This is a genomic window from Vibrio echinoideorum (assembly GCF_024347455.1).
GTDB lineage: Bacteria > Pseudomonadota > Gammaproteobacteria > Enterobacterales > Vibrionaceae > Vibrio > Vibrio echinoideorum.
In genome coordinates, this window is the sequence record NZ_AP025484.1 from 230,685 (window position 1) to 287,990 (window position 57,306).

The following is a 57,306-nucleotide window of genomic DNA, read 5'->3' on the forward strand; positions in this document are numbered from 1 at the left end:
TTTCGACAGCTACGCCTCCAACTATCATGAAGTGTACATCGAGCCGCTCAGCCCTTGGGCTCAATCTCTCAATCGCCTTAAAGAACACTTGTTGTACGGCACTTCACACATGATTCCATTCGTGGTCGCGGGCGGTGTTCTGTTGTCTTTATCTGTGATGATGTCTGGTCACGGTGCCGTTCCAGAGAGCGGCGTTTTGGCTGACATTGCACAAATGGGTATTGCGGGCTTAACGCTTTTTACCGCCGTGCTCGGCGGTTACATCGCGTATTCAATGGCAGACAAACCGGGTTTAGCACCAGGCATGATTGGTTCTTGGGTGGCGGTTAATCAATACAACACTGGTTTCCTTGGTGCGATTGTGGTCGGCTTTTTCGCAGGCTTTGTGGTTAATCTACTTAAGAAGATCAAGCTGCCAGACAGCATGATCTCGCTGAGCTCTATCTTCATCTATCCGCTTGTCGGCACTTTTGTTACCTGTGGGGCTGTGATGTGGGTGATTGGTGCCCCCATTGCGCAGGTGATGCTTGAGATGAACCAAATGCTGACTGGCATGGCCGGCTCAGGAAAAGTGGTACTGGGTAGCATTCTAGGTGCAATGACCGCGTTTGATATGGGCGGCCCAATCAACAAAGTAGCCACGCTGTTTGCACAAACTCAGGTGAATACTCAGCCATGGTTAATGGGGGGGGTTGGCATTGCCATTTGTACACCCCCATTAGGTATGGCGCTGGCGACTTTCTTATCGCCGAAGAAGTTTAAACGAGACGAACGCGAAGCAGGTAAAGCAGCAGGTATTATGGGAATGATTGGCATCAGTGAAGGTGCAATCCCATTTGCAGCGGCCGATCCTGCGCGTGTTCTGCCTGCGGTTGTGGCTGGTGGCATTGTCGGTAACGTGGTTGGCTTTATGTTCCATGTAGTAAACCATGCTCCTTGGGGAGGCTGGATTGTTTTGCCTGTGGTTGATGGCAAGATTGGCTACATTGTTGGGACGTTAGCGGGTGCACTGACGACGGCTGCGATCGTGATACTGCTTAAAAAGAATGTGGTTGAAGATGAGTCTCGCTCTAATCAATTTGCGGGTGGTTCGGTAACGGAAGAAGGGCAAGCTGATGTACTTGCTATTACTTCTTGCCCGTCAGGTGTCGCGCACACTTTTCTGGCGGCTAAGTCTTTGGAAAAGGCGGCGCATCATCTTGGGGTTCGGATAAAAGTCGAAACACAAGGTGCAAACGGGATAGGCAATCGCATTACACAAAAAGATATTGAAAAAGCTAGGCTAGTGATTTTTGCTCACGATGTGGCAATCAAAGAAGTCGAGCGCTTTGCGAACGTTAAAACCTTAGATGTCAGCACCAAAGAAGCGATGCTTAATGCACAGGCGTTAATCATGAGGAAAGTATAAAAGTAATCGGCTCTTGAGATTGGCTGAAAAGCGATAAATAAAAAGACGCCCAAGTATTGATAATAATACTTGGGCGTCTTTTTATATGGTCTGAACTTATATAAGTTCAGCCTCTAAAAAGGGTGGTACTTAAATACGTCCTCAACCATCGAGTTGAGTAATTCGATGTCGTCGCATGTTTTCGCATAGGTACGCAGACCCGCGATCTGAACCTGAACATGACGAGCAAGCTGAGCGGGTTCTCGCTCTTTGCTTATCTCACCTAGATCTTGTGATTCAGCTATCAACTTGGCGAATTCACCTTCCATGATCTTTAATGATTTCTTCGCTTCTGCTAATAATTCTGCGTGCTCGTCAGTTAGTTCAGCAACCGTTTTAGCTAACATGCACATGCCGTTAGGAGAGCTCTGCTTAGATTCGACCACGGCGCGCTTCACAAAATTTTCGAGCGCTTTAATCGGCGAGTCCGTTTCACTGCGGAAGCGGTTCAGATTAAGGATGCCAAGCTCGGTATAACGAGCAAGCGTTTCCTTAAATAGGCCTTCTTTACTGCCAAAAGTCGCGTAGATGCTGCCCGGACGCATATCAATCACGTCTTGTAGGTTGCGCATAGAAGTCGCGTGAAAGCCCTTTTCCCAATACAGGTTAGTTGCTTTATCTACTACATCTTGTCTATCGAACTTCGCTGTCTTGGCCATAACATCTACTTCATTAATCTGAACATATGTCCAATATTTTATGCTGAACGCCCGTTCTAGTAAAGAAGAGCCAGCAAGAAAGTAAGTCGCTTAGTTTAGTTATTTGCTAAGTATTTGAAATAAAGTGGTCAGTTTGTCGCTATAAGGCTGTAATTTACGCGTCGACTACTTCTACGGTTTTATGTTGCGCGCCGTAATAAGTGCCTTCATCAATGGTATACATTAGAGTTTCATCGCATTCTGGGCAGTTGAATTCTTCGTTGGGTTCAATTGCTGCCTCTTCTACCCACTCCCATCCAATGTTTTCTTCGCAAGCAGGACAATTCATAAAACCTCTAATTATGCATCTACGTTAATTTTAAGAGCTCGGCATTATACATATTTGATGTTGAATTTATAGATGATCGCGAGTGCATGGTTTGGTAAGGATTATACTGCGAGCGCCGATCTACCTCTTTATGGTTATGCAAAAGCTGTCAATTTTTAGTCACTCCGCCAATAAAATGTTGTTGCACGCATTTGTATGGCTACTAAGGTTGCATAGCTTGCAGTTTTATAAATAAATCAATGAGTTTTGTAAGGTTAAGTGTTAGATTTATCGATTGCCGTCGATATAGAACGGTAATTGTTAAAACTGAATAATTATATGATCTCAACAAGGGCATGCCGGTTTAGAAGTGTGTCTAATTACATGACAGATAGAGATTTGTTAGCTGCTAGGGAATAAAAATGAAATTATCCGATATGTCTTTTAAGCAAAAAATCATTGCTTTGCTTATTTTGCCGATCTTAGGGTTTCTATGGCTCAGTGTTTCTGCGATTTCAAAAGGCGTAGAAACGACGAGTGAAATGTCATCATTGAATCAACTGACACGCTTGTCGGTTGTTTACAGTGAATTGGTACATGAGTTGCAAAAAGAGCGAGGCATGACGGCTGGCTTTATCGGCTCTCAAGGCACTCAATTTGTGAGTGAATTACGTTCTCAACGTACTAGTGCGGATAGTCGACGTGATCAGAGAAACGAATACTGGCAGTCGGCTGATATCGATCTGCCACAGATCAATCGCTTGAACAGTGAAATAAGCCAAAGCCTTAATCAAATAACCACGATTCGAAACCGAGTGGATTCTCAATCAATTCCACTCTCTGAGGCGTTAGGTTACTACACAAAACTGAATGCAAAACTGCTTAGTGTATCGGCTTTGATTGCGGAACTGAGCTCAGACTCGACGATTACTACTGAAACCATCGCTTACTACAATTTCTTGCAAGGTAAAGAGCGAGCAGGTATCGAGCGTGCTGTCCTCAACAACACCTTTTCTAAAAATGAATTTGGCCCAGGTATGCTAGTGAAATTCATCTCTTTGGTGACAGAGCAAAATACCTATTTTTCGAACTTTAAAGTGTTGAGCACTGCCGATAATGTTCGTTTCTTTGAACAACAATTGAATGATCGATCTGTAGCGGAAGTAGAAAAACTTCGACAGCTAGCAGAATCGAAAATGAGTGGTTTTGATGTTGATCCTGTCTATTGGTTCGCGCAATCAACGGCACGTATTGTTCAGCTGAAGAAGACTGAGAACCAACTGGCAGACTCTCTTATTGCATTGACTGATCAGAAAACTCAGCAAGCTCAATCAGCAATGATGGGCAGTATCGCGATGTTTGTTGTGATTACTTTGTTTGCAACCTTTGTCAGTTTCAAAGCCATTACAGACCTAACTACCCGAGTCAAAGACCTGAATTTGGTGCTTTCAAAGGTTCGTGATGACAATGACCTAACGGTTCGCGCAACTTACTTGGGTGAGAGCGAGCTTGGTCAGATATCTTCATCGCTTAACGAAACGTTAGAGAAGTTCTCTCAGGTGATCGATAACTTGTCTCAATCAAGCTTAACACTTGCTTCGGCAGCAGAAGAGACGGCGCAAACTTGCCAATACAACTCCAATACCTTGGTTGAGCAACAAGACCAAATTGGGCTGATTGCAACGGCAACTGAAGAGCTTTCGGCAACCGTGAATGAAGTCGCGGCTAAAACGCAGCAAACGGCAACTTCGGCGAAAATGGTGGATCAACAGTCACAAGAGGGCTTGAGCACAGTTCAACACTCTTATGAATCGATTGAAATCTTGGCATCTGAGATTAACGGCTTAGCTGAGAAAATTACCCACCTACACGAAAGTAGCAATAACATTAACAGCGTTATCGATGTGATTAAGTCGGTTGCTGATCAAACAAACTTGTTAGCACTAAACGCAGCGATCGAAGCGGCACGTGCTGGTGAACAAGGTCGTGGTTTCGCCGTTGTAGCTGATGAAGTTCGTACATTGGCTCAGCGTACGCAAGAGTCGACGTTAGAGATAGAGGGCTTCATCAGTTCGCTACAGTCTGATGTACAAACAGCGTTCAATGTGATTGAGAACAGTAAGAAAATGTCATCAAGAGCGGTTGAAGATTCGCGAGAAGTAGAACAAACGCTACAAGATATTTCTAGTGCTGTGAGCGAGATATTCAGCATGACAGAGCAGATTGCAACGGCAACAGAAGAGCAAGCGGTCGTGACACAAGACATTGCTCAGAACGTGGTGGCGGTTGAGCAGAAGTCGACCGAATCGACGACGGGCGCGACTCAAATTGCAGCAACAGCCAAAGAACAAGCAGAATTGGCAACATCACTGAAAGAACTCTCGAATACGTTTAAGAGTTAATCTTTCCGAGCTCATGGCTAATAGCTAATAGCTAATAGCTAATAGCTTAAAGTTAAGAGCTATCTATCTTATATAACGAAATGTCCCGCTTAATGCGGGACATTTTTTTAGGATTTGAAGCGACTAAGACTGCGCTTTATAGAAACGACAAGTTAAAGCTCAAACAATACGTCAGTACGAATAATGTATTTAGTGCCAGAAAGTATCGGTGCTGAGCCGTGTATACAATGAGCAGGGTGAGTACCGTGAGGAAAACACAGGACACTACCACTGGGTGTTCTAACCGATTCTATATCTGCACTCTCATGATGATGCCCTTGACGACGAGCAGGCTTACTCGGGTCATCATGGCTAACCATGAATTGAGTTTCGCCACCGACGAAATCATCACTCAAGAGAAGCAAAAAGGTATACATGCTCCAACGGTCGCCAAAAGAGTCATCGATCAGTTCTCCATCGACAACTTGACTACCGGGCCAAGAGCCATCGGTGTGCATTTTAAAGAAATCCCCTTCATCGTAGCGATAAAATCGAAAACGACCGTTGATTCCAAGTGGTTTCACACCAGAAAAATGGTCGTACTTATCAACGAAATGATCTTTGCAACGCTTCCAAATAATGTCGAGGGTTTCAGTATCCGCGATCAAGTTGAGATTCTGATTGTGACGAACTTCTCTCGGTAAAGAAACTGCGGCATCTTCTGTAAAACCAAGTTGGTTCGCTTCATTAAGTATCCGCTTAACCTCTTCAGGAAGAAGTACATCTCTTAGTTGGAAAGCACCTGGTACATTGTTTACTTCAACGCGTGACACTGCATTCACGTTGTTATCAAGTGCAAATGGATTAGCCGACTTTGGTGCCCAAACGGGAAGGTCACTGCGCTGAGTACCAGACTCGCGTCGAACGACATAAAAATTTTCTTTGTTATTCATCATCAACCTCTATCTTGAAACCACTTTTACTTGTGCAAACTGACGGTGCCCGTCAACCGAGCCGTGGTAACCGAGGCCACTCTGTTTCGCGCCAACCCAGGGAGCATCACCACTGCCGCCTTGTCCTTGATTAATGCCAACCATGCCAGCATCAAGTTCGTCAGCAACGTCATTGACACCTTGGTTTCCGAACACCACGGCACCCAACCCATACTCGCTGTTGTTAGCGCGCTCAATCGCATCTTCAATGTTTGAGTAACGACTGATCGCGACCACTGGCCCAAAAGTCTCTTCTGTTTCCAGCTTCATTTCTGCTGTCATTCCGGTGATAACAGTAGGGCGGATATAACGCTCTGGTTGTTCAATCCCGCCTAGAAGGAAAGTTGCCCCTTTTTGTTGTGCGTCTTTTAGTTGATCCGAGATTTTTCCATGTTGCGTGGCATTGATGATTGGTCCTATGTTTACGTTAGGCATATCCCACGGGCCAATCTGGTACATATTGGCGATCTCAGTAACACGTTGTTCGAATTTATCGGCGATTCGCTCATCAACATAAATACGTTCGATGGACGTACACATTTGCCCTGAGTTCTCAAAGCTACCCGCGACGGCAAAACGTGCTGCTTGCTCTAAGTTAGCATCGCGCATCACTATCATGGGGTCTTTGCCGCCCAGCTCCATTACAAGGCGTTTCACTTTGCTTGCTGCACGAACCATGATGTCTTGGCCTGCTGCTTTAGAACCCGTGAACGCAATCATTTGAATATCACCTTCAACTAAAGCCTTACCCGTTTCGCGGTCGCCATGCAAAATTGTTAATACGCCTTCGGGTAGGTGTTTCTGTAGCTCACCAAAGAATGCTTGAGCGATAAGAGGGGTCTCTTCAGAAGGTTTTAGAATCACGGTATTACCCGCGACTAATGCAGGCACGATGAGGTTATTTGCCATCATCACCGGGTAGTTCCAAGGAGATATAACTCCGACAACACCTAGTGGGCGGTATTGAAGTTCTGTTGAGCCGGACAATTTTCGAGTGTTGAGTGCACGTTGAGCATCTTCTGCATAATGCTGACCCATATAAATCGCGCCTGTTGCTTCGCCAATCGCGCGACCAATATCTTTACCCATTTCGCGGGCAAGTAATTCTGAGAAGGAGTCTGCATGCTGTTCAAGGTGTTGGTAAGCTCTAATAATGGTTCGCACGCGCTCATTTATCGGGAGTTTTCTCCATGCTTTTTGTGCTGCCTTTGATTGGCGAATCGTTTGAACTACTTCATCTCTAGAGGCGTTATTGACCTCACCAAGCAGTTCTCCATTACTAGGATTAAAAGATTGAATAGACTTGCTCATGTTTACCAACTCCGTTTAATTTTTCGTATATTTTTCTATTTAATGGCACATCTGAATAGCTAGATATCGAGAAATATCGATATCTAGTCTTCTGAAAATAGATAAGATTAAAATGGGCGGCGTTATCCACCCAGTCTGTTTTGATTCTGCTTGTTAGAGTGAGTTAGATAACTCTTTTAAAAACGTCTCGATGTATTCGTCATTACGCTTGTAGTACGTCCATGAGCCAATGCGTTTTGAAGTAACCAACTTTGCACGCTGCAGGTTCGAGAGGTAAGAAGAAACGGTAGATTGAGATAAGCCACTCTTCTCTTGAATAATGCTGACGCATACCCCCTCAACATCGGTATCAACGAGTTGTTTCTCTAGGTTAAAGTGCTCTTGAGGCGACTTAAGCCAATGAAGAATATCTCTGCGTACAGGGTTGTTGATTGACTTTAAAACTTCATTCATATCTGACATGGCGTTTGGCTGCTGTTTTCGATTAACGTGAAATATACTCTTTAAAGTAAGATATCGCAATATCTCGATATATTGATTTGGCTGCATTGAGGTAAGAATGTCATTCACGTTTATCGTCGGCGTGTTGATTTTCATCGTTAAGTTCTAGGTTCTCGTTCTATGCTTTAAGAACCAAGAACCAAGAACCAAGAACTAAAGCGCTTGTCCGTTAACCGACAATTTCACATCAATGTTGCCACGAACTGCATTTGAATATGGGCAGACTTGGTGAGCCGTTTTCACAAGCGTAACAGCTTGTTCCTGATCTAAATCGAGTTCAACGGCTAGTGAAACGGTTAAAGCAAAGCCACCATTCTCATTTGGACCAATGCCTACCGTTGCAGTCGTTGGCGCTGATGCGATCTTAATCTTCATCTCTTTCGCTACATGAAGCAACGCGTTTGAGAAACACGCAGAGTAGCCCGCAGCAAACAGTTGTTCAGGGTTGGTCGCTTCACCTGTACCGCCCATCTCTTTAGGGTAGCTCAACGCCACTGAAAGCAGGTTGTCATCAGTAGAAACTTGGCCGTTACGGCCTGCCGTTGCTGTTGCAGAAGTTGTGTAGAGTGTTGTCATTGTTTTAGTCCTTACTTGAATTGTGTAAAATTAAATTGCGCACAACTTAATTTTAAAGCTAGCTTAATTGATAAAATTTGAGCGCGCAAGTATATTGTGCACAATTTAATTTATTGGTGAGGTGATCATGAGCGACCAAGATGACTATCTAAAGCTGGATAATCAGGTGTGTTTTGCGTTGTATAGTGCGTCGAATGCAATGAGTAGGGCGTATCAACCTTTACTGAAAGCGCTTGATCTTACTTACTTGCAGTACATTGTGATGATGGTGCTTTGGGAAGAAAAAGAGATAAATGTCAAAGCGCTAGGCGCAAAAACGCATTTAGATTCTGGTACCTTGACGCCACTACTCAAGCGTTTGGAAGCGAAAGGTTATGTGCTTAGAACTCGCAGTGCTGAAGATGAACGAGTTCGAGTTATCACGTTGACACCTGCAGGGGTCGATCTCAAAGAACAAGCGCAAACCGTGCCAGTCGAAATGCTGTGTCTCTCCAAGATGAACGAAGATGAGCTTAAATCATTAAAAGCACAGTGTGAGCAATTGCTTGGTAACTTGACCAAATGAGAGAGGGCTTTTAGTTCTCGGCAATGATAATCAGAAAATGAAAAGCCCATAAGCCTTTACTACTAATTAGCGGTCATTGCTAATCCAGAGTAATGCTCACGGGCTTTTTGGTATCGACTACCGTTGAAATGGTCACTTGATATTGTATTAGTTTGAGAATTAACCCATAAACCAAGAGATAAAAATCAACGCACCAAAACCAAATGTTGCGATAAGTGCCGTGTCGCCACCGGCTGCAGTATAGCTGCCTTCGGTTTGTAGGTGAGGGAAGTCAGGTCTACGAACCTTAACCACCATTGCAAGTGGTCCCCAGATAGCTAGGAACACCAATACCATCCCTGCGTAATCCAGCATGCTGACAAACTGGCTAGCGAACAGCTCTGCTAATGCCAAAGGTAAGATGAAGGTCAACGCATAAGCCAACGCTTTGTTGTTGGTCACCGCATCTTTGTTTTGGTCGTAAAGCGCCATCGACACACCAAGGAAAGAGGTTACCAATGCCAGTGCTGAGAACAGCGCAATCACCACTTTCAACCAAGCAGATTGGCCGCTGAACGCAGAGATCAACTCAGAGATATTGTGGAACTGACTGATCGCGTCTGTGCCAAGGTTGCCAATAATTGCGAACAACCAAGTTAGGTAGCAAATTAATGGAATCACTGAACCAAGCAGAATCATATTGCGGATCTGCTTTTGAGTCGCTTCTCGGTTGTAGATAACCAGTGACGGGATCACCACCATAGAGGCAAAACTGGTAAAGATAACCGCGCTGTATTGCACCACATCATTAGCGGTGTATTTGCTGGTTTGAGTCAGGTAATCAAGACGAATATTACTAAACAAAGAGGCAATCACAATAAGCAGCATCACCACCATCATGATGAATAAACCGCGATTTAATTTGTCGATATACGACTTACCCGCCACCACAATCACACCCATCAATAGGCTGAAAATGGTATAGGCAACCGATGTAGACACATCGACACCAACGTCGAGCAGTAGCTTGTGAATAATGTCACCGACACCCAAGATATAAGCGATCAGCATGCATACCAGCAACAGGTAAAAGAGTGCATTGATAAAGTGTTTACCTTTACTGCCAAGCGTTAAGTAAGCAACGCTGCTCATGCCACTGTTGTCTTTCGTTTTTGTACACGCTTCCGCTAGTAGAAGCGCAGAGTAGGTGGTGCCGATAAAGATAAGTAGCATCAGTACTGAGCTGATCATGAAACCAAATTGAGCCAATACCATCGGAATGGCCAGCATGCCTGCACCTAATGCAGTCCCTGAAAGGATTAGGGAACTGCCGAATAATTTCATATTCAAGAAAACAACCTCGAAGTATCCAAATAATTTTTAGTTGGATTGTAAATATTTGTTGCCAAGACTAACAAATTACTCAGTAAAGTTAGGGGTTAATTTCTAATAAATTTTGAATTTTTCTAAAAAAGTTACGAAGCAATTTGCGAGGAGTATGGTTGGATTAATTAGGTGTTAGGCAGGTGAATTGTTTTAGCATTTTGATAACCTTTGTAAATTAATCGACGTTCAATAACTCGCACTGCACCTCTGATTAAGACATGCCTTTATTTCAGAAAAACTCAGTCCAAATCTTGCTTATTTAGTGAATCTCTGTCGGATTTTTATATCTAGCACAGCTCATTTGATGAGCTCCAATCAATAGACTTCTTAGGAGAGCGTGGGGGTTTGTCGTAAATGGAAAGATCTGTTGTCGTAGATGCCACTCGGTAGTTTTGCATTTCGCTCTTATTATCCTCACATCAATTATGTGGGGGTGTTATGTATCGTTTTCTATTTTGTAGTTTCGCACTTGTGCTTTTGTATCCAACGGCCATTGATCTGTATTTGGTTGGGTTACCTCAAATCGCCGCGGACTTAAATGCCTCTGAGGCTCAGCTCCATGCCGCGTTTTCTATCTATCTGGCCGGTATGGCAACGACTATGTTGTTCGCGGGTAAATTTGCCGATAGCGTAGGGAGGAAGCCCGTCGCCATTTTCGGTGCAATTGTTTTTACTCTCTCGTCGATCTTGGGCGGGGTTGTTAGCAGTGCTGAGCCGTTTCTTATTGTGCGTTTTTTCCAAGGTGTTGGTGCTGGATCTTGTTATGTAGTGGCGTTCGCCATCTTACGAGATGTCTTAGACGATAAAAGGCGTGCCAAGGTGCTGTCGATGTTAAATGGCATAACTTGCATCGTTCCGGTACTCGCGCCTGTGATTGGTCATCTAATCATGACGGTTTACCCGTGGCCGAGTTTGTTCACGACCATGGCGGGCATGGGTGTAGTGGTGTGCTTATTGTCTGTGTTGGTGCTAAGAGAGACTAAGCTCAACATCAAAGATAATGGGTTAGCCAAAGCCTCTCTCTCTGAGAAATCGCGCTTACCTGAGAAACCTGTAACCCTACATTCGACTTCAATCGAAACGTTTAAAGAGCCGTTGTTTATTAGCCGAGTGATCATGACCAGTTTCGGCGTGACCACAATTCTCACTTATGTGAATGTCTCTCCACTGTTGATTATGACAGAGCTTGGCTTCGATAGAGGTCAGTACTCTTACACCATGGCATTAACCGCCTTGGTGAGCATGTTGGTGTCATTTTCAGCCCCATTTGCATTGAATGTGTTTAAGCAGAAAAGCTTAATGCTGACCTCTCAAACGTGCTTCATTGTGGCTGCTATTTTGTTAATAGCCTCGATGGATGGTGGATTAGGACATTACGTGACATTAACAGGCTTCGCTTTCGTGTGTGGCGGATTCTCGTTAGGCTTTGGTGTCGCGATGAGCCAAGCATTGAGCTGTTATTCGCAGCGGGCAGGTGTGGCTAGTTCGATTCTTGGTGTTTCTCAAATATGTACGTCGGCATTGTTTATTTGGTTTATGGGCATTATTGGGCTAAGTGCATTGAATATGTTGGCATTTATACTAGCTGTTGGTGGAGTTATCAGTATTGCTCTAATACTATGGGTAGGTCCCTCTCAAGTTAAAAGTGATTATGAAGAAGCCACTAGCCCGTCTTGATCTGAACCTGTTGTTCACTCTGCAATTGCTTCTGCAGGAGCAGAGTGTTTCAAAAGCTGCGAAAAAGCTGAACGTCACGCCTTCTACTGTGAGTAAATCACTCACCAAGCTTAGAGATTGGTTTGATGATCCTTTGTTTGTGAAAACGCCAAGGGGATTAACGCCAACGCCACTTGCACTGAGCATGGTAAAAGATCTTCAAGACTGGCTGCAGATTGGAAGCCAAATACTGACGACTCGTGGTGACGAAGCGCCAAAAGATGTGCGTTTGAATCTAGAGGCGGAGTCTCCTTTATCTCTGATCATGCTTAACGAGTTGACGCAAAGCGTGTCTCAACGTTACCCCAACGCGAAAATCAAAATGCGTAACTGGGACTACGATTCGATAGATTCCATCGTACGTGGCGAATCGGATATTGGATTTTCAGGGAGAGAAAGCCATCCACGTTCGAAAGAATCCCTAGACTCACTACCTTATTTCATCGACTTCGAGGTTCTGTTCCACGACTTGCCGGTTGTGTATTTGAGAAAAGATCATCCCGCCTTGAAAGAAGAGTGGAATCTTGAGGCTTTCCTTAAATACCCCCACATCAATATTGTGTGGGAGAAAAGTGAAACATGGGCGCTAGATGAAGTGCTTACTGACCTACAACTAGACCGAAATATCGTACTGACTTTAGCTGGTTTTGAGCAGTCGTTATTTATGACAGCTCAATCAAACCACACCATGACTACCGTTGCGCCGAATTACTGTCGACGTTACGTTGAACAACTCCACCCTAATCTTACTTGTCTACCCATCCCTTTAGATGAAGAAAATGTCAAAAAGCTGCTGATCCCGTTCACTATGATTTGGCACAAACGCAATGCTTACAATCCCATCGTTCTATGGTTAAAAGACACGCTCAGAGAGCTTTACCAATTTGAAGGGAAAAGTGTCTAACCTTGTGATGAGATTAGATGTTCTGAAGGCTTGTGCCATTAGCATCGATCGTTGATTGAAATAAGAATGCAGACTTATAAGCGAGCTCGCCAGTTGATACCTGGCGGGTTTTCTATTTTTAATCATGGGGTTAGGGTTGGCCCCTCAAAATAAAATCGGTTTTTCTTAATTGTTTATTCGATAAATAGACTGAAATTGAACGAATGTTCAAAATAACACCTGAACGATCGTTCTAATTTGATCTATATTGTTGTCACACCAACGGAGAATAATGATTAATTGCTCCGTGATTGAATAACTTTAGAATCATAAATTGATAGGGATAAAACAATGAGCAACTTCAAAATTCATTCAGTAGAATCAGCGCCAGAGCAAAGCCAACCTATTCTTGAAGGTGCTATAAAGCAAATGGGCAGAGTACCGGGCTTATTTGGTGTATTGGCTGAATCTCCAAACACACTTAAGGCTTACACTCAGCTTCACCAGGCGTTTAGTGACTCATCTTTCGATGCTGAAGAGCTAACGGTTGTTTGGCAAACCATTAACGTTGAACACGAATGTCACTACTGTGTTCCTGCACACACTGGCATTGCACATTCAATGAAGGTTGATCCTGTAATCACCGAAGCACTTCGTAATCGCACGGCTCTACCTACTGAAAAGCTGCAAGCACTGCATGACTTTACGCTGAGCATGGTACGCAACCGCGGCAATGTACCTGAAAGTGAAATGGCCGCATTTTTCGAAGCGGGCTATGGTCAGCAACAGGTGTTAGAAGTGATTCTTGGCTTGTCTCAGAAAGTAATCAGCAACTACGTAAACCGCGTTGCCAAAACGCCAGTAGACAAAGTATTTGAACAGTTCGCTTGGCAAGGTTAATTGCTCTTAATTAAGCTAGATATGATAATGATGAAAGCCCCACTCAGTAGAGTGGGGCTTTGTTGTTTGGAGCGGGTTACGATTTCTAGTTACTTACTTATCTACAACTAATGCTACTTTAAGTCGTACCAAAGCGTCTGCTAATACTTCTGCAGGACATCCTAGATTCAAGCGAATAAACCCTGAACCTTCTTCGCCAAAGGCACAACCCATACTCGGTACAATGCCGGCTGCAATGAGTTTTTGCTCAAGCTCAGTATCACTTAGTTTCATTGCACGGCAATCTAGCCATGCAAGATATGTCGCTTCGGGTTTAGTGAAACGAATATGAGGTAGTTCTGCTTTCAAGAATCCATGCAGCGTTTCGATGTTACCTTGCAAGTATTGCTTTAAGTCCGCTAGCCAAGTATCACACTCTTGGTATGCTGTGGTCGCTGCAGACATGGATAGGCTGTTGAAGCAATCCATGCCATGAGCATCCAAACGGCGAACAAACTGCTCCTTCAACTCCGAATTTGGAATGATGAAGTTTGAGATTCTCAATGATGACAAACCAAATGTTTTACTGGCCGCGGTCGCCACAATAAGTTTGTCGGTTAGCGAACTTGGCAAGCTTAACGTCGAATGGAATACATTAGGTGTTAGCGTTAGGTCGCTCCAAATTTCATCACTGATCAACCACACATTGTGTTTCTGGCAAAGCTCGGCAATTTGCATGATCTCTTGCTCGTCCCAGGCTCTACCGGTTGGGTTGTGTGGGTTGCAGAAAATCAACGCTTTGGCGCCACTCGCAAAGCAGTCTTCCAAATGTGCAAAATCAAGCTGGTAATGACCTTCTGATTCTATCAACGGGTTGTTTAACACCTTACGATCATTCAGTTCGATGATCTTACGAAATGAACCGTAGCCAGGACTTTGAATAACGATTTGATCGTTCTTTTCCGTGAGCATTTGCAGTGCCATCGCGATACCAGGAAGTACGCCATGTACCGTGGTGATCCACTCTCGTTTGATTTCTGTTCGATGTTGGTTTCTAAACCAATCGATCGCGGCTTGGTAGTAGTTATCCTGACGTTCTGAGTAACCAAAAATACCATGCGAGATATCTTGAGCTAAGCGATCTAATACTAGTTGAGGTGCTTGGAAATCATAGTCAGACACCCACATTGGCAGTAAATCGGCGCCTTCTAAGCCAAGCTTCTGCTCCATAAAGTCCCACTTTACCGATCCTGTGTTTCGGCGGTTAATCGTATTGTCGAAAGAATGCATAGGAAGCGAGCCTTATTTTGCGTTGTTAGCGGGTGCAGCGTTGTTAATAGTAGAAGTTTGTAGCGTGTCTTCTGCTTGTTCTGGCTTTGCACGTGCGATACCAAATCCAGTGAAACCATAAATCAGAGCGAAAATGACCCCGGTGTAACATTGGATTGCCCAAGGTAGGTAATCTAGCGTTGCAACACCTAGCGTACTCGCCATGTAAATACCTGCAGCAGTCCAAGGAACCAGTGGTTCGATGATTGTGCCTGCATCTTCGATGGTTCTAGATAGATTTTTAGTGTCGAGTCCCATCTTGCGGTAAGCGTTCTGGAACAGTTCACCAGGGATAAGAAGTGCTAATTTGCCGTCAGAGGTCGTGAATACAACGGTGATGGTTGCAATAACGGTTGATGCGATAAGTTGACCTGTTGAGTGGATAAGGTGCAGGAAACGACCCAGTACTACATTTAACGCGCCCGTCAGGCTTAAGATACCTGCAAAAGAGAAGGCACAGAAAACCAGTAGAATGGTGCTCATCATTGAGAACAGGCCACCACGGTTAAGCAGTTTTGATACGTCTGGGATTAGCGCATCGATCGCTGTTCCTTTTGCTTCGAACAATGAGACATTGAAGCCGTCAACATAAGCTTGGAAGCCTTGTTGTAGTGAGAAACCTTGTAAAACCATACCCAGTACAATCGCTAGCGCTGAAGCTCCTAACATCAGTGGTAGAACGGGTTTCTTAGTTAATGCTCCCCAAAGGATCATAATTGGTGGGATGATAAGGAAAATGCTGAAGTTATAAAGGCTATCTAGCCCTGCAAGGATTTGCGTTACTTTCTCTGGCTGACCAATGTTTGCCACATCAGCGCTTTGTCCTGCAAAGAAGAAGACAACTGAAGCAATCACAAAACCAGGCAGCGTAGTGTAAAGCATGTGCTGAATGTGTTCGTAAAGTGTGGTGCCTGAAACGACAGGCGCAAAGTTTGTTGAATCAGAAAGAGGCGAGATCTTGTCGCCAAAGTAAGCACCGGAGACAACAGCACCTGCGGCAGCAGCAAGTGACACATCTAAGCCTGCGGCGACACCCATCAATGCAACACCAACTGTACCTGCAGAACCCCATGAAGTACCAGTACATACCGAGACGATAGAAGTTACGAAGAATGCGGCGATCAGGATGTATTCAGCACTGATGACTTTAAGCCCCCAGTAAACCATGTATGGGATGGTGCCGCTGATCATCCAGCTGGCAATGAGGCCGCCTACGGAAACTAAAATCAAAATGACGGGCATGGCTTTAGCCAGTTTCTCAACAATGGCGTTGATGATGTCATCCCAGTTATAGCCCATTTTCCAAGCAATGCATGCAGTGAAAGTTGCAGAAATCAGTAGTAGAACTTCAATGCGAAGTCCTAAAACACCGTATCCAATAGCAAGCAGCGCAAACATAACGGCTATAGGCGCTAATGCTAATCCGAACGATGGTAGAGGCTTTGAGTTATTCATATTTGTTGTCCTCAGGTGAATGTAGGGTTTGTTCGGAATGGATAATAAGTGGGCTCTAACAATGAAAGTGCGACTTCAATATTGTTTTCATTTAAGCGGTTACATGAGGTTCGTACATGAGATTTCGGTCACGTTTTGTCTAATTTTAGCGCTTGATTGTCTTAACGGTCTGCCTTTCAACCAATGTCGCTTCGAATTTATGTTGCTTGGGAGGCGCGTATCCTGCGGCTTTAAGTTTTATGGCAAGGTTAGCCGCATAAGTCGACATCTCGTCGATAGGGTTGTGCATGGTGGTTAACCGAGGGTAAAGGTAGCGAGCGAGTAAAACATCATCAAAGCCGATGACTGAAATATCGTTGGGAACCGAGATACCTTGATCTTGTAAGCTCGTCATTAATCCGGCTGCCATAACATCATTAAAGGTGACGGCGGCTGTGACCTCTGGGCATTGGCTTACCAAGATGTCGCCTGCAGCTTCACCACCTGATTCACTAAAGTTTTGGTTGATGATCCAGTTTGATTGTATTTCGATATTGGCCGCTTTCATGGCTTCTTGGTAGCCTTGCAAACGGTCTGTTCTATCTTGGATTGGAAGGTCGCTCGAGACATAGGCAATTTTTCGATGTCCGAGTGTAATCAAATGTTGCACCGAGACTTGAGACCCGAGTTTGTTGTCTACCCACACTGAGCGATTTGATATCTGAGCAATAGTGCGATTGAGTAGCACCATTGCTGGCAGTTGAGAGGAGTAGCGAAGTAAGGTCACGTCATCGAGCATTTTCGAGTGAACCACCATTGCCTCACAGCCTTGGCTGATTAGGAAGTCGAGGCCTTCTTTCTCTCGCTGAGCATTGTGTCCGCCACTCACCACAACCAGCTGGTATCCGTTTGTTCTCGCGACTTCTTCAACGCTCTTGGCAACAAGCGCAAAGAAAGGGTCAGCTAAGTTGCCAGTCAATAAGCCTAACGTGTTGCTACTTCGACTTGCTAAAGCCGTGGCACGTGCATCTCGGTGGTAGTTGAGTTCTTTGATTGCACGTTCTACGCGCTCCAACGTGATAGGTTCGACATAGCAGGTACGGTTCATTACTCGTGAAACGGTTGCTGTTGAAACTCCGGCAAGTGCCGCTACATCTTTGATAGTTGCCACGTCGAACTCCGCTAGGCATAGAAAGGCTGCGAGTTTAGCGAATCTTTGCTGTTGAAAATGTTAATAAGGTCAAAGCTTGTTAACGCCAATTCTATGAGTTTAGCTAGGTCTCGCGACATTTAGCACGTATGCTTAGCGATTATCTTCGCTAATGTCACAACTCCTTCTTTCCACTCTTTGCTCTCTTCAATATTGGCGACAGTGAAGCGCAAGCAGTGTTTATATTGGTCATTCGTCCCAAACACAGTACCGGGTAAAATCCCTAACTTGTGCTTTAAACAATCTTGGTAGACGGCATAACTATCGACCGACTCAGGCAATGTTATCCAGTTTAAAAAAGAGCCTTCTGGCTTCGATAAATGATAACGCCCTTCAAGATGAGGATAGCTATCCAATGCTTGTATTAACAAGCTTTGAAACTGCTTTTGGTTGGTTTGGTAGAGTCGTTTCATTTTCGAAAGGTGACTGCGGTATTTTCCTGTTGTGAGGAATTGCCCCACAGCGGATTGCATCAGGTTTGAGCTGCCCATGTTGTCGCATAAAAGGTACTTTTCGACCAAAGGTTGGTAGCGCCCCGACAATAACCAACCGATTCGCAAGCGTGAGTCTAAGGTTTTAGACAGTGAGTTGACGTAGATGACTCTATCTTGGTCATCAAGCTCTTTGAGGCTAGCGATTGGTGTATCGAACGCCAAGCTACCGAACACATCGTCTTCGATAATTGGTAAAGATCCGGTGATCTCCAGTAATGCTTTTCGATTCGCCAATGGCATTCTTGAGCCGGTTGGGTTAGTAAAGTTTGGCGTTAGCAGTAAGGTTTTCACTTCCCATTTGTCCAACGCACTCTGTAGTGATGGGATATCAATACCGTGGCTAACGCTGCTTGGGATTTCAAGGGCTTGCAAGCCAAGTGATTCAAGTAAAAGTAGATTACCGAAATAACAGGGCGACTCGACCGCCACGATGTCACCGGGCTTGGTGAGCGCACGTAGTGCCAAACTGATCGCCTGTTGAGCGCCATGAGTAATCGCAATCTCTTTCGATCCCGCAGGCACGCCTAGATCATGGGTGATCTTTAATAATTGCTTTACTAATTGCTCGTCGCCGGGAGGTAATTGGTAATACCCAGGCAATTGAGTTTGTAATCGACTGTGGCGGCCAATCTCGGCATACAAGCTACGAATCGCAGGGTTGTTTATGTTCGGGTGCGCAGAACCTGCCAACAGTTTCAGACGACCTTTCGGGCGAGAGAGTACCGATTTGGTGACAGATAAGAGGTCCACTTTTTGAGGTTGGCTCGATGAATCCCAGCTGGTGGTATTGGGCGCTTTCACGCGATAGCCAGATTTAGGTACCGAGTAAACCCAACCCGTTGCTTCGAGTTCTTGATAGGCGCGAATCACGGTATTTTTACTTACGCCAAGCTGTTCGCTTAGTTGACGGATTGAGGGAAGACGATCGTCTGGGTGAAAGAGCCCTTTATCAATTTGAGCCTTAATATGTTGTTCGGTAGCAAGATATTTATTGCCGCTGAGTTCTGCTTCCACGTTTTTCTCCCTCGTTGCTCACTCTCAATCTGTAACCATTTAAAGTGTTATATCTGTGTCTTTATTAGTTATCTGTACCCAACTAAGGTAACAGCATTGATGAAGAGTTGACCAGAGGTTTGTAATGCTGATTAAAATGATTCCGTTCGTGTTTGTAATATTGTGGTCGTCAGGCTTTGTTGGCGCACGTCTTGGTGTGGAATATGCCGAACCCGCAACGTTACTCTCACTGAGGATGGTGGCCAACGTAGCGCTGTTCTTGGTTTTGATTGCAATCCTTAAGCGTCGTATCCCTCGTGGTCGCGCATTCTTCCACGCTTGTGTGGTTGGCATCTTGATTCATGGTTTTTATCTTGGTGGCACCTATCTGGCGATTGATATGGGTATGCCTGCCGGGTTAAGTTCTCTACTGGTTGGCTTACAACCGATTCTGACTGCCTTGATTATGATCAGCTGTACTTCACAGCGGTTTAACTTCGCACAATGGCTAGGATTAGCGCTCGGTTTTGCGGGTATTAGCTTGGTGTTGATGGGCAATATTGAATGGCAGTCAGACGACCAAAAAGGCCTGGCAACGTTATTGTGTTTGGTTTCTTTGGTGGGTATTACCTGCGGCACTCTGTATCAGAAGCGTTTCTGTCAGGGGACAGATATGGTCGGCGGCGCGATGGTGCAATACTTGGCTTCTGCTGCGTTGTTTCTACCGTTCGCAATGCGTTACGAAACTATGCAAGTGAACTGGACTGTAGAATTCACGCTAACGCTGATTTGGCTGGTGGTGGTTCTGTCTTGTGTTGCCATCCTTTTGCTGCTTTACATGGTAGAGCACGGTGCATCTTCAAGTGTGGCGTCGGTGTTTTACTTGGTTCCACCGACGACAGCTATTCAAGCTTGGCTTATCTTCGGTGAATCGTTCGATATCTATGGCGCAATGGGGTTTGCTCTGTCGGCCGCTGCGGTATATTTGGTGGTCAAAAAGCCAGAGCTATTCAAGTCTCGAAGACACGCTGCATTGAATCGCTGAGAATCGCTTAACCGTTAATAGTGAGCAAACATATAGCTTCAGCTATTGGATATAGGCTGAACGAGAAGTGTTAGGCCTAAAACTGACATGATAGATATGAAAAAAGAGCCTGAATATTCAGGCTCTTTTCGTTTGGATCATTTTTTTCGTCTATGAACTAGCGCTGCATCAAGCAAGCGTAAGCCGTTGTAAACGGTGCTTCTTGGTATTGCTTAAGGCCAGTTTCTTTAAACTTCATCATAAGAGGATTGCGCTTTAGGCTCTCTTTGATGTCAGCAGGTGATACAACTGTTACGTCTAGGCCGTCGATCAGTTGAATTGCTGCTTCTAGTTTGAAGCCAAAGCCACCGCCAGCAAATTTGCCTTTTGTTTGGCGTTGACGAATCACAACTTTGTCTACTTGGTAATCTTCCATCAACTTTGCAAAAGAGAATTGAAAGTCTTTCATATTCTGCGTGTCGTTTGCGTCGCTAATCGCAACCTTAGAAACTCGGCAATCAGGGATATTAAATACACCATCTGACAGAGAAAGAAGACAGATGACTGCATCGTTACCTTTGATTTCAACACCACAAATTTTCATGTTCATACCTATTTACTTTTGAGCCGTACATTATGGTGCTATTTCCAATACTTCTCCAGTGTTTGAGCATGTCTAGGGTAAATAAGTGCGATATTTGCTTTCTTCAGATCTTTTTCAAGTTGACGTTTGGTTAAGTATTCGACAGTTGATTCAAGGGTAACGTTTGCTATGCGACTAGGCTCACAAACTTTTAGCTAGCTTTTAAATTGATACTGTATATTATGCGCGCGTCCCTATTTACTGTGTGGTTATAAACCCCCTTATGAGTATCAACAACCTCTCAATTAAGAGTAAAATTGTGATTGAAGCGGCGCGCGCAGGCGAACAAGGTCGTGGTTTGGTCGTCAACCTGTCATGAGTAGCGAGAATCGAAATAGATTGATCAAACCGAATTGTCAGAAAAAAATAGCTAAAGAAGAATAAATCAAAAAGCCCGCACTCTATGAGTGCGGGCTTTCTTTTTATATACGGACTTTTTTGTTGAGATACAGGCTTTCATTTTAGACACGCAATGTGCTTTGCCGATCTAGTCAATAAGTCTGGGTTAGCTGCTGCGACCGTCTTTGTATGTGTAACGGTAGTCAACTTTTACATTCGCTTGGTAATGGATGTCGCCACTCATGTTAGTGATTTTTTTCACTTCCATATTCGCGTCATCAATCTTGAACGAATCGTATTTTGTTGTTTGTTGGAACTGTGGCAGTTCTCTAGAAAGCTCAAAAGGTGTCTTTGCGCTTAGCTCATCCATAAGGTTTGTTCCTGCATCGTATGCTTCCGCTTCAGTAACAAATGTATCAGATTTTAGCGTTGTTTCTTGAATCGTTGTTTTGGTTGCTGCAAACGCTGTCGTGCTGAGTACAAGAGTTGATGCAAGTATGATTAATTTTTTCATAGGAGTACCTTACTTTGTTGAAGTACCTGTGTTCCGGTACAGAACTAACATACCAATGAAGTGGTAAGATGAGTGTCAGAGGGAATGCTAAATTTGTTAGTGTTCGGTGAGGAATATTGAGAAATGTCAGGGCTTGGTTGGAATGATTTTGAGCGATTGTAGATGGTGAAGATTTATGCACAGAGCATAGCAAGCCAGTGACACTGATTTATAACTTCAATACACTGTATGGGTAACCATCGTTCAGAATAAGGTAAAGGTATGGCTAATTGGGAAGGGGTCAGTGAGTTTGTTGCAGTAGCAGAGCGTGAAAGTTTTACAGGTGCAGCGCAGAAGCTTGCTACGTCTGTGGCTCAAATCAGTCGCAGAGTGGCGAATCTTGAAGAGCGCTTAGCTGTGAAACTACTCAATCGAACGACTCGTAAGGTTTCCCTAACAGAAGCTGGCCAACTCTATTATCAGCAATGTAAGTTGTTGGTAGAAGGCTTAGAAATTGCAGAGTTAGCAGTAACCCAGATGCAATCTACACCCAAAGGTTTGCTCAAAGTGACCGCACCTGTGACCTATGGTGAGCGTCAACTAGCCCCAATACTCCATCAATTTTTAAAGCTTCACCCGCAGGTAGAACTTGAGTTGATGCTGACCAACCAAAAGCTCGACCTTATCGATTCTGGCGTTGATGTGGCGATTCGCCTTGGCCGATTAGAAGATTCAAGCCTCGTGGCCAAGAAGCTGTCTCAACGACAACTCTATGTATGTGCCAGCCCTGAGTACATTGAACGTTATGGTGAGCCGCATACGCTTTCTGAGTTGAGCAATCATCAATGTTTAGTGGGTGGTTTTGAACATTGGCGTTTCAAAGAGAATAATCGCCCTCGTTCGGTTCGTGTCAACGGGCGTATTAGGTGTAACAGTGGTCTAGCCTTGCTGGATGCAGCGAAGCAGAGCATTGGCTTGGTGCAATTACCAGAGTACTACGTGAGTGAAGACCTTGATTGTGGAGAGTTGGTTGAGGTGCTATCGGATTACCGAGACGACAAAGAGGGGATCTGGGCGCTTTATCCTCAGAACCGTAACTTGTCTTCAAAGGTTCGCTTATTAGTCGATTTCCTATCTGAGCAACTGGATTAGTTCTATGACGCCAAGCCACCGTAATGCAATCAGTCCAAACGACTTGATGCTCAGAGTGTTCGATACACTTGAGCAGCACTATGGCTATTTTGATTGGTGGCAAACGGATGCTCCTTACCAGGTAATGCTTGGCGCTATTTTGGTTCAGAACACCAATTGGAAGAATGCAGAGAAGGCGATAGATAACCTTGGAGAAGACTGTAATCCGAAAGCCGTTGCTATGATGGATATTGATGAGCTTGCCCAAAAGATTCGTTCTAGCGGTTACTACAATCAGAAAGCCATTAAGTTAAAGGCAGTGACGGAATGGTTTTCGAAGTACCAATACGATATGTCGGTGGTTCGTAAGCAGGACAAAGATCAGCTGCGAAAAGAGTTACTGGAAGTCAAAGGAATCGGCGGTGAAACGGCTGACGCGATTCTGGTGTACGCGATAGGTAAACCTTCTTTTGTGATTGATGCATACGCAAGAAGGATCTTCACTCGCAACGGGCTTGATGTCCCTAAATCGTATGAGAAATTCCGAGCTTTGATGGAGAGTGTGATTCCGTTGGATACACAAAGGTATGCTTACTATCATGGTTTATTGGTAGAGCACGGCCAGCAGTTTTGTAACCCAAAGCCCAAGTGTGAACATTGCCCACTGAATCAAGGTTGCGCTAAGGCAGGAGTTTGACTTTAGTTCGACTCAACGAGTTTACTGTATCAATATATCATTGGAATAAAAAACGGGCTTCAGAATCGTGATTCTGAAGCCCGTTTTTATGTAGTGCGAAAAATTTTATAGTTAAGTAGCGTTTGCTTGTTATTAACTAGACTGAAAATGTATTAAACCGTGAAGCGATCCACTAAGTGGTAAAGCTCATTCGCGCGGCTGTTTAGGTTCTGGCTACCTGTACGGTTTTGATTCGCCAGTGATGCCGATTGTGAGCTTTGATCTGAAATCACGACAATACGTTGTGATATCTCTTGGCCTACAATGTTTTGTTGTTCAGTCGCGGTTGCAATAAGCGAGTTCATGTCCATGATGGTATCAATCGACGCCTGAATTTTCGCCAGTGCTGCAGCAGCGGCATTCGCTTCTTCTACGGTTTGAGCACTTCGATTTTGGCTCGAATCCATGGCCTTTACGGCGGCATCTGAAGCGGCTTTTAGCTGTTGAATCATTTTGTGAATATCGCCCGTACTTTCTTGAGTACGACTTGCCAGTTTACGTACCTCATCCGCTACCACCGCAAATCCACGTCCTTGCTCACCAGCACGTGCGGCTTCAATCGCTGCATTCAGTGCTAACAAGTTGGTTTGCTCTGCAATATCTTGAATGACTGTCAGTGAAGACGAGATGTTTTGTACATCACCTTCAAGTCTAGATACCACAGTGTTCGCTTCTGATACTTCGCTGGCAAGGCCTGCAACCGAGTTTGCAGCCGCATTAACAATCTGTTGAGCTTCTTTGGCGTTGTTTTCCGCTTGTTTGGCTGAGTCTGCTGCTTGGCTTGCATTGCTTGAAATCTCTTGTGCCGTTGTGGTCATCTCGGTCATTGCCGTCGCGACCTGTTCTGTTTCTTCACGTTGGCCTGTGGCAATCTCGTCAACCTGTGCGGCGCGAGAAGACATGCTGCTGGTTTCTGATACGACTTGCTGGCCCACATCACTTACGCTACGAATGATGGTTTGCAGGCTAGCAACGAAGGCATTGAAGTTTTCGCTGAGCTTAGTGAACTCTGGTGCTTTGAACGCTTCCATTCGTGCGGTTAAATCGGCTTCACCACTAGCAAAGGCGCTAATCGAACGGTCAAACTGCTCAAGTGGCTGCATGATCGTACGATTAACAGCAACAGCGAATACAGCAACGACAAGAGCAATCAATCCACAGAAAATTGCGATAGCAGTTAATGAGCTTTGTAGAGCGACATTCGAGCTCTCTTTCATTTCTGCAATAACAGCATCGATATCATCGGTATAGAAGCCAGTACCAAGCATTAAGTCCCACTGTGGAACAAATACTGAGTAGCTTAGCTTTGGTAGCGCGACAGATTGCCCCGGTTTTGGGAAATAGTAAGTCGTGAATTCACCCAATTTGGAGTTCTTAATGAGGTCGCGGATTAAGTAGTTACCTTTCTTGTCTTGTAGGTCGAAGTAGTTGTTACCAATGCCATCGTTACTTTGCCCAACAACAACTCGGACACCTTTAGAGTCATAACCAAAAATATAGCCAGATTCGCCATATTCTAATGTTCTTAGTGTTGGTAGAGCTTCTTCAAGCGTTGCCCCTCTGTCCAAAAATGGGCTTATCGAAGAGTAGGCCATTTGGAGATACGCTTTGAGTTCCTTTTCTTTCATCGTCATCATATTGCTACGCGTCGATTCTACTTGCTGAGCCGTTAGCTCGGTGCTCTTCATATAAGTCACGCTCATCATCCCGATCGCCATTAGCAACAAGGGTATAAAGGAGAGAATATAGAGGCGATTCTTGATGGTTAGGGTCATGTCACGGTTCCTGTGCGATTGTCCAATGCAGTTTTCAACAGATTATTAATGTGGTTTCAAAATGTAAATGAACTTGTTGTTTAATTGTTACCCTAAATGGCATTTGTTTTGTAAATATGAAGGTGGTTCTGTTTTATTGCTCGCAGGCCTATGTAATCAAGGGCAGTGCGCATAACTATGAGGATCGTTTATGTGCTTTTGAATTGGACGTTGCTTTGTTAGAATGCGACGCTTTGTAGCACCCTGCTATGTCTATTCGTTAAGTGAGAAAATTCATGAACAAAAGCCATGTGACTATTGGTTTAACTAACCCAAAGAGCCCGACGAATGTTGGTGCTGTTATGCGTGCGGCTGGTTGTTACCAAGTCGACGAAGTTAAATACACAGGGCAACGCTACGAAAAAGCCGCTAAATTCCATACCGATACTAAGAGTGCAACGCGCACTATTCCGCTGACTAGTGTCGAGTCATTTTTAGATAACCTTGATACAGAAACACAAATTGTGTGTGTGGAACTAGCAGAAGGCGCAACGCCATTGCCGCGTTTTAAACATCCAGAAAATGCTATCTATATCTTTGGCCCTGAAGACGGTTCTATTTCTCAAGATGTGGCAGATAGAGCCGATCACGTTGTGTATGTACCAACGGTAGGCTGTATGAATTTAGCTGCGACGGTCAACGTGCTACTTTATGATCGCCTTGCGAAATCGGATGAAATGGACGAGAGCAACGAGCTGATTAAGAAAAGCCGTGATAATCGCAACCACTTATTAGTCAAAGAAAAGTAATTCTCCGCTTCTAGTGTTATCTATCCCTCATGCAATCGGATATTATCTGAGTTCACCACCAGATAATTGAAGGGTTAGATAACACCATGGAAGACAAGCAATTACTTGCCGCGCTACAACAAAATCCTGTCCTCGATTTATACCAGTTATTCCAAGAAGTCGGTCAAAACCACTCTTTATATGCTTTATTAGAGCGATTATCTTCCCTTAAAGAACAGCATCAATTGAATACTCGTCTTAGCCCTTTCAAGCCTCACATTGAAGGATTATTGGCTCAATTCGATAGCACCACGTCTGATAGTGAAATCCTCGAATCGGTCGCAATCCAGTCTGAGATTCAACAGCGAGGCCACAGCATGAGTCGCTACATCATGACATCAGATAATCACCGTCATTTTTCGCCAAAAGCGGATCTAGTCGTGTTTGGTGATTCGATCACTGAATGGGCTCCGTGGGCGGATATTTTCCGTGATGTCTCAATGGTCAACCGTGGCCTTGCGGGCGATACCACAACGGGCATGTTGCGCCGTATTGATACCACGTTGAACGTGAAGCCAAAGCTGGTGTGTTTTATGGCGGGAATTAACGATCTTGCACAAGGTTACAGCGTTGATCATATCTACCAAAACTATGTTGAGATACTGACAACATGGAGAGCTCAAGGTATTACTGTTCTTGTTCAATCAACGCTGCACGTAGGCAATAAACTACAAGGGTTGAATCCTCAAGTTTCAGAACTCAATAAAAGACTACAGGCTTATTGCCAACAACATGATATCGAGTTTTTGGATGTAAACCGTGTGCTAGCACCGAATCAATTACTATCCAATGAATACAGTTGTGATGACTTGCATTTGAATGCCAAGGCTTATCAAGTTTGGGCTGAGATTCTCCAACCTAAGATAGAAGCGTTATTAAAATAAACTCGCTCAGGTAACGGATTAGATAGCTGATTAGATAAGTGATTAAATAGTTAAACAGTTAAACAGTTAAATAGTTAAGTGAACCCAAAAGGACATTGATTTGAACCTAAGACAGTTGGAAGTCTTTTACGCCATCATGCAAACTGGCACCGTATCTGGAGCCGCACGTAATCTGCATGTGTCACAACCTAACGTGACGCGTATTCTGGCGCACACAGAGCAACAACTCGGCTTCGGTTTATTCGAGCGTGTTAAAGGGCGCTTAGTACCAACAGTTGAAGCGAAAACTTTGTTACCGGAAGCGGAGAAAGTCTACCAACAACTGGGTCAATTTCGTTCTTTGACCAACAAAGTCAAGCAAGGCCATCAGCACCTGCGTATTGGTGCACCACCGATTCTGGCGACCAAATTACTTACGCCAGTGATTGCCAAAATGTCTCGTGAGCAAGAGCTCTCTTTTGAGTTACTGACTGCCAACCGCGATGAACTCTGTGCAGGGCTGTTAAAACATGAGTTAGATATCGCTATCACGTTTGGCGATGAAGCGCCGCCTGCCATACTAAATGAAACGCTCTTAACCGAATCACTCAAGGTTTTGGCTCCTTCCAATACGGTTGATCATTTACCCGTCGAATTAACCCTCGATGATCTGATCAATTATCCGTTGCCAATCATCGGGCTCGATAGCCGTGACCCATTAGGGCTGCTGTTACATCAAAGCCTTATTGCGCGAGATGCGCATTATCACCATCCGATATCTGTACGTGGATACAGCGCGGCTGCGGAACTGGTGAAGCACCAAGCAGGGTTTGCGATTGTGGATCCGTGGACGGCGGGGCAGTATCAAAATGACGACTCGGTTTGTGTGTTGTCACTACAGCCGGATATACCATTCTCGGTATCGATGCTTTGCGCAGAGCACACCCCTCAGTCGATTTCCGTTAAGCAATTTATCGCTTCATTGAAGAGCCATACTCACCCTATAACTTAAGGTTATAGGCTCGCCATAAATAGGTATTCGGCAGCTACCAATTTCTTAATTAAAGTAAATCCATACAAGGACTTATTAATTAGGAACGCTCATGTCTATCGCTCAACCTTACCTTCTTTTTCTTGGGGATGTTACTGACCCACTCGCCGCAAAAACAGCTCGCGGTATTCACAAATGGCGACCAGAAATCTGTCTAGGCCAACTGCGTTTAACTGGCGATACCGTTTCACTCGGCTTAACGGACATGACGTTGCAAGAGACGCAAGCGCAGGGGGCGAAAACGCTAGTGATTGGCACGGCAAACTCTGGTGGCGTTATTCCTGACTCATGGCAGTCAACCTTAATGGCAGCTGCAGAAATGGGATTTGAGATTGCATCTGGCATGCACCAACGATTGAGTGAATTTTCACCGCTTGCTGACATGCAGCAACAAGGATTGACTAAGCTTCATGATGTACGCCATTTTGAAGGTGATCTCAAGGTAGGCAACGGTAAGCCTCGTCAAGGTAAGCGTCTTCTTACGGTCGGAACGGATTGTTCAGTCGGTAAAATGTTCTCGGCATTAGCCATTGAAAAGTCGCTTAAAGAAGCGGGTACATCAGCTCAGTTTAAAGCGACAGGGCAGACAGGTATTTTGATTGAAGGCTGCGGTATTTCGATTGATGCCGTCGTCGCAGATTTTATCTCTGGCGCGGTTGAAGCGATTAGCCCCGATTTTACCGACCATGATTGGGATATCATTGAAGGGCAAGGTTCATTGTTCAATCCGTCTTTTGCTGGTGTAAGTTTGGGCCTTTTACATGGCGCGCAAGCCGATGCCTTGGTATTGTGCCATGAAGTTGGAAGGCCACATATTCGCAATCTGCCACACGCGCAACTGCCAAGTATTGAACAGACTATTGAAGCTAACTTGCAAGCGGCGCGATTGACTAACCCAGATGCGAAACTATTTGGTATCTGTTTGAACACCTCGTCGATTAGCGTTGAAGATGCTGCGGCATTGTGCCAAGAATGGACCACACTATATCAAGTACCCGTGACGGACCCTGTGCGTTTTGGTGTACAACACATTACGAATCATTTGCGACTTCATCATTTCTACGTTTCCATTTGTTAAAGCGAACATCAACCGAGTGAAATTATGAAGATTACAGCAGAACCCATTACTATCGCGATGCAAACGCCGTTTCGCATCTCTCGCGGCAGCCGAACAGAGTGTCATGTTGTTCGTGTTCACATCGAACACGACGGCAAACAAGCTCAAGGGGAATGTACCCCCTACCCACGATATGGTGAGTCGTCGGAGTCTGTGTTAGCACAAATCCAACAAGCGTCTAGTGCGCTTGAAGCGATGTTTGAGCGAGGCATTACCGATTCCGCAGAGCTAAGAGATCATCTTCAGTCTTTATTGACTGGAGGGGCAGCGCGAAATGCTGTCGATTGTGCGCTTTGGGAACTTGAAGCCAAACAACATGACCAGGTCTTCCCGAATAGCCTGTTTGAGCTGCCAACGCAAATCATCACCGCGATGACTGTCTCAATTGGTACGCCAGAAGCGATGGCGACCCAAGCGCGAGATTATGTCGCAAACGGCGCAAAACTGCTGAAAGTGAAACTTGATGGTGAGCAAGTGGTGGAGCGTGTTCGCGCAGTCCGAGAAGTTGCGGAAGGTGTGACAATTGTATTGGATGCCAATGAAGCGTGGACAGGGTTGAATCTCGAAGAATTGTTTAACCAACTGACTGAATTTGATATTGCTATGATCGAACAGCCTCTGCCACAACAGCATGATGCATCATTGGCACACATCAAGCACCCGATTCCACTTTGTGCTGATGAAAGCTGTCATACCACTTCGCAACTTTCATCGTTGTTAGGCAAGTATGAGATGGTTAACATCAAGCTAGATAAAACCGGTGGTTTGACCGAAGCCTTGGTACTTGCTGAACAAGCTCAAAAGCTTGGCTTTACTCTGATGTCTGGTTGCATGCTCGGCACCTCATTGGCGATGCGCGCAGCACTACCTATTGCGGTTCAATCTGAGATTGTCGACCTTGATGGTCCGGTGTTACTTGGGCAAGATGTTACGCCAGCTTTAACTTATCGAGATGGGATGATCATTATCTAAGATCGTTCAGTTTCGGCTAGTTGATGGACATGACATAATAAATGAAATCGCATCAGTGAAAGCTTGTGCGATTTTTTAGATCTCTAAACCTTAACTTATTAAATAATCAAAGATTTTCCCTGATTGATTGAGAGTACTATTCGTATAATTTAAGGGCTTATTGATAAACTAATCACGTTTCTGTCGGTGGGGTCACTTTCTATTATCGCAAAACAGACAACCTAAGCTTTATAAAATAATTGTTATGATATCTTATGTAAAATGTTAATGATTACTCTTCATTTAATAGTTTCACTAAAGCTATCTGATGTGAGGTTGAGTAAGGTGTAAGCCCTAACTATTTGAATCACTGGCTAATTCATATTGGTTTTTGATGAGAATAAGGTGGGGCGAGTGAGTAGTCATGTCTCCAAAGCAATAGAGAATAAGGACAGTTTCGAACGCCCGTTTTCGATCAAAATTCCACGCCGAAAGTGGTTTGGTTGGAAAGGCATTGAACTACGGTTAGTGTTGGCATTAGCTATGCTATCAATGACCACTATCTTCCTTTCCGTGGTTTCAAGCTTCACTTTTGATGATTTAAACCAACGCCTTGTCGAGTTAAAAGAAAGTGAAATTCCTGCCTTAGATAATGCCGCCCGCCTCAATGATATGGTGCGAGTGATTATCACAACGTCGTCCCAACTCAGTGGCGCAGAATCCAATTTAGAACGTAAACAGGCGATGCTAAAAATTGAAGGTGCTATTTCAGAAATGAACAGCGTCATGGTTCAATTTCCTGATTATCACTCCTATTTTAAAGATCTTATTGCTCAAGTTAATAACAGCCTTAGCTTGTTGTATCAAAGTGAAATTGAGTCAGAACAGCTTAATCGAGAACTTCGTAATTTGCTTGAGGGCTTTTATCCTCTGTTGCAGCAAGCGAGTGATTCACTTGATCGTTTACCTGAGTCAGCCAAAACTCAAATCCAGTACACACAGTTAAAGTCTTTACTTTATTACCAATTAGGTTTGGTCGAAAAGCTGTATAACGACTCCAGTTTTAATGAGTTGGATTACACCAGCTACCGACTAGAGCAAGTAGGTGAAGAGTGGTGGCAACTCTGGGTCAGTGGGGATCTGAGACGTGACTTCCCAAAATTAGATCATCAATTAACCGTTATTTATAACCTTGCATCTAGCGACAGCAGTTTGTATGAACTCAAGAACAAAGCGCTCGATCATCTTTATCAAGAACAGTACTTTCTGCAAAATAGTCGTGAGCACCTGAATCAGCTCACCGTACAAATTGAAAGTAACACCAGTAAGGTGAACAGCAATATTGATCTGTCGATTCAGCAAGCGCAGCAGTCTTTGCAATCCAACCAACGTCTCTCTCTTTTTCTTTCTTTGTTTAGCGTATTGGCCGCCGCTGCCATTTCATGGTTCTACGTGCGAAAGAGTATTTTAGAAAGGCTGTTACAGCTGAAAGACAACATGTTTGCCATATCTACCGGCCATTTAGATACCGAAGTGTCCATTCGTGGCAAAGACGAAGTGACGCAAATGGCCAAGTACCTAAAGGTGTTCCAAACCACGGCCAAAATCGTTAAGCAAACCAATCGCAAATTAGAGGCTGAGGTTGAAGAACGAACCTTAGCAGAAGCCAAACTACGTGTTACTCAAGACGAATTAGTTCAAGCGGGAAAACTGGCCGCGTTGGGGCAGTTAAGTGTCGGGATCACTCACGAGATCAATCAACCTCTGACTGCCGTGAATAGCCATGTTCGAAGTGCTCAGCTTTGGTTAGGCAAACAAAGGCCAGACAGGGCGGAAGAAAACCTGAAAAAGATCGAGGTTTTGCTAGAAAAAGTAGCAGCGATCACTCGCCACTTGAAAGCGTTCTCGCGTAAGAGCGATGGCAAGATTGATAATGTGGAATTGGATAGGGTGATTGGTGATGCCATTGATCTCTTTGAAACCAGGCAGAGTACGGTCTCGATTCAGTATTCACCGCAAAGCTGGCTGATGGTGCGAGCCAACAGCATACGCTTGGAACAGGTACTGGTGAACTTGATCAGTAATGCATTGGATGCTGTTGAACATAAAGGCCAACCTCAACTCAATATTGCCACGAAAGATCTCACACACACAATTCAGATCTTAGTCAAAGACAATGGATTAGGGATTGCTGAAGAGGATATACCGCATTTGTTTGACCCCTTTTATACCCGCAAAACAACAGGCAAGGGGCTTGGGCTAGGCTTGTCTATCGCCTACAACATAATAAAAGACTTTGGTGGCTCGATTCACGTGGAATCGATTGAACACCAAGGCACAACATTTATCGTCACTTTACCAAAAGGCACAAGCTCATGATTTCAGACAAACACATAGTTCTCATAGACGATGAAATAGATGTCGTTGAAGCCGTGAGTGAAATGTTAGAGCTGGAAGGTTTTAGCGTCACCACTTTTACTGACCCGAACCTTGGCCTAAAGTCCCTTAAAGCGGACAGTCAGTCGGTGGTGTTGTGTGATGTACGCATGCCCAAAGTGGATGGGTTGACACTGTTAAGTTCGATTCAACACCGAGCGGCCAATGTTCCTGTGCTGCTGATGAGTGGTCACGGTGATATTCCGATGGCGATAGAGGCGATGAAGTTGGGTGCATTCGATTTTCTAGAAAAGCCCCTTAATGCGACTGAATTGGTGGAGAAACTCGATCTCGCGTTGGCGCAATGCCGGCACAATAGCCATAAAACATCAGGCGATAAAGAGAACATAGATCTATCCATTGAATCCGTGGTGATTGGCCAGTCAAAAGCGATGGACACCATACGTCAGCAAGTGCTCGCTTTGTCACATACCGGCGTCGATACCATCATTAATGGTGAAACCGGAACGGGTAAAGAGGTGATTGCTCGTGCTTTGCATCAATTTAGTCGTCGCAAGGCCAAACCGTTTGTGGCGATTAACTGCGGTGGTATGACAGAGAGCATTATTGAAAGTGAGCTGTTTGGTCATGAAGCGGGTTCGTTTACCAGTGCCAACAAAAAACGTATTGGCAAAATAGAACAAGCTAATGGTGGCACTTTGTTTCTTGATGAAATTGAGAGCATGCCGATTGCTGTGCAGATTAAACTGCTGCGCGTGATTCAAGAGCGAATGATCGAGCGTGTTGGCGGTAATGAATTAATACCTGTCGATATCGTGGTTGTAGCAGCCAGTAAAGCGGATCTCGCACGCCTTAGTGAGTCGGGTGGGTTCAGAGCCGATCTATTCTATCGCTTGAACATTGCGAGCTTAAACCTCCCAGCGCTGCGCCATAGAAAAGAAGATATTCAGGTACTTTTTCGACACTTTGTAATTCAAGCAAGCCAAAAATATAAGACACGCCCATCAACGATTTATCCTGAACAAATACAGCAGTTATGCCGACACGAATGGCCGGGTAATGTGCGCGAATTGCGTAATGTTGCCGACCGATTTGTGTTGGGTATTGTTGGTGATGGCTTTGATCTGCAATCACCGATTTGTGAAACCTTGGGTGAAGACTTTGCATTTGAGAAACAGATGGAGCAATACGAAAGAAACGTATTGACCGAAGCCTTAATTGAAAGTGCAGGCAACATCAATGAGGTTTCAAGCAAGCTGAACCTACCGCGCAAAACGCTTTATCGAAAAATGAAGAAACATCAATTGGATAAAGAAAGTTTCAAGGCTTAACCGGCTCAGTCGTTTAATGAAAGTAAAAAGTAAAATCACAAGTAAAAGCACAAGACAACAATGACCCATTTGGTTTAATTACGAATGATGAACTGTTTCAAGTAATTGTAATAAAAGAGCTTTAACATTTGGCACAATGCGTGCAATCCCTACGTTGTGGCATACGTTCACATGAGGTTATCCGGTGTTTGTCTGAAGGCAATACTTCCAGTTCAAATACGGAATGATCGAATAAAGGAAATTAGAAAAATAATTGCTTGTTGCAAGGAGATACAAACATGAAGCAAATACTGAAGGGTTCTATTGCTCTGATACTAGGCGTTAGCTCAATGACGGCATGGGCCGCTGCAGAGCCTGCAAACTTAGGACCTCGTCCCCTCTTTTTAGTTAACAATATGGATGAGAGCCCCTTGAAAACCAAGCTACTGAGTTGTAGCGAAGGACCTTTCCATCGTAGTGATTTTTCTATCGGACACCGTGGCGCTGCAATGCAGTTTCCTGAGCACACCAAAGAATCCTACTTAGCCGCGATTCAAATGGGCGCGGGTGTCGTCGAGTGTGATGTCACCTTCACGAAAGATCAGGCGTTGGTATGTCGTCACTCACAAAGTGATCTGCATACAACAACAGATGTATTGGCGCGCCCGGATCTTGCTAAGAAGTGTTCGACTCCATTTAAGCCAGCGAACCTGGCGACGGGTGAGGATGCTCAAGCTGAGTGTCGTACTTCTGATTTCACACTTGCGGAATTTAGGACGTTAAAAGGCAAAATGGACGGCGCGAACCCGAAAGCGACCACGGTGGAAGAGTACATGAATGGCACTCCGGGCTGGAGAACTGACCTTTACAGCCAGAGTGGGACACTGATGACACACGCTGAAAGCGCGGCGTTGTTTAAAGAACACGGGGTGAAGGTAACCCCTGAATTGAAATCGGCTGCTGTAGAAATGCCTTTCAATGGCTTTAGCCAAGAGATGTACGCGCAAAAGCTGGTGGATGAGTTAAAAGATGCCGGTTTCAAACCTGCTGAAACTTACTTGCAGTCGTTCAACCTTGACGATGTGAAGTACTGGATTAAGGAAACGCCTAAGTTCGGTAAACAGGCCGTTTATCTTGATGACCGTGTTTATGAGCAAGCGGACTTTGTCGCCTCTGCTGAAAACATGAAAGAGCTACACGACGCTGGTGTGAATATTATTGCACCACCTTTGTTTGCTCTGGTTGATTTAGACGAGAAAAACGAACTGGTTGCGTCAAACTACGCGAAATTGGCGAAAGATGCAGATCTCGAGATCATCGCATGGACATTAGAGCGCTCAGGCCCACTTGCTCAAGGCGGTGGCTGGTATTACAAGAGCGTGACAGACGGTATCAATAATGATGGCGATATGATGAAAATGCTCGATGTACTGGCGCAAGACGTGGGTGTGATGGGCGTATTCAGCGATTGGCCTGCAACCGTGACTTACTACGCTAACTGTATGGACAGCGATGCCTAGGCGTTGACGGGCTATCGGTTTTGACTCTTGATCGTTAATCGAATCGTTCAATCAAGAAATAATAAAAGAAAAAGCAGTGAACCAAAGAGCCTTCGGGCTCTTTTTTTACCATTAAAATTACTGGGACATAAATGACCCAAATGTCAGCTTTTGAGTTGGACATGAATGACACAAAAGTAATTGTCGAAAATTGAATTTATATTAACACATTGATTTTAAATGATTTAAAAGATGGCACAAAGGCTGCAATGACCAAGGTGACTTTCAACGATAAGTAAAAATAAGGTTTGAATATGAAAATCAGTGTTAAAGGACTGTTAATCGCTAGCTCATTACTGCTTCCTTCAATGGCTATGGCAAGCGAATGCTCTAGCCGTGGTGTGTTAGACGATCGATACTGTGACGAAAACCAAGATTTGGTGGCCGATTCACCAAAGAATCCAGACGAGTGGAATGACCCAAGTACGCTTGTGTTTACCTACACTCCGGTAGAAGACCCAGCGTTGTACAAAGATGCGTTCGCGGACTTCCAAGCACACTTAAGTAAGGTTACCGGCAAGCGAGTGATTTACTACACCGTGCACTCGAACTCAGCGCAAGTAGAAGCGATGCGTTCAGGTCGATTGCATGTTGCTGGTTTCTCTACAGGCCCTACGGGCTATGCGGTAAACCTTGCGGGTTACGTTCCAATTGCAGTGAAAGGCGATGAGTCTGGCTTCCAAGGCTACAACCTAATCACGATTGTGCGTAAAGATAGCGGCATTAATAAAATGTCTGATCTTAAAGGGAAAAAAGTTGCACATACTTCTGCATCATCAAACTCTGGCAACCTTGCTCCTCGTGCGCTATTCCCAGCGAAAGGCTTAGTACCAGATGAGGATTACAAAGTTCTGTACTCAGGTAAACATGACCAATCTATTCTAGGTGTATTCAACGGAGACTATGATGCAGCACCTGTGGCATCGGATGTGTACGATCGTATGGTTGCAGCGGGTCGTGTCGACGATTCTGAACTGAAGATCATCTATCGTAGCCCTCGTTTCCCAACCTCTGCTTTTGGTTATGCTTACAACCTGAAACCAGAACTTGCTGAGAAGATAACCGAAGCTTTCTTTAGCTACCGCTTTACACCTGAAATGAGTGCATCGTTCAAGGGCGCAGATCGTTTCTCACCGATTAGCTACAAAGAAGAGTGGGATGTGATTCGTGATATCGCACATGCAACAGGTACGGCTTACACCAAAGCTGGCCTAAAGAAATTGGCAGAGAAAGACGCAGCGAAGCGTGCTAAGAAAAAGGCAGCAGAGCTAGCAAAACAAGCCGATAGCCAGTAATTCCCTTCGTTAATTAGCTACTTAGCTATTACGTTATTTAATCATTTAGCTTATTCACTGAGTAAGCTTATTTAAAATCTATGCCCTCACGGGTAGGGCATAGATCATTTTAAAATTCGCACAAGGAAATGCAGTATGGCCGTAGCAAGCTATGAAGGAATAAAGATAAACAACCTTTTTCATGAATACGTGGCAGGCAAGCCAATCCTTAAAGGTATTAATATTGATATCGATGAGCCGGGAATTATCGCAATTATTGGCCCATCGGGTACTGGTAAAAGTACACTTCTCCGTTGTATCAACCGCCTTAATGACCCAAGCCAAGGCGAGATTATTTTTGATGGTGCCGATCTGACCCAATTAAAAGGGCAAGCGTTACGCAGACAGCGCCGTCATATAGGAATGGTTTTTCAAGAATATAATCTTGTTGAACGTTTGACGGTTATCGAGAACGTGCTGAGTGGCCGTTTGGGTTATATGACAGCTTGGAATGCATGGCGTCGTAACTACTCTCCACAAGACTTAGCAAAAGCCTTCGAGTTGCTTGAATTTGTTGGCTTACAGGACTTTGCAAACCAACGTGCTGACAGCTTATCGGGTGGTCAGAGACAGCGTGTCGGTATAGCTCGCGCTGTTATGCAAGACCCATATGTTTTATTAGCAGACGAACCAACTTCATCGCTTGACCCAAAAACTGCGGTTGAGATCATGGAGCTCATGGAAACATTTGCAGAGCAGAAAAATATCCCAGTGTTGGTTAACATTCATGATGTGAACTTAGCGAAACGTTATGCCAAGCGCATTATTGGTATGTGTAATGGCAAGGTGCATTACGACGGCAGTCCTGAAGGTATCTCTGAGGACGACCTGAAAATTATCTATGGGGGTGAGTCATGGCTGGATTAACCCCAAGTTCATCGCCAAGCGTACCGTCAAACCAGTCGCCAGCGAAGCATGAAAATCCGTTTAAAACCTCTTGGACGAATCGCGCGATCATTGCAGCTATCGTTGCTTACCTGTTCTACAGTTTTTCGACGCTAGGACTAACTTTTGATCGCTTGGTCATCGGTTTTGGCGAAAGTGAGCGGTTACTATCACGAATGTTTCCGCCAGATTTTTCACGTACCAGTCTACTATTGAGTGGCTTAGCCGAAAGCTTACAGATTGCCATTATCTCAAGCTTTTTTGGTATCGTAATTTCATTGTTTCTTGGCTTACTTGCCGCAAGAAACATGATGCCCTCAATTGTATCAACGCCAATTCGTTGCTTCATCGCACTGTGTCGTTCTTTTCACCCAGTGATCATTGCCATCCTATTTGTAAAAGCGGTGGGTTTTGGAGCTTTGGCCGGTATCTTGACCTTGGTCTTCGCATCAATTGGTTTTATCGCCAAGCTTTTTGCTGAGGCAATTGAAGAGATCTCTTTTAAACCTGTGGAAGCGATTAAAGCAACGGGCGCAAGTTTTACTAGTGTCATCTTGTATGCCGTTATGCCTCAGGTATTTACCCGTTTCATTGGCTTTGCAAGTTACCAGTTGGATTCAAATCTACGTAATTCAACCATGGTCGGTATTGTAGGTGCTGGTGGCCTTGGTGGTACTCTTTTCTCGGCATTCCAGCGTTTCGACTATGACTTTGTCGCGGCTATTTTGATGACTATTATCGCTCTGATTCTTGTGGGTGAATTCCTTTCCAACATTGTTAGGAGGATCTTCTAATGACAACTGCATCTATCGATAAAGAGTGGCAACGCTTTACACCTAACGAACGCATTGCTCGTTTTGCCGTTTATCTCAGCTTAGTGTGTGCCATCGTTTGGTCTTGGCAGACGGTTGAAGTGATACCTGAGTTTTTATACGACGCACCTGCACAGTTTGTCGACATGTTTGAGCGAATGGTGCCAGTGGACTATGCGTTTTACCCTGAGTCGATTCACGCAGCGATGATCGAAACGTTACATATCGCCACCTTAGGGACACTTTTTACCTTGGTGTTTGCGATTCCTTTGGCGTTAATGAATGCGCCAAATATCACACCCAATAAAGCGCTGAACTGGATTGCTCAATTCTTTCTCGTGTCTTCACGCTCTGTGAACTCATTGGTTTGGGCGTTGTTGTTCATCGCACTGTTTGGCCCCGGTGTGCTCGCAGGCATTATGGCGATTGCCATACGCAGTATCGGCTTTGTAGGGAAGCTGTTAGCGGAAGCGATTGCCGAAGTGAACATGGGGCCAATTGAAGCTCTGCGCGCAACAGGGGCTTCGTGGATGAGTGTTTTGCTCAAAGGGTATTGGCCACAAGTGATGCCAGCGTTCTACTCCATCGTATTGTTCCGTTGGGACATCAATGTACGTGAATCTGCGGTACTGGGTTTGGTGGGCGCTGGTGGTATTGGCGTGGTGCTTAACGATGCGCAGAACCTATTTGAGTGGCAAAAAGTGTCGATGGTATTAGTGAGTATCTTCGCGGTAGTTATCGTTGCAGAAGCCGTAGTGATCCACATCCGTAACAAACTCATATAGACAGATTGTTGTGTGGCGCGTTCTGTGTGGTATGTGCTGCGTGAAAGTTGAGAGCTTATATCTAGCACTTTGAAGCTCAAACGACCCTAGGTACTTCGGTCTACCTAGCGGTCGTTTTTTTATCTAAAAAGACAAATATGTTGGAATGGTGAGTGCTTTTTTAGAAAATACAATGCTTGGCAAAATCACCGGCTTCGTTAGCCGTCCAGTCACCTTTAGGCTTCTCTTTCATATCAACACACCAGGCTTCACTGCCTACTTCTGTGCAAGCCATAAGTTGAGAGGCTAGAAATAGAATTAGCGCGACTTTTTTCATAGTAAATATCTCTTCATTGGCTATAAATTACCGTCCATAACTTTGCTCAGTATTACAAGTTATTGCTAGGATCGCCAAACGTTTATACACGTTTATCTGGGGAGGTACTTCGAGGCTGAATTTAAGAAAAATAGTGCAGGGATAGGTTAGAGAAATCGAAAAAGCCAGCAACAAGTGCTGGCTTTGAAAATCTTAATGAGCGTCTATTACTATTAGTTAGTACGCTTCAACTACTTGAGTAATTATACCAACTTCATCTCTTGGATGATGTCTGAAGCAATCTCTGGCTTCGTACTGGTTGGTTTCTCGTGTAGATCGGCTTTTAATTGTCCCTTACGGTTACTTAGTCCTACTTCAAGTTTTTTGAGTGCTGAAGCGATAGCTGGATACATAACGTCATTTGTTGCTTTTGCTGTTACACGTACACCTTCATAGTTGGTGAAAACTTCAACCTGATGTTGGCTGTGTTCTTTTGTGATGATAATGTCGCAACTAATCAGTGATGGGAAATGGTTAGATATCTTCTCGAATTTACTTTCGATGTCTTTACGTGACTCGTCGTTAATTGATACGTGATGTGTTTGAACATTTATTTTCATAAATCATACCTTTCCAATGACTGTGTCATTTAAACGTAGCAAACATCGGATGGATTGACCAACCGTGAAATAGCACATGTGTGATTAACTTCAGTGTTATCAAATAATCTCTCGTTAGTCCCTTGAAAGTCCGATGTACAGAGCGCATATTATGTTTCGTGTTTTCAATACATGTTCAAAAAAACTCCATCCTTGATTATTTACTCTACTCTTGACTTCAAACCTAGAGAATTTCTCCGCCTTGGTTTTATAATTCCGAACTTGTCACTCTCTTGCACCTCTCGTTATTCGATAAATAAACACCTAAATAGCGCCGATTTATAGACACTCAACCGCCCATTCCATATTTAAGTGAAACTCACCAGCCGTCACTTGTGATTCGGGTATGGCAATTCGTGCTTTAATTTCTACTTCTTGATTTGATGCAAGATGCTCGACGGGAAACTCAACTCCCTGACGCCAATAATCAATGTCGCCTTCATAGAGAACAGGCGTTTCGACTTTAAATCGAACGAGTTGTGAAAGGCGAGGTTCATTAGTAGAGCCTAGGTCAATATGTTGGAGTTTGAGAAGCAATCGCGAGTCTTTACGATTGGATTCCAGTCTTAAGACGATCGCTCGGCCATCGTAGTCTTGCCCAAAGCTCATTTCGCCTTGATTGTTGATCACTTCTAACCCACAACGTTCTCTTACGTGCTTATTAAAGCTCAGAGTTGAGTGATTATTGAATGCCAATGTACAACTGGATAAGCTGATTAGGATGAATGCGACAATAAAACGTAGCATGTTAGTTCACCATAACGCGGACGATAAAATCCGTGACCGCTTGCTGAGTGACAGCGACGTTGCTGATGGTCTGCTTATCCTTTAGTGATACCTGATAAGTTGAGCTTAGGACAATGTCGGCGTGGTGGTATTTGTACTCGACAATAAGGTCACACGTGACGCGATCTGTTTGTTTAATCTCGACAGTAGTATCGGTATAGTTAACACGACTCTCTGTACCGACTAATTCGATGCTCGACCAGTCGATGTATTCTGAATTTGAAAGTGCATCAAAAATTCGACGTTGGTGGTTGTCTGAACCATCCACACACATTTGATTGAAATGCTCGACCTCTTGCCTATCGAATCCTGCGCTCAAAGCATAGGGCGCGATAAACAGTATCGAAAAGAATAATAGTAAGGTTTTCATAAGGCCTCTGAGTCAGTAAGCCCTCTTTGAAGAGGGCTTGCCGTGTGAGAGTGAGTGGGTTAGTTACACTCGATCTTCCATTTTGTTTTTACTTCGTAGTCGTCACTTGCATCAAGATTACTTTCATCAATAGCAACACGAGCGTATAGATTCATATTATTGTCTTCACGGATTTGATCTCGAGTGATGTCTACCCCCGACTCCCAACCTTCAGCTGATTGGGAGATATCCGTTGTCCCCGTTGATTGGAAATACACATCGCTTTTTTGAATTTGGCCATCGAACGATTCCAATTTGATCTCTTCCGCTCGAACTTTAATTCCGTTCCTGTTACTCACCAGTTTCACGGTCGCATAGGATTCATTGTAATTTTCACCAAAAGCCAAATCAGCCTTGTCTTCCGTGGCTTCTATCCCACATTGAGACTCCACAGATGCTGAGAATACAACATCACCTGTTTTGTCATCTTGATGATTTGGCGGTACGGCAATCGCCGGTCCAGTTACGAAAATAGACATGGCAACTAGGCCAAGTAATGGTTTTTTATTCAGCATTTTTTACTCCGAAAAAGTGGTGTTGCTTTGTTTCATCTTCAGCAGGCGATATTTTTCTGCTTCGATTTGTAATAGCTTTAACTCATGCTCCGCTTGAGCTAGCTCTTCTAAACGTTCTCGCTCACGGAGCTCGAACTCGTAGAGTCGACGACAGTCAACTCTATCTTCACCACCAAATTGGAATGTAACAGCTGCGTACACGCCTGCCTCATCCTGATTCTGGTAGTAATAATTGTTGTAATAGCTGTCACTATCTTCATTACCGGTTGACCCATAAGTACCGAACTGTACGGTTTTTCCTGTAGAGATAGCCTGCTCACAAGAAGCGCCTTGAGAAGTGCGAACTCGGTCGGTTCCTGATGGGTTGGATACACTCGGTATCGGGTTTGCCAATGCCGGGCTTGTTAGAGAAAGGCTGGTCAATGAAGCGATAGCCAGTGCAACGACAGTCAATAAAGCTCTGCGTAGCGTGGTTATGATTTTGTGCATCGTGAGTACCGTTTGAATTTGATTAATACCGTTTAAATTTAAGGTTCGTACACACTTCGTAGCTGTTCGGAGAGTCCGTTACCATGCGTGTGCAGATCTTTTTCTTGGTTGTTTGAGCTGCTGGTGTCTTAACATTGATGTCCAGTTCTAACTCTTGGTTCGCATTCAGTGTGATTTTGTTTGGGAATTCTTTGTCATCAATTCGCAGGTAGTAATCCGCTTGTTTGGTGTAACGGTTTACTAATAAAAACCTCACCTGCGTTTTATCGGAATAGGTCTGAAATTCGGTATTTTTCCATTTGTGCACGTTTGCATTTGCTAAAGAGCTGCTCAGCAATAAAGCTGCAGTAATGATGTAAATAGCCTTCATGAGAACCCCAAAATGATGATCGAGGTCTCATTTTGGTTTTTTTCGAACGCAGGACTTACCATTTTGCGCCACTGACATAAGGCTGACAGTACGGTAAAAATGGTGTCGGTTTTTTATTTAAGATAGTTTGTTGTTTGAAATCGAAGAAGAGTGGAATCTTTGAGAGGGTAGAGCGAAGGTCAGTTATGGTAGTGATTTTTATCAATTCGTCATTCAGCATCACAATTACTGATATAGAGAATAGTTAACCGTTGAGGCGACGATTAGTACGGGATACTCTAACAGCATCATTATATTTGGATCCATCACTATGAAAATGCCTGTTAAATTCGCTGCAATCGCGGCTTCCCTTTCTTTCGCTTTTAATGCTTTTGCTGCACCTGTTGAGTTTCAGAAAATTCCAGAAATCATGCAGCAATTTGAAACCGCCGATCTGTACGTTAAGAAATCCGTCACTTTAGGCCGTTTGCCTGCGGAGTCTGAAATTGGCGTTGATTTTCCTACTTATGTTTCAGATGGTAAGGGCGGTTACAGCTTAGAGACAAACAATGTAATGACGGGTGATGTAGTGATTGCAAGCATGCCTAAAGCGATTGTGGATGACATTTTCAATCAATGGCTAGTACCAAAAGAAACCTGGATCAGCAGCTATGGATCATTGCCAACATCGACCACTGAATTTAAACCGTTTAAGCGTATTAAAACCATCAAAGCAATTAAGATTGACGATGAAATGCTCGAACTGATGGGCAGTGAAGATGGCAAAACGGCTGTGATTAAAGTCAGCTGGGATGAGAAAGGAATGAAGGTTTATAAGGATGGTTACTTGGCTGATTATGAATACGGGATTGCCCCACATGAGATGCAAGAAAACTACGAACTAGCACCTAAGTAGCCTTTTCTGTATTTAGAAAGCGCTCTGTTTTTATAGGGCGCTTTTGTTTTTGCACAACACTTTTGTTTTTCAGCGCACTTTTAGCTAAATAGACAGTTCTTATGAACACTGAATTACGGGTATTGAAAAAGGCAACGGAAGCTGCCTTTTGATAGTGTGATTTAGTTTTGTTTAAGGTTATGACTTATTAAATTCATAAGAAGAGGGCACCACAATCACGCCTTTCTTTGATATATGAAATCGTTCTGAATCCGCTCTACTATCAATACCTATTTGGGTACCATCAGGCACTTTCACATGCTTGTCGATGATGCAGTTTTGTATATGACAATTTTTCCCAATTTCAACATCTTCAAAGAGAATACTGTCAATCACAATGGCCGCGTTGTTGACTTTAACTTTTGGGAAAAAGATGGAGTTCTGCGCTGAACCACCTTCTATCACCACACCATTTGCGATCATCGAGTTGATGAAGATCCCTTGATTCCCTTCAACTGAAGCGATGGTTCGAGCGGGTGGTAATTGAGGTTCGTAAGTGCGGATTGCCCAATCGGGTTGGTATAAATCGATAGGGGAAACTGGCTTTAGTAAATCCATATTGGCTTGATAATAAGAGTCGAGGGTACCAACGTCTCTCCAATAAGCATCTTGTGTAACTCTGCCTTCGGTGTCTCCAAATTTGTAGGCATAAACGCTTTTATCCCCGACCAATTTAGGTATCACATCTTTACCGAAATCGTGGCTGGAATTTGGATCTTCTGCATCCGCCAATAGTGCTTGTGTAAGCACTTCTTTATCAAAAATATAAATCCCCATTGAAGCCATGCTTCGTGTTGGTCTTCCGGGTACGCAGGCAGGATAACGGGGCTTTTCTGTGAAGTTGTTTATCTGATGCGATTCGTTAATTTCCATAACGCCAAACTCTTTGGCTTCATCAATCGAAACTTCCATACAAGCCACCGTTAAGTCGGCTTCGCTCTGTTTATGTTGTTTGAGCATTGGCGCGTAGTCCATACGATAGATATGGTCGCCTGATAACACCACCACATGTTTCGCTTCGCTGCGAGAAAGCAAATACAGGTTCTGATAAATCGCATCTGCTGTCCCGCTATACCAGCTATCACCTGTGCGCATTTGTGGGGGAACATTGGTGATGTATTCGCCAAGCTCGGGGTTAAGCACCGACCAACCATCTCGTAAATGTTTTTGCAAAGAGTGAGACTTGTATTGAGTCAGCACCAAGATCTGACGAAGTCCAGAATGCAGGCAGTTCGCTAGAGTGAAGTCGATGATTCGATATTTTCCACCAAAAGGTACCGCAGGTTTTGCACGGTTATCGGTGAGGGGAGAAAGCCGAGAGCCAACACCGCCGGCCAGAACGATCGTTAGAGTGTCTTGCATGGTCAGAACCTCATGTATTTATGATTATGAACATACACTTGCAAGCACTAAGCCAAATGTAACCTATTGAATATTAAGCAAGGTATGAGCTAATAATACGAGACCGCACCAAATTGATGCGCACGAAATGTTGGCTTGCTCCATTTTGATCCAAAAGGTCCGAGCAAGATTGAGGCGGTGAGTTTAACGGCATGACGCACGGGAAAGTTGCATTACAAAATTGTCAATAAAATGAGGCAATAAAGTGATCGAGTCGATATAAATTTACATAAATAATCACAAGTTTTCACAAATTGATTTCCATCAATAAAGTAGGGTTATTGTATGCTACCTTGCACGCAAAATAAGAAATGATTACTCATTCACCAATAAAGAATTAAGCCCTCAAAAGGAAATTATAATGAAAAAAACAGTATGTGGTATTGCGGTTATTGCGGCTCTTATGTCAACCAATGTTCTTGCTCATAAAGAAGGTGATTTCATCATCCGTGCAGGTGCAGCAACAGTATCTCCAAACGACAGCAGCGGCGCTGTACTTAACAATCCAGACCTAGAGTTCTCGGTTGATTCTGATACTCAGCTTGGCCTTACTTTCGGCTACATGTTTACTGATAACATCAGTTTTGAAGTATTAGCCGCGAGCCCATTTTCTCACAGTATTTCTGTTAATGGTTTAGGTAAAGTTGCTGACACTAAACACCTTCCGCCAACGTTTATGGTTCAGTACTACTTCGGCCAAGCGAACAGCGACTTCCGCCCTTACGTGGGTGCGGGCATTAACTACACTGTCTTCTTTGATGAAGAACTTAATGGCACTGGTAAAGATGCAGGCTTGAGTGACCTGTCTCTTGATGACTCTTGGGGTCTTGCTGCAAACATCGGTATGGACTACATGATCAATGAAGATTGGTTCTTGAATGCGTCAGTTTGGTATGCAGACATTAGCACTACAGCGAAATACAAAGCGGGTGGAAAACAGTACTCAACAGACGTTGATATCGACCCATGGGTATTCATGATCGGTGGTGGTTACAACTTCTAACCCTCCCTATTAGTTTACTAAAGGCGCTCAAGCACCAGCCGCTTGAGCGCTTTTTTTTTGCTTGCTTGTTAATAGAGTGCTCATCTTAACTTTCTGTTGTTATGAGTAAAAGAAACCTATTGTCGTCATTTATTGTTAATAAAAGAGAAAGATAACTGTCATAACAGCCCTCTATGATCGCGGTTCTAATTATGGAGGATATATGAATCGTAAATTTAATAAGCTGACTCTATTACTGCCTATCGCGGTAAGTTCTGCTCTGGTTGGGTGTTCTCAGTCAACTTCAACGTTGGTAACACCATCAACGACTGCAACATCATCTCAAACGTCACTTGATACTTTTAGCCTCCAATGCCAGTCCATTCAACAACCGAACATGACAGATGCCACTGTTTCTGGGATTAGTCTGGTTGGTCGTGCTATTGCTGACGCCCCGTTTGATACCTCTGCAGCCGAAATCGTCAGCTACGATTCATGTACCGACAAGCTTTATGTGGTTAACGCTCAAGCACAGAAAGTTGATGTGCTATCGATGGACGCTGACAGCGCACCAACCTCTGAGGGCTCTATCGACCTTCAATCAGCCGCTGCGGCTTCTGGTATTACTATCGGTGCTGCGAACAGTGTATCGACTCATCAGGGTTTAGTTGCTGTCGCGATTGAAAACGCCGACAAGCAACAAAATGGCATCATTGCTCTGTATCGCTCAGACACGCTAGAGCTTATCACCACTTACACAGCTGGCGCATTACCAGACATGGTGAGCTTTTCTAAGGATGGCCGTTACATCGCATCAGCAAATGAAGGAGAGCCGAATGCGGATTACAGCATTGACCCTGAAGGTTCAGTAACGTTGGTGGATCTAACCAATGGTCCTTTGCAAGCGAAAGTCACGCAGATTGATTTTAAGGCATTTAACCAAGGCCAGCCACGCCATGCAGAACTAACCGACAAGGTTCGAATCTCAGCGCCTAATGCAACCGTTGCTCAAGACCTTGAACCGGAATACCTAACGTTTGCTGATAACGGAAAGCTTTACGTAGCGCTGCAAGAGAACAATGCATTGGCAGCAATTGACGTGGCGAGTGCAGAAGTGGATGCGATTCTGGGATTAGGTGGGAAGCCTTGGGATACCGCTCAGTTAGATGCGTCGAACAAAGACAAAAACATCGGTAATCTACAAAGCTACGCAATGTTAGAAGGCCTTTACATGCCAGACAGCATCACCAGCTACAGTGTTGATGGGAACACCTACATTGTGACTGCGAACGAAGGTGATGGCCGTGAATATGGCATCAAGACGACACAACAAATGTGTGATGACAAAGGCTTTGAGTGGGATGGTGACGATTACCAAGGCACCGAAAACTACACCACAGAAAAAGACTTTTGTATTGCTTATATCGATGAAGTGCGTGGCAAGAAGCTAGACGTTGACGCGAACCACCCATTAGCTGGTGCATTGAAAGACAATAAGCAACTTGCTCGTCTTAAAGTGATTAAGCCACAAGGGACACTTGCTGCTGATCAAAAGGTTCAAGCATTCGGTAGCCGTTCTTTCTCTATCTGGGATGAGTCTGGCGAGTTAGTATTTGATAGCGGTGATGATTTTGCTCGAATCGTACTTGAGCAAGATCCTGCAAACTTCAACAGCACCAATGATAACAACCAGAGCGGTGATGATCGCAGTGATGATAAAGGGGTAGAGCCTGAAGCTATTGAAGTCGCTGAGATTAACGGCAAGCAGTATGCCTTTATTGGACTTGAGCGCCAGGGTGGCATTATGGTTTACGACGTAACGCAGCCTAAGAACGCAAGTTTCATCAGCTATCTAAATAACCGCAATTTTACTCAACCTGTATGCACTAAGGTTGATGAAGACGGTGATTGCGACAACGAGACTTACAACTCGAAAGCGGGTGACCTAGGCCCAGAGTCAATCAAGTATTTCACTCGCTCTGGTAACCACTTTATCGCGGTCGGCAATGAAGTGAGCGGCAGCACATCAGTTTATTGCGTTGAGTTTTAATCACGGTTACTGCGTGTAACTAGACTCAACAAAAACAAAAACAAAAGCGCCACTACTGAATAAGTAGTGGCGCTTTTTATTTATGCATCACAAATATATGCGTGATAATTAACTTCTATGGTTGTTGCTTAGTTGGCGCTAGAGCAATTTCACGGATACAAACGTTCTGTGGTTGTTGGTAAGCGAATGATACAGCGCGAGCAATATCGTCAGCTGCCAATACGCCGCCCATGTCTTCTTTCCAAGAATCGTAACCGTCTTTGATCTCTTGAGAGGTAGTGTGAGACAGAAGCTCAGTTTCTACAGCGCCCGGTGCGATAGTCGTAACACGAACGTTTGAAGCGGCAACTTCTTCACGAACGTTCTCAGAAATAGCGTGTACCGCGAATTTAGTACCACAGTAAGCTGCGTGGCTTGGGAATGTTTTCTTACCTGCGATAGAGCTGATGTTGATGATAGTACCTGTATTACGTTCCATCATCGGAGCAAGTACAGATTGCATGCCGTTTAGAAGACCAATCACGTTTACGTCGAACATTGTCTTCCACTCTTGAGCGTCTTGAGTATCGATTTGACCAAGAAGCATTGCACCGGCGTTGTTGATAAGCGCGCCTACAGGGCCAAATTTCGCTTCACCTTGTGCGATTGCTGCATCAAAAGACGCTTTGTCTGTTACGTCTACTTTCACTGATAGTGAGTTTGGTAGGTTCAGCGCTTCAAGGCGGTCAACACGACGAGCTAAAAGTAGCAGAGGGTGACCTTCATCGCTTAGACGACGAGCGATTGCTTCACCAATACCAGAGCTTGCACCTGTAATTACGATTAGTTTTTTCATTTTATTTCCTCTGTACTTTTATTGCGTCGGTTGGCTACGACGTGCTGTTTAAGTGCATTCGAATCAAGTGCTTGTTGCCTTGCTTCGTTGCGATGGAGGTATATTAAGGAAAATAGCATTGTTGATATATAGCGCTTTACTTGAAACACTGTTGCTGTGGTGCAACAATAAAGATGTTCACTTTATAGATTTATAGATTTATAGCGTCATAACTCTATAGCTTCATCACTTTTTAATTTCACAAGTAAGCTGGCGACCATGCTCAATCAAATTAATCTGTCAGATATTCGCTCTTTCGTGCTTATCGCTCGTTTAGGTAACTTCACTAAAGCAGCGGAGGAGCTTGATGTCTCGCGCTCCCATGTGTCGCGCCAAGTGAGTAGCCTAGAAAAACAGATGGGAGTGACATTGTTTATCCGCACCACTCGAACCTTGAGGTTGACGCACGCAGGGCAAGATCTATACGCGAGATGCGAACAAGCCTTAGATAATATAGACCAAGCATTGATTGCTGCTGTGGACGATGTCGAAGAAGTGCGTGGCGACATAAAAGTAAATTGTGTCGGGGGTTATCTTGGTGAGGTGATCATCGCGGATCTAGTGAATGAGTTTATGCAGCTTTACCCAGACATCAGTATTAGCCTTGATTTCAGTAGTAACCGAGTCGACCTGATTGAAGACGCTTTCGATATCGCTTTTCGCATGGGAAGCTTAGAAGACGCGGGCTTTATCGCAAGAAAGCTATTAGACATCGAGATGGGAACACTCGCGAGCCCTGAGTATTTCGTTCGTAAAGGAAAGCCAAGTCATCCTAAAGATCTGATCCACCATGACTGCTTAACGGGATCGGTGCGCAAGTGGAGTTTTCAAGCTCTGGACGACACCAAGAAAACGGTCGATGTGCATGTGACGGGCAGACTGCAATGTAAAAATGGGCGAGTGTTGGTACAGGGCGCGAAATCAGGCAACGGAATTATTCGTGTTCCAACCATCTATTGCTTACAAGAACTCAATGGCGGACAACTAGTGCAGGTGTTTGATGAGTGGGTGGTGCCGAAAGTGGACTTTTCAGCGATCTACCATCGAGACCGCTATCAACCAAGTCGAATTAGAACCTTTATTGATTTTGTGAAAGGCCGTTTTGAGCAAATGCCAGTCAGCTAAATGGCGCGGCCTACCTTCCTCTTTCTTTTAGCAATAGTTGGACAGGCTTGGGCTTACATCTCGTCGATTTCGTTTTGTAGGTTTTCCAGCTGGTCTAGAATCAACAAGAACTTCTCGCCGAACGGCGTCACTTGGTATTCAACTCTTGGTGGCAGTTCGTTGAACATCTGCTTATCTAAAATCCCAAACTCCACATTTCGCTTCAAGCATTCATTCAATACCTTGGTCGATAACCCTTCAACCGAGCGCACCATTTCACCAGGGCGATTAATGCCATTTGCCAGTAATTGGTAAACCGTTAGCGACCATTTACAGCCGTAGATGGTTTCTACCATACGAGTTGAACGCCCGGGTGCTGATTTTCTTGAAAAAAAGTTTTCCTGATTTTTCATAAAGATGTACCAATAAGTACCTACCTAACCGATTTGTACTTACTATTCATAGTGTTAGTTCAAGGCCTAAGATTACCACGTTCACATGACTTAGGAGATAACAAAATGAACTTCACTAAAAATGGTATTGCAGTAGTAATCGGTGGCACGAGTGGCATGGGCTTTGAAACAGCGAAGCAATTAGTCGCTCAAAACATCCATGTGTTGGTTGTCGGCAATAACCCAACTAAGTTAGATAAAGCGGTGTCAGAGCTGCAATCGTTAGGTCACGCTTCAGGCTGGCAAGCTAACCTTTATGATGATGCAAGTGTGTCTCGCCTTATCGAACACCTTGAGTCGTTAGATGACGGTAATGGTTACCTTGTTAATGCTGCGGGTTACTTCAACCCTAAAGCGTTTATTGAGCACCAAGAATCTGATTACGAGCAATACATGCAGCTTAATAAAGCGACTTTCTTCATCACTCAAGCGATAAGCAAGTTGATGATCAAGAACGGCGGTGGCAGCGTAGTTAACGTTGGTTCTATGTGGGGTAAGCAAGCAATCAAAGCGACGCCATCTTCTGCCTATTCAATGGCTAAAGCTGGCCTGCACGCATTAACACAACACATGGCAATGGAATTGGCTGAGCATAACATTCGTGTGAATGCGGTTTCCCCGGCTGTGGTTAAAACGCCGATTTACGAATCTTTCATTAAGCCGGAAGAAGTGGATCAAGCGTTAGAAGGCTTCAACGCGTTCCACCCTATTGGTCGAGTAGGTTTGCCGAAAGACATCGCCAATAGCATTTCTTTCTTATTATCAGACAGTGCAGATTGGGTAACGGGTGCAATCTGGGATGTTGATGGCGGTGTGATTGCTGGTCGCAATTAATTAGGATTCTTTTTAGGCGGCTGTCGCGTAGACAAAATAGCAGCGAGATGGCCTCCTTGATGAGTATTCGCGTAGAATAGAAACTAGAAAGACAACAATAATAATTAAAACGATAACAAGAGTAAGGTCGCCATTATGTTCAACATGGACTTTTCAAAAAAGCTGGTTATTGAAACCGAGACATTAGATTGGATCGCGAGCCCTGCCAAAGGGGTATGGCGTAAGCCGCTAGAAAGAGAAGAGAAAGAATCGGGCCACACGACCAGTGTGGTGAAGTACGATCCTGAATCTTCGTTTTCTGAGCACCCACATCCACAAGGCGAAGAGATCTTCGTATTAGAGGGTGTTTTCTCTGATGAAACTGGAGACTTCCCTGCAGGTACTTATATCCGTAATCCGCCGGGCAGCGCGCACTCTCCATCAAGTAAAAATGGCTGCACGATTTTGGTTAAGCTAAACCAGTTTGACGTGAGAGACTTAACTCAAGTTCGCATCAATACTCTAGAAACGGAATGGCTTGCAGGTATCGGCGGCTTACAAGTGATGCCACTGCATGAATTCGAACACGAGCATGTCGCTTTAGTTAAGTGGCCAGTTGGCGAACGTTTTCAGCCGCATCGTCACTTTGGCGGTGAAGAGATCTTTGTGTTGTCCGGTACCTTTAAAGATGAACATGGCGAGTATCCAAAACACACATGGATGCGCAGCCCTCATATGAGCGAGCATTTTCCATATGTGGAAGAAGAGACCGTTATCCTCGTGAAAACAGGTCACCTGCCATTGGGTTAAAGGAATGCTCAATATAAAGATGAGAAAGCCGCATTGTTTTGAACAAGCGGCTTTTTTAGTTTTTACATATGAGCTAACTAGTAAGCGACACCAATACGTTGGCGTGGGAACTTGCCTGATTCTAGTTCGTCAATCATCGCGATAGCGTAATCGCTGACGGATATTTTGCTGTTGCCATCTTCGTCGGTGAGTAATTGGTCGCCGCCTATGCGGTAGGTTGACAGTTTCTCTCCCGGGAAGATTTCTGCCGCTGGGCTAATGAACGTCCAGTTAACCTGGCTATCAGACTGTTTGAACACTTCAAGAGCTTCACCTTGTGCTAGCGCTTCGTTTTTATGCTCTGCTGGAAAGTCCGGAACGGTAACTAACGGTACGTTTGGCGCCACTTCTAATGAGCCTGCACCGCCAACCCCAAGTAGGCGCTCGATACCAAGGCTTGGTAATGCGGCTAACAATTTAGTCGCAGTATTTTTTACGATGTCGTGATTACCTAGAGCACGTCCGCCAATCGAAGTAATTACTGCATCAACGCCGGATAGCGCGGTTGCAAGGCTTGCTGCTTCATCTTGTAAATCAAATGAACGAACTTCAACACCTTTGGTTTCTACTTTGCTTGCATCTCTTACTACTGCAACCACGTCGTGACCACGAGATTGAGCTTCTTGAGCGATGTGACTACCAATCCAACCTGATGCACCTAATACTGCAATTTTCATAATGTCTCTCCAATTATCGAATTTATTGAGTCGTTTTCTCGACAGCCATTGCAGTCTAATAGCTTACTGGGTTGCGATAAATATCGTAAAATGATGTAGATTGTATCTATATAGTGATCTAATAAGATTCGGTTAGCTGCTAAACAGCTCAAGGAGAGTGCGATGGATAGGTTGACGGCGATGCGCAGCTTTGTCGAAGTGGCAAATTGTGCCAGTTTTACGCAAGCGGCAGAGCATTTGGACATGAGTCGATTACAAGTGTCGCGCCACGTTCAAGAGATCGAAGCGTGGCTAAAACAAAGACTTTTGCATAGAACAACTCGAAAGGTGAGTTTGACGGCGGCAGGGGAAATCGCATTACAACGCTGTGAAAAAATACTCCATGAGACCGCAGAGCTAGAGGTTACTGCGCTTAATCAAACCGATGATCTTTCCGGGACAATTCGAATCGCAGCGCCGATTGGGTTAACTCAAAACATGTTATTGGATGTGGTCGAGCAGTTCACTGAGCGTCATCCAAATATTACGGTAGAACTCTTTGCTTCGGATCGTTTTACTCAGTTGGTGGATGAGAGGATAGATATTGCACTTCGATATACCGATCAACCTGATGAAAGCTTAATTGCCAGAAAGCTAATGGAAATTGATTCGGTTGTGTGTGTATCTGCTGCTTATCTAGACAAGCACGGTGAACCTAAAACGATTGAAGAACTTCGACAACATAATTGCTTTCGCCATTTGAGTGTCTCTAAGTGGGATTTTGTTAAGGATAACCAACATTATTCGGTTGAGGTGTCTGGCACCATTAAAGCCAACGATGTTGGGGTGTTAACCCGCGCCGCACAACATGGCAAAGGGATCGTGCGATTACCGTGTGACTTAGCGAATCCATTGATTGCTAATGGTAAGTTGAAGCGGATTTTGGAAGACTTTGTTTCACCGAGCAGTGTGCTTTGGGCGGTGTATCTATCACGCAGCTATCAACTCCCTGTTGTACGTCAGTTTATTGATTTTGCAGCAGAAGCTTGGTCTAACGATATTAAATCTGAGGGTGTTTGAGGTTATATATCCTAAGTACACAAGTACACAAGTGCACAAGGCATAAACATATAAATACAAAAATCCGATATCAAAGGTGATATCGGATTTGAACTCAATAATTCAGAGTTCCAGCACGCTCTCCTCTCACGAAGTCTTTACATGTAATGATGTACGGATAATCGGGTGTCTATTGCCTTTTCGTTAATGTCAGGTAAAGGTCGATACAAGCTTCTAGTAATGTCCGTCAATACTTGGTCGTATACTTTTGAAACGACGGTTGATATATCGCTTGTTAATTCGTACATGCTATCTGCCGGTTGAGTTGCTTCGGTACTTGATGCGATCTCGGTGAGTGCATGCATCGCACGTGTGCAAATGGGTGACCCACTGCTTATAGGACAGATAATCGATAATTGGTTAAGTTTTCTGTGTGTCTGAGAGGCGTAGAATTTGAATCTCGCATACTCTTCTGGCTTCTCCATATCAGGGATACACATTCGTAACTTGGTCAAGATCTCCATGCAGTCCAAGATCTGTTGCCAATTCATATGGTATTCGCTACTCATGTCTTCTCGTTCAGATTGGATCAGCCAGATGATCATGACTTCATCCATCAAGAACATGCTGTGGCGAATGGTTTTACCGTGAATAGATTGGTTACGCACCAAGCTACGGTTTTGCCAATCGCTGTGCATTGCGATGAGTTTTAGATGGTAGATGCGATACATAGGACGGCTATCAAACGACACATGAGATTGAAGCAGTTCAGACACCTCAAGTATGTTGTCGTAAATATCATTCACTTTGCGAATCGAGTCGCTAGACAGCTTATAACCAAGAGCATAATGCGTTGCGGCGCGATGTTTGCGTGATAGCAGCAATAGTTCTCTGAGTAGAACTAAGGTTTCAAACCTATGTGATAGCGCCGTTTGTCTCTTTTTGGAAAAATGAAATAGGGCAGCAAGTACTGCTATGGATAAACCAACTGAAATAATTACAAACATATTTAACTCCTAATATGTGCATACCTACTTAGTGGTAGTGCAGACACCGTGCCAAAATTAATAAGTGTTATATTTCAGTGGTTTATGTTTTTTCTTTATTTATGGATGATCAATGATGGTGCATGACTTCACCATTCGAGTGAATGTTTCTCATATTTTGCAGTATTTTTTGAGAGGTTACGCTTTTTTTGTGATTAGGCTGGGGAGGTTTCGATAGGTAGGGACACTTCGGCGGTCAATCTTTAGCTCGTCTCAAAGTACGGAAATTAAAAAGGCCTCATTCTTTAATGCTATTAACTAGAAACAGCATTAAAAAGTGAGGCCTTTCAATATTTACTAGCGATCCAATTATCGCCAGCGCGGGACACTGACGATTAAACGTTACGCAAGCTTAAGGTCGAACTCAGTGCGGTACATCACCATATCTTCAATGGTCAGTACTGGCATGTTGTGCATTTTACCGAAAGCAACGATCTCTGGCGCTTTTGCCATCGTGCCGTCTGGATTGGTTACTTCACACAGTACACCTGCCGATTGAAGACCTGCCATTTGCATAAGATCCACAGTGCCTTCTGTGTGACCGCGGCGAGCAAGTACGCCACCTTTGCGAGCACGCAGTGGGAATACGTGGCCAGGGCGAGCAAGGTCAGTAGGCTTAGCTGTTGGGTTTGCAGCTGTCTTGATCGTTGTTACACGGTCAGCGGCAGAAACACCTGTTGTTACACCAACTTTTGCTTCGATAGTTACGGTAAACGCAGTTTGGTTTGCGCTGTTGTTATCAACAACCATAGGTGGAAGTTCAAGTTGATTTGCTTGCTCGTCGGTTAGACACAGGCACACAATGCCGCTGCATTCACGGATCATAAGCGCCATTTGAGCATTGGTTAGGTGTTCTACTGAGTAGATGATGTCGCCTTCGTTCTCGCGATCTTCATCGTCAAGTAAAAGTACGCCACGACCTTCGCGTAGAGCTTGCAGTGCGTTTTCAACGCGAGTGATTGGTTCGCCAAATTCGGCAAGTAGTGAAGACTGATTCATGGTTAAACTCCTAAAATATCACCAGAATCAGGGCTGTATGAGGGATCTCAACCGAGCACAACAAAGCCAACTCATTACAAGAGGCTTTAGCTCATTATGGTTTTATCCAAAACGAAATGCACCCGCCTAAGTTGGAGGCATGAACCCAATAAATAGGCACGCCTTTCCAACTTAAACGAGTGTGTTTTCATTCTCTCTCATCCGGACTATGACCGTCGGCTCTGGCATCTCACCAGATCTGCTGACCTCGACGAATCGAGCGCTCGCGGGCTTATCTTTAGATTTTGCTAAGGACATACCGCCGGTGGGGAATTTCGCCCCGCCCTGAGAATAAAAATTAATAATTTGTTTTGCTTTGAAAGCAGACCAGATGGTAATCCTTTCAATAGTGGATTTAAAGGACTGACAGCAAAGTTTTTTAGAATCTGCTCTTTGAATGCGGTAAGTGCTCATTTTATCAACGAAACAGACATCACTTGGTTTGCATACACAGTTGTGCGTAGATTTTTGATGTTTGAAAGGATTTTTATGTGTCTATGAACATGAGTGTGTGTCCAATTCATATCGTTGATAAAGCAAATGTTTATCAAATGAATGCTAACGTGGCTTAATAATTCAATATTGTTACACCATGACGTCTTACTGACCGTTTTGACATAAAATTGATATTAGCGCTGCTAAGCTGCGATAGCATCCGGACACTTTACCTAAAAGATCTTAGCCATGACTTCTCTGTTCTCTAACAAATCCAAAGGCTTATTACTTCTCGTTCTAAGTTTGTATTCTCTCGTACCTTTTTTGATCTTTGGATCGAACTTTGACCTTGGAAGTGCGGTTTTGCCTTTCTATGGTGCCTTCATGACGTTCGTGACGTACTCAGCAGGCAATCAAGGATTCTTGGTAACGCTAGCTGTTTTGTCTCTGGCATTGCTCACGATGAAGTTTTCCAAAGCTAAGCTAGTCAGCCTGTGTCTGCAGCTTGGCCTGTTGTTGGTTCTTAGCTTTACAGCGAAAACCTTCTTAAAGCATTCAACAGAAAGCCCTCGACCTTATTCTGAGTATTTGGTGACGCAAGAAGTTGTCGAAATGCCAGAAGTGTTTTATGAACTGCCACTGGTAGAAAAGAACGCAGCGATTGCATCTGTGCAAGATAAGGTGAGTGAGTGGCGAACGCGCCACTGGTTGGGTGAGACTGACTATTCTTTCCCATCTGGACACATGATTTTCGTCGGTGTGTGTTTGGCGTTCTTCGGTGGATTGTTTTTAGAAGCGAAGCGTTTTTATTTGGTAGGTGGTTTACTGGTTTGGGCTGGTGGTGTCGCTTACAGCCGAGTTTGGCTTGGCATGCATCGCCCAGAAGACTTAGCCGGGTCTATCGCTTTTGCAGGTCTTATCTATTTATTGGTGCCGCTTATCTCAGAGCAAAAAATAGAACGCTATTTACCTGCATTTTTGAAACAGACTTCCTAGGGATCCTTTCTCATTCCGAA

General features: G+C 44.3%; 56 protein-coding genes and 1 riboswitch (1 of these 57 cut by a window edge). Of the genes, 29 read left to right on the plus strand and 27 right to left on the minus strand.

Annotated features, from left to right (window positions below):
• Positions 1-1,408 carry the 3' portion of a fructose-specific PTS transporter subunit EIIC gene (locus tag OCV36_RS17295; protein WP_135457037.1) on the plus strand. Its footprint begins 458 nt before the window's first position, so only the last 1,408 of its 1,866 coding nucleotides appear in the window; its start codon lies beyond the left edge, outside the window; its stop codon occupies positions 1,406-1,408.
• A gap of 113 nt (positions 1,409-1,521) precedes the next feature.
• Here the strand turns inward: OCV36_RS17295 and OCV36_RS17300 are convergent, their stop codons facing one another.
• Both OCV36_RS17300 and OCV36_RS17305 read right to left on the minus strand, forming a co-directional pair.
• Positions 1,522-2,106: a TetR/AcrR family transcriptional regulator gene (locus OCV36_RS17300; RefSeq protein WP_065206324.1), complete on the minus strand. Its 585-nt coding sequence runs from the start codon at positions 2,104-2,106 to the stop codon at positions 1,522-1,524.
• A 154-nt stretch (positions 2,107-2,260) separates the two neighbouring features.
• A complete protein-coding gene (locus OCV36_RS17305) occupies positions 2,261-2,434 on the minus strand; it encodes a hypothetical protein (protein WP_162838716.1) in 174 nt (57 codons plus the stop codon).
• 401 nt (positions 2,435-2,835) lie between these two features.
• Here OCV36_RS17305 and OCV36_RS17310 point away from each other — a divergent pair, with 401 nt between their 5' ends.
• On the plus strand, positions 2,836-4,815 hold the full coding sequence (locus OCV36_RS17310; RefSeq protein WP_135457039.1) for a methyl-accepting chemotaxis protein: 1,980 nt from the start codon (positions 2,836-2,838) through the stop codon (positions 4,813-4,815).
• Positions 4,816-4,967: 152 nt separating this feature from the next.
• Here the strand turns inward: OCV36_RS17310 and OCV36_RS17315 are convergent, their stop codons facing one another.
• The 4 genes from OCV36_RS17315 to OCV36_RS17330 form a co-directional block, all read right to left on the minus strand.
• Positions 4,968-5,747, minus strand: a complete 780-nt coding sequence (locus OCV36_RS17315; protein ID WP_135457114.1) for a 2OG-Fe(II) oxygenase family protein — start codon at positions 5,745-5,747, stop codon at positions 4,968-4,970.
• A gap of 9 nt (positions 5,748-5,756) precedes the next feature.
• Positions 5,757-7,097, minus strand: a complete 1,341-nt coding sequence (locus OCV36_RS17320) for an aldehyde dehydrogenase family protein (protein WP_135457042.1) — start codon at positions 7,095-7,097, stop codon at positions 5,757-5,759.
• Between the two features lie 153 nt (positions 7,098-7,250).
• Positions 7,251-7,559 (minus strand): ArsR/SmtB family transcription factor, encoded by a 309-nt coding sequence (locus OCV36_RS17325; RefSeq protein WP_054546255.1) that lies wholly within the window; start codon positions 7,557-7,559, stop codon positions 7,251-7,253.
• Positions 7,560-7,751: 192 nt separating this feature from the next.
• Positions 7,752-8,174, minus strand: a complete 423-nt coding sequence (locus OCV36_RS17330; protein ID WP_135457044.1) for an organic hydroperoxide resistance protein — start codon at positions 8,172-8,174, stop codon at positions 7,752-7,754.
• A 127-nt stretch (positions 8,175-8,301) separates the two neighbouring features.
• Between OCV36_RS17330 and OCV36_RS17335 the strand changes: the two genes are divergently transcribed.
• Positions 8,302-8,739, plus strand: coding sequence for a MarR family winged helix-turn-helix transcriptional regulator (locus tag OCV36_RS17335; RefSeq protein ID WP_171312141.1), 438 nt, complete (start codon positions 8,302-8,304; stop codon positions 8,737-8,739).
• Positions 8,740-8,898: 159 nt separating this feature from the next.
• Here OCV36_RS17335 and OCV36_RS17340 read toward each other — a convergent pair whose 3' ends face one another.
• Complete coding sequence (locus OCV36_RS17340) at positions 8,899-10,062, minus strand: amino acid permease (protein WP_135457116.1); 1,164 nt, start codon at positions 10,060-10,062, stop codon at positions 8,899-8,901.
• A gap of 480 nt (positions 10,063-10,542) precedes the next feature.
• Here OCV36_RS17340 and OCV36_RS17345 point away from each other — a divergent pair, with 480 nt between their 5' ends.
• From OCV36_RS17345 to OCV36_RS17355, 3 genes are all read left to right on the plus strand, one after another.
• Entirely contained in the window at positions 10,543-11,781 is a 1,239-nt protein-coding gene (locus OCV36_RS17345; RefSeq protein ID WP_102547581.1) for an MFS transporter, read from the plus strand.
• Positions 11,756-12,724: an HTH-type transcriptional regulator YidZ gene (yidZ, locus tag OCV36_RS17350; protein ID WP_004732954.1), complete on the plus strand. Its 969-nt coding sequence runs from the start codon at positions 11,756-11,758 to the stop codon at positions 12,722-12,724. Before OCV36_RS17345 ends, yidZ begins: the two co-directional genes overlap by 26 nt.
• A gap of 330 nt (positions 12,725-13,054) precedes the next feature.
• Positions 13,055-13,603 carry a carboxymuconolactone decarboxylase family protein gene (locus OCV36_RS17355; RefSeq protein WP_135457048.1) on the plus strand — a complete coding sequence of 183 codons (549 nt, stop codon included), beginning with the start codon at positions 13,055-13,057 and terminating at the stop codon, positions 13,601-13,603.
• A gap of 93 nt (positions 13,604-13,696) precedes the next feature.
• On the opposite strand, the gene OCV36_RS17360 is transcribed toward OCV36_RS17355, so the two are convergent.
• From OCV36_RS17360 to OCV36_RS17375, 4 genes are all read right to left on the minus strand, one after another.
• Positions 13,697-14,872, minus strand: coding sequence for a MalY/PatB family protein (locus OCV36_RS17360; RefSeq protein ID WP_135457050.1), 1,176 nt, complete (start codon positions 14,870-14,872; stop codon positions 13,697-13,699).
• A gap of 12 nt (positions 14,873-14,884) precedes the next feature.
• A complete protein-coding gene (gene nhaC / locus OCV36_RS17365) occupies positions 14,885-16,366 on the minus strand; it encodes a Na+/H+ antiporter NhaC (RefSeq protein ID WP_135457052.1) in 1,482 nt (493 codons plus the stop codon).
• A 145-nt stretch (positions 16,367-16,511) separates the two neighbouring features.
• Positions 16,512-17,516 carry a LacI family DNA-binding transcriptional regulator gene (locus OCV36_RS17370; protein WP_135457054.1) on the minus strand — a complete coding sequence of 335 codons (1,005 nt, stop codon included), beginning with the start codon at positions 17,514-17,516 and terminating at the stop codon, positions 16,512-16,514.
• 119 nt (positions 17,517-17,635) lie between these two features.
• Positions 17,636-19,063, minus strand: coding sequence for an aminotransferase-like domain-containing protein (locus OCV36_RS17375; RefSeq protein ID WP_135457056.1), 1,428 nt, complete (start codon positions 19,061-19,063; stop codon positions 17,636-17,638).
• 124 nt (positions 19,064-19,187) lie between these two features.
• On the opposite strand from OCV36_RS17375, the gene OCV36_RS17380 reads away from it, so the two are divergent.
• Positions 19,188-20,087 carry a DMT family transporter gene (locus OCV36_RS17380; RefSeq protein WP_135457058.1) on the plus strand — a complete coding sequence of 300 codons (900 nt, stop codon included), beginning with the start codon at positions 19,188-19,190 and terminating at the stop codon, positions 20,085-20,087.
• Between the two features lie 157 nt (positions 20,088-20,244).
• Here the strand turns inward: OCV36_RS17380 and OCV36_RS17385 are convergent, their stop codons facing one another.
• Both OCV36_RS17385 and OCV36_RS17390 read right to left on the minus strand, forming a co-directional pair.
• The gene (locus tag OCV36_RS17385; protein WP_010432976.1) at positions 20,245-20,670 is read right to left on the minus strand and encodes a DUF3010 family protein; all 426 of its coding nucleotides are present in this window, start codon (positions 20,668-20,670) and stop codon (positions 20,245-20,247) included.
• Between the two features lie 544 nt (positions 20,671-21,214).
• Entirely contained in the window at positions 21,215-21,562 is a 348-nt protein-coding gene (locus tag OCV36_RS17390; RefSeq protein WP_017076504.1) for a DUF3316 domain-containing protein, read from the minus strand.
• Between the two features lie 261 nt (positions 21,563-21,823).
• Here OCV36_RS17390 and OCV36_RS17395 point away from each other — a divergent pair, with 261 nt between their 5' ends.
• Positions 21,824-22,693 carry a LysR family transcriptional regulator gene (locus tag OCV36_RS17395; protein ID WP_017076503.1) on the plus strand — a complete coding sequence of 290 codons (870 nt, stop codon included), beginning with the start codon at positions 21,824-21,826 and terminating at the stop codon, positions 22,691-22,693.
• Positions 22,694-22,697: 4 nt separating this feature from the next.
• A complete protein-coding gene (locus tag OCV36_RS17400) occupies positions 22,698-23,369 on the plus strand; it encodes an endonuclease III domain-containing protein (protein WP_135457060.1) in 672 nt (223 codons plus the stop codon).
• Between the two features lie 152 nt (positions 23,370-23,521).
• Here OCV36_RS17400 and OCV36_RS17405 read toward each other — a convergent pair whose 3' ends face one another.
• Positions 23,522-25,183: a methyl-accepting chemotaxis protein gene (locus OCV36_RS17405; protein WP_135457062.1), complete on the minus strand. Its 1,662-nt coding sequence runs from the start codon at positions 25,181-25,183 to the stop codon at positions 23,522-23,524.
• 275 nt (positions 25,184-25,458) lie between these two features.
• Here OCV36_RS17405 and OCV36_RS17410 point away from each other — a divergent pair, with 275 nt between their 5' ends.
• The 12 genes from OCV36_RS17410 to phnE (OCV36_RS17465) all read left to right on the plus strand — a co-directional run bounded on the left by OCV36_RS17410 (position 25,459) and on the right by phnE (OCV36_RS17465) (position 39,074).
• The gene (locus tag OCV36_RS17410) at positions 25,459-25,971 is read left to right on the plus strand and encodes an RNA methyltransferase (protein ID WP_017076500.1); all 513 of its coding nucleotides are present in this window, start codon (positions 25,459-25,461) and stop codon (positions 25,969-25,971) included.
• 86 nt (positions 25,972-26,057) lie between these two features.
• A complete protein-coding gene (locus OCV36_RS17415) occupies positions 26,058-26,894 on the plus strand; it encodes an SGNH/GDSL hydrolase family protein (protein ID WP_135457063.1) in 837 nt (278 codons plus the stop codon).
• A 100-nt stretch (positions 26,895-26,994) separates the two neighbouring features.
• Positions 26,995-27,885, plus strand: coding sequence for a LysR family transcriptional regulator (locus OCV36_RS17420; protein WP_135457065.1), 891 nt, complete (start codon positions 26,995-26,997; stop codon positions 27,883-27,885).
• 91 nt (positions 27,886-27,976) lie between these two features.
• Positions 27,977-29,002, plus strand: a complete 1,026-nt coding sequence (gene dgcN, locus OCV36_RS17425; protein WP_135457067.1) for an N-acetyltransferase DgcN — start codon at positions 27,977-27,979, stop codon at positions 29,000-29,002.
• A gap of 24 nt (positions 29,003-29,026) precedes the next feature.
• Positions 29,027-30,013, plus strand: a complete 987-nt coding sequence (gene dgcA, locus OCV36_RS17430) for an N-acetyl-D-Glu racemase DgcA (RefSeq protein WP_135457069.1) — start codon at positions 29,027-29,029, stop codon at positions 30,011-30,013.
• A 384-nt stretch (positions 30,014-30,397) separates the two neighbouring features.
• Complete coding sequence (locus OCV36_RS17435; protein ID WP_135457071.1) at positions 30,398-32,371, plus strand: ATP-binding protein; 1,974 nt, start codon at positions 30,398-30,400, stop codon at positions 32,369-32,371.
• Entirely contained in the window at positions 32,368-33,720 is a 1,353-nt protein-coding gene (locus tag OCV36_RS17440) for a sigma-54-dependent transcriptional regulator (protein WP_135457072.1), read from the plus strand. Before OCV36_RS17435 ends, OCV36_RS17440 begins: the two co-directional genes overlap by 4 nt.
• Positions 33,721-33,998: 278 nt before the next feature.
• Positions 33,999-35,219, plus strand: coding sequence for a glycerophosphodiester phosphodiesterase family protein (locus OCV36_RS17445; RefSeq protein WP_135457074.1), 1,221 nt, complete (start codon positions 33,999-34,001; stop codon positions 35,217-35,219).
• A gap of 293 nt (positions 35,220-35,512) precedes the next feature.
• A complete protein-coding gene (gene phnD, locus OCV36_RS17450) occupies positions 35,513-36,553 on the plus strand; it encodes a phosphate/phosphite/phosphonate ABC transporter substrate-binding protein (RefSeq protein ID WP_029225257.1) in 1,041 nt (346 codons plus the stop codon).
• A gap of 135 nt (positions 36,554-36,688) precedes the next feature.
• Entirely contained in the window at positions 36,689-37,459 is a 771-nt protein-coding gene (gene phnC / locus OCV36_RS17455) for a phosphonate ABC transporter ATP-binding protein (protein ID WP_017076491.1), read from the plus strand.
• Complete coding sequence (phnE, locus tag OCV36_RS17460) at positions 37,447-38,271, plus strand: phosphonate ABC transporter, permease protein PhnE (protein WP_017076490.1); 825 nt, start codon at positions 37,447-37,449, stop codon at positions 38,269-38,271. Before phnC ends, phnE (OCV36_RS17460) begins: the two co-directional genes overlap by 13 nt.
• Complete coding sequence (phnE, locus tag OCV36_RS17465; RefSeq protein WP_017076489.1) at positions 38,271-39,074, plus strand: phosphonate ABC transporter, permease protein PhnE; 804 nt, start codon at positions 38,271-38,273, stop codon at positions 39,072-39,074. The genes phnE (OCV36_RS17460) and phnE (OCV36_RS17465) overlap by 1 nt, the downstream gene beginning before the upstream one ends.
• A gap of 160 nt (positions 39,075-39,234) precedes the next feature.
• Here the strand turns inward: phnE (OCV36_RS17465) and OCV36_RS17470 are convergent, their stop codons facing one another.
• The 7 genes from OCV36_RS17470 to OCV36_RS17500 all read right to left on the minus strand — a co-directional run bounded on the left by OCV36_RS17470 (position 39,235) and on the right by OCV36_RS17500 (position 42,597).
• Positions 39,235-39,390 carry a DUF3012 domain-containing protein gene (locus tag OCV36_RS17470; protein WP_017076488.1) on the minus strand — a complete coding sequence of 52 codons (156 nt, stop codon included), beginning with the start codon at positions 39,388-39,390 and terminating at the stop codon, positions 39,235-39,237.
• A 242-nt stretch (positions 39,391-39,632) separates the two neighbouring features.
• Positions 39,633-39,989, minus strand: coding sequence for a ribosome hibernation-promoting factor, HPF/YfiA family (gene hpf / locus OCV36_RS17475; RefSeq protein WP_017076487.1), 357 nt, complete (start codon positions 39,987-39,989; stop codon positions 39,633-39,635).
• Between the two features lie 318 nt (positions 39,990-40,307).
• Entirely contained in the window at positions 40,308-40,775 is a 468-nt protein-coding gene (locus OCV36_RS17480) for a hypothetical protein (RefSeq protein WP_135457077.1), read from the minus strand.
• Between the two features lies 1 nt (position 40,776).
• The gene (locus OCV36_RS17485) at positions 40,777-41,184 is read right to left on the minus strand and encodes a hypothetical protein (protein ID WP_135457078.1); all 408 of its coding nucleotides are present in this window, start codon (positions 41,182-41,184) and stop codon (positions 40,777-40,779) included.
• A gap of 59 nt (positions 41,185-41,243) precedes the next feature.
• A complete protein-coding gene (locus OCV36_RS17490) occupies positions 41,244-41,738 on the minus strand; it encodes a hypothetical protein (protein ID WP_135457080.1) in 495 nt (164 codons plus the stop codon).
• 3 nt (positions 41,739-41,741) lie between these two features.
• Entirely contained in the window at positions 41,742-42,227 is a 486-nt protein-coding gene (locus OCV36_RS17495; protein ID WP_135457082.1) for a hypothetical protein, read from the minus strand.
• Positions 42,228-42,249: 22 nt separating this feature from the next.
• A complete protein-coding gene (locus tag OCV36_RS17500; protein WP_017075899.1) occupies positions 42,250-42,597 on the minus strand; it encodes a hypothetical protein in 348 nt (115 codons plus the stop codon).
• A gap of 310 nt (positions 42,598-42,907) precedes the next feature.
• Between OCV36_RS17500 and OCV36_RS17505 the strand changes: the two genes are divergently transcribed.
• A complete protein-coding gene (locus OCV36_RS17505; RefSeq protein WP_102551294.1) occupies positions 42,908-43,492 on the plus strand; it encodes a hypothetical protein in 585 nt (194 codons plus the stop codon).
• Between the two features lie 177 nt (positions 43,493-43,669).
• Here the strand turns inward: OCV36_RS17505 and glgC are convergent, their stop codons facing one another.
• Positions 43,670-44,893 carry a glucose-1-phosphate adenylyltransferase gene (glgC, locus tag OCV36_RS17510; RefSeq protein WP_135457084.1) on the minus strand — a complete coding sequence of 408 codons (1,224 nt, stop codon included), beginning with the start codon at positions 44,891-44,893 and terminating at the stop codon, positions 43,670-43,672.
• A 400-nt stretch (positions 44,894-45,293) separates the two neighbouring features.
• On the opposite strand from glgC, the gene ompW reads away from it, so the two are divergent.
• Both ompW and OCV36_RS17520 read left to right on the plus strand, forming a co-directional pair.
• On the plus strand, positions 45,294-45,935 hold the full coding sequence (gene ompW / locus OCV36_RS17515) for an outer membrane protein OmpW (protein WP_017075902.1): 642 nt from the start codon (positions 45,294-45,296) through the stop codon (positions 45,933-45,935).
• A 202-nt stretch (positions 45,936-46,137) separates the two neighbouring features.
• The gene (locus tag OCV36_RS17520) at positions 46,138-47,964 is read left to right on the plus strand and encodes a choice-of-anchor I family protein (protein WP_135457086.1); all 1,827 of its coding nucleotides are present in this window, start codon (positions 46,138-46,140) and stop codon (positions 47,962-47,964) included.
• 115 nt (positions 47,965-48,079) lie between these two features.
• Here OCV36_RS17520 and OCV36_RS17525 read toward each other — a convergent pair whose 3' ends face one another.
• Positions 48,080-48,799, minus strand: a complete 720-nt coding sequence (locus OCV36_RS17525; RefSeq protein WP_135457088.1) for an SDR family oxidoreductase — start codon at positions 48,797-48,799, stop codon at positions 48,080-48,082.
• Between the two features lie 258 nt (positions 48,800-49,057).
• On the opposite strand from OCV36_RS17525, the gene OCV36_RS17530 reads away from it, so the two are divergent.
• On the plus strand, positions 49,058-49,963 hold the full coding sequence (locus OCV36_RS17530; RefSeq protein WP_135457089.1) for a LysR family transcriptional regulator: 906 nt from the start codon (positions 49,058-49,060) through the stop codon (positions 49,961-49,963).
• Between the two features lie 53 nt (positions 49,964-50,016).
• Here the strand turns inward: OCV36_RS17530 and OCV36_RS17535 are convergent, their stop codons facing one another.
• Positions 50,017-50,355 carry a winged helix-turn-helix transcriptional regulator gene (locus tag OCV36_RS17535; protein ID WP_135457091.1) on the minus strand — a complete coding sequence of 113 codons (339 nt, stop codon included), beginning with the start codon at positions 50,353-50,355 and terminating at the stop codon, positions 50,017-50,019.
• Positions 50,356-50,460: 105 nt separating this feature from the next.
• Here OCV36_RS17535 and OCV36_RS17540 point away from each other — a divergent pair, with 105 nt between their 5' ends.
• Both OCV36_RS17540 and OCV36_RS17545 read left to right on the plus strand, forming a co-directional pair.
• Complete coding sequence (locus tag OCV36_RS17540) at positions 50,461-51,228, plus strand: SDR family NAD(P)-dependent oxidoreductase (RefSeq protein ID WP_135457094.1); 768 nt, start codon at positions 50,461-50,463, stop codon at positions 51,226-51,228.
• Positions 51,229-51,363: 135 nt separating this feature from the next.
• Positions 51,364-52,017 (plus strand): cupin domain-containing protein, encoded by a 654-nt coding sequence (locus OCV36_RS17545; RefSeq protein WP_135457095.1) that lies wholly within the window; start codon positions 51,364-51,366, stop codon positions 52,015-52,017.
• A gap of 77 nt (positions 52,018-52,094) precedes the next feature.
• On the opposite strand, the gene OCV36_RS17550 is transcribed toward OCV36_RS17545, so the two are convergent.
• A complete protein-coding gene (locus OCV36_RS17550; RefSeq protein WP_135457097.1) occupies positions 52,095-52,733 on the minus strand; it encodes an NAD(P)-dependent oxidoreductase in 639 nt (212 codons plus the stop codon).
• Between the two features lie 162 nt (positions 52,734-52,895).
• Here OCV36_RS17550 and OCV36_RS17555 point away from each other — a divergent pair, with 162 nt between their 5' ends.
• A complete protein-coding gene (locus OCV36_RS17555; protein ID WP_102551302.1) occupies positions 52,896-53,792 on the plus strand; it encodes a LysR family transcriptional regulator in 897 nt (298 codons plus the stop codon).
• Positions 53,793-53,929: 137 nt separating this feature from the next.
• Here OCV36_RS17555 and OCV36_RS17560 read toward each other — a convergent pair whose 3' ends face one another.
• Positions 53,930-54,778 carry a hypothetical protein gene (locus OCV36_RS17560; RefSeq protein WP_135457099.1) on the minus strand — a complete coding sequence of 283 codons (849 nt, stop codon included), beginning with the start codon at positions 54,776-54,778 and terminating at the stop codon, positions 53,930-53,932.
• 381 nt (positions 54,779-55,159) lie between these two features.
• Entirely contained in the window at positions 55,160-55,816 is a 657-nt protein-coding gene (gene ribB, locus OCV36_RS17565) for a 3,4-dihydroxy-2-butanone-4-phosphate synthase (protein WP_004733029.1), read from the minus strand.
• Positions 55,817-56,001: 185 nt separating this feature from the next.
• Positions 56,002-56,152, minus strand: a riboswitch (FMN riboswitch).
• 387 nt (positions 56,153-56,539) lie between these two features.
• On the opposite strand from ribB, the gene OCV36_RS17570 reads away from it, so the two are divergent.
• Positions 56,540-57,286, plus strand: a complete 747-nt coding sequence (locus OCV36_RS17570; protein WP_054546294.1) for a phosphatase PAP2 family protein — start codon at positions 56,540-56,542, stop codon at positions 57,284-57,286.
• Positions 57,287-57,306 lie beyond the last annotated feature (20 nt).

Bases quoted from the DNA above. Each gene is read 5' to 3' on its own strand.
- OCV36_RS17300 (WP_065206324.1), bottom strand. From the start codon at position 2,106: ATGGCCAAGACAGCGAAGTTCGATAGACAAGATGTAGTAGATAAAGCA.
- OCV36_RS17305 (WP_162838716.1), bottom strand. From the start codon at position 2,434: ATGAATTGTCCTGCTTGCGAAGAAAACATTGGATGGGAGTGGGTAGAA.
- OCV36_RS17310 (WP_135457039.1), top strand. From the start codon at position 2,836: ATGAAATTATCCGATATGTCTTTTAAGCAAAAAATCATTGCTTTGCTT.
- OCV36_RS17315 (WP_135457114.1), bottom strand. From the start codon at position 5,747: ATGAATAACAAAGAAAATTTTTATGTCGTTCGACGCGAGTCTGGTACT.
- OCV36_RS17320 (WP_135457042.1), bottom strand. From the start codon at position 7,097: ATGAGCAAGTCTATTCAATCTTTTAATCCTAGTAATGGAGAACTGCTT.
- OCV36_RS17325 (WP_054546255.1), bottom strand. From the start codon at position 7,559: ATGTCAGATATGAATGAAGTTTTAAAGTCAATCAACAACCCTGTACGC.
- OCV36_RS17330 (WP_135457044.1), bottom strand. From the start codon at position 8,174: ATGACAACACTCTACACAACTTCTGCAACAGCAACGGCAGGCCGTAAC.
- OCV36_RS17335 (WP_171312141.1), top strand. From the start codon at position 8,302: ATGAGCGACCAAGATGACTATCTAAAGCTGGATAATCAGGTGTGTTTT.
- OCV36_RS17340 (WP_135457116.1), bottom strand. From the start codon at position 10,062: ATGAAATTATTCGGCAGTTCCCTAATCCTTTCAGGGACTGCATTAGGT.
- OCV36_RS17345 (WP_102547581.1), top strand. From the start codon at position 10,543: ATGTATCGTTTTCTATTTTGTAGTTTCGCACTTGTGCTTTTGTATCCA.
- yidZ (WP_004732954.1), top strand. From the start codon at position 11,756: ATGAAGAAGCCACTAGCCCGTCTTGATCTGAACCTGTTGTTCACTCTG.
- OCV36_RS17355 (WP_135457048.1), top strand. From the start codon at position 13,055: ATGAGCAACTTCAAAATTCATTCAGTAGAATCAGCGCCAGAGCAAAGC.
- OCV36_RS17360 (WP_135457050.1), bottom strand. From the start codon at position 14,872: ATGCATTCTTTCGACAATACGATTAACCGCCGAAACACAGGATCGGTA.
- nhaC (WP_135457052.1), bottom strand. From the start codon at position 16,366: ATGAATAACTCAAAGCCTCTACCATCGTTCGGATTAGCATTAGCGCCT.
- OCV36_RS17380 (WP_135457058.1), top strand. From the start codon at position 19,188: ATGCTGATTAAAATGATTCCGTTCGTGTTTGTAATATTGTGGTCGTCA.
- OCV36_RS17385 (WP_010432976.1), bottom strand. From the start codon at position 20,670: ATGAAAATTTGTGGTGTTGAAATCAAAGGTAACGATGCAGTCATCTGT.
- OCV36_RS17390 (WP_017076504.1), bottom strand. From the start codon at position 21,562: ATGAAAAAATTAATCATACTTGCATCAACTCTTGTACTCAGCACGACA.
- OCV36_RS17395 (WP_017076503.1), top strand. From the start codon at position 21,824: ATGGCTAATTGGGAAGGGGTCAGTGAGTTTGTTGCAGTAGCAGAGCGT.
- OCV36_RS17400 (WP_135457060.1), top strand. From the start codon at position 22,698: ATGACGCCAAGCCACCGTAATGCAATCAGTCCAAACGACTTGATGCTC.
- OCV36_RS17405 (WP_135457062.1), bottom strand. From the start codon at position 25,183: ATGACCCTAACCATCAAGAATCGCCTCTATATTCTCTCCTTTATACCC.
- OCV36_RS17410 (WP_017076500.1), top strand. From the start codon at position 25,459: ATGAACAAAAGCCATGTGACTATTGGTTTAACTAACCCAAAGAGCCCG.
- OCV36_RS17415 (WP_135457063.1), top strand. From the start codon at position 26,058: ATGGAAGACAAGCAATTACTTGCCGCGCTACAACAAAATCCTGTCCTC.
- dgcN (WP_135457067.1), top strand. From the start codon at position 27,977: ATGTCTATCGCTCAACCTTACCTTCTTTTTCTTGGGGATGTTACTGAC.
- dgcA (WP_135457069.1), top strand. From the start codon at position 29,027: ATGAAGATTACAGCAGAACCCATTACTATCGCGATGCAAACGCCGTTT.
- OCV36_RS17440 (WP_135457072.1), top strand. From the start codon at position 32,368: ATGATTTCAGACAAACACATAGTTCTCATAGACGATGAAATAGATGTC.
- OCV36_RS17445 (WP_135457074.1), top strand. From the start codon at position 33,999: ATGAAGCAAATACTGAAGGGTTCTATTGCTCTGATACTAGGCGTTAGC.
- phnD (WP_029225257.1), top strand. From the start codon at position 35,513: ATGAAAATCAGTGTTAAAGGACTGTTAATCGCTAGCTCATTACTGCTT.
- phnC (WP_017076491.1), top strand. From the start codon at position 36,689: ATGGCCGTAGCAAGCTATGAAGGAATAAAGATAAACAACCTTTTTCAT.
- phnE (WP_017076490.1), top strand. From the start codon at position 37,447: ATGGCTGGATTAACCCCAAGTTCATCGCCAAGCGTACCGTCAAACCAG.
- phnE (WP_017076489.1), top strand. From the start codon at position 38,271: ATGACAACTGCATCTATCGATAAAGAGTGGCAACGCTTTACACCTAAC.
- OCV36_RS17470 (WP_017076488.1), bottom strand. From the start codon at position 39,390: ATGAAAAAAGTCGCGCTAATTCTATTTCTAGCCTCTCAACTTATGGCT.
- hpf (WP_017076487.1), bottom strand. From the start codon at position 39,989: ATGAAAATAAATGTTCAAACACATCACGTATCAATTAACGACGAGTCA.
- OCV36_RS17480 (WP_135457077.1), bottom strand. From the start codon at position 40,775: ATGCTACGTTTTATTGTCGCATTCATCCTAATCAGCTTATCCAGTTGT.
- OCV36_RS17485 (WP_135457078.1), bottom strand. From the start codon at position 41,184: ATGAAAACCTTACTATTATTCTTTTCGATACTGTTTATCGCGCCCTAT.
- OCV36_RS17490 (WP_135457080.1), bottom strand. From the start codon at position 41,738: ATGCTGAATAAAAAACCATTACTTGGCCTAGTTGCCATGTCTATTTTC.
- OCV36_RS17495 (WP_135457082.1), bottom strand. From the start codon at position 42,227: ATGCACAAAATCATAACCACGCTACGCAGAGCTTTATTGACTGTCGTT.
- OCV36_RS17500 (WP_017075899.1), bottom strand. From the start codon at position 42,597: ATGAAGGCTATTTACATCATTACTGCAGCTTTATTGCTGAGCAGCTCT.
- OCV36_RS17505 (WP_102551294.1), top strand. From the start codon at position 42,908: ATGAAAATGCCTGTTAAATTCGCTGCAATCGCGGCTTCCCTTTCTTTC.
- glgC (WP_135457084.1), bottom strand. From the start codon at position 44,893: ATGCAAGACACTCTAACGATCGTTCTGGCCGGCGGTGTTGGCTCTCGG.
- ompW (WP_017075902.1), top strand. From the start codon at position 45,294: ATGAAAAAAACAGTATGTGGTATTGCGGTTATTGCGGCTCTTATGTCA.
- OCV36_RS17520 (WP_135457086.1), top strand. From the start codon at position 46,138: ATGAATCGTAAATTTAATAAGCTGACTCTATTACTGCCTATCGCGGTA.
- OCV36_RS17525 (WP_135457088.1), bottom strand. From the start codon at position 48,799: ATGAAAAAACTAATCGTAATTACAGGTGCAAGCTCTGGTATTGGTGAA.
- OCV36_RS17530 (WP_135457089.1), top strand. From the start codon at position 49,058: ATGCTCAATCAAATTAATCTGTCAGATATTCGCTCTTTCGTGCTTATC.
- OCV36_RS17535 (WP_135457091.1), bottom strand. From the start codon at position 50,355: ATGAAAAATCAGGAAAACTTTTTTTCAAGAAAATCAGCACCCGGGCGT.
- OCV36_RS17540 (WP_135457094.1), top strand. From the start codon at position 50,461: ATGAACTTCACTAAAAATGGTATTGCAGTAGTAATCGGTGGCACGAGT.
- OCV36_RS17545 (WP_135457095.1), top strand. From the start codon at position 51,364: ATGTTCAACATGGACTTTTCAAAAAAGCTGGTTATTGAAACCGAGACA.
- OCV36_RS17550 (WP_135457097.1), bottom strand. From the start codon at position 52,733: ATGAAAATTGCAGTATTAGGTGCATCAGGTTGGATTGGTAGTCACATC.
- OCV36_RS17555 (WP_102551302.1), top strand. From the start codon at position 52,896: ATGGATAGGTTGACGGCGATGCGCAGCTTTGTCGAAGTGGCAAATTGT.
- OCV36_RS17560 (WP_135457099.1), bottom strand. From the start codon at position 54,778: ATGTTTGTAATTATTTCAGTTGGTTTATCCATAGCAGTACTTGCTGCC.
- ribB (WP_004733029.1), bottom strand. From the start codon at position 55,816: ATGAATCAGTCTTCACTACTTGCCGAATTTGGCGAACCAATCACTCGC.
- OCV36_RS17570 (WP_054546294.1), top strand. From the start codon at position 56,540: ATGACTTCTCTGTTCTCTAACAAATCCAAAGGCTTATTACTTCTCGTT.